59 protein-coding genes, 1 pseudogene and 1 riboswitch are annotated in these 57,671 nt (G+C 40.3%); of the genes and pseudogenes, 42 read left to right on the plus strand and 18 right to left on the minus strand.

Going from position 1 to position 57,671, the window contains the following annotated elements:
• Positions 1-32: 32 nt before the first annotated feature.
• Complete coding sequence (locus BW961_RS08735; RefSeq protein WP_068585878.1) at positions 33-461, minus strand: PH domain-containing protein; 429 nt, start codon at positions 459-461, stop codon at positions 33-35.
• A gap of 214 nt (positions 462-675) precedes the next feature.
• On the opposite strand from BW961_RS08735, the gene BW961_RS08740 reads away from it, so the two are divergent.
• From BW961_RS08740 to BW961_RS08750, 3 genes are all read left to right on the plus strand, one after another.
• A complete protein-coding gene (locus BW961_RS08740) occupies positions 676-1,413 on the plus strand; it encodes a metallophosphoesterase family protein (protein WP_248912503.1) in 738 nt (245 codons plus the stop codon).
• A 106-nt stretch (positions 1,414-1,519) separates the two neighbouring features.
• Complete coding sequence (locus tag BW961_RS08745; protein WP_068585871.1) at positions 1,520-2,029, plus strand: GNAT family N-acetyltransferase; 510 nt, start codon at positions 1,520-1,522, stop codon at positions 2,027-2,029.
• A gap of 101 nt (positions 2,030-2,130) precedes the next feature.
• Positions 2,131-2,595 carry a hypothetical protein gene (locus BW961_RS08750; RefSeq protein ID WP_068585867.1) on the plus strand — a complete coding sequence of 155 codons (465 nt, stop codon included), beginning with the start codon at positions 2,131-2,133 and terminating at the stop codon, positions 2,593-2,595.
• A gap of 145 nt (positions 2,596-2,740) precedes the next feature.
• Here BW961_RS08750 and BW961_RS08755 read toward each other — a convergent pair whose 3' ends face one another.
• Positions 2,741-3,214 carry a MarR family winged helix-turn-helix transcriptional regulator gene (locus BW961_RS08755; RefSeq protein ID WP_068585864.1) on the minus strand — a complete coding sequence of 158 codons (474 nt, stop codon included), beginning with the start codon at positions 3,212-3,214 and terminating at the stop codon, positions 2,741-2,743.
• A 142-nt stretch (positions 3,215-3,356) separates the two neighbouring features.
• On the opposite strand from BW961_RS08755, the pseudogene BW961_RS08760 reads away from it, so the two are divergent.
• The 4 genes and pseudogenes from BW961_RS08760 to BW961_RS08775 form a co-directional block, all read left to right on the plus strand.
• Positions 3,357-3,493 (plus strand): annotated as a pseudogene (locus tag BW961_RS08760) (DUF3238 domain-containing protein); the annotation flags it as partial.
• Between the two features lie 93 nt (positions 3,494-3,586).
• Positions 3,587-4,171 (plus strand): DUF3238 domain-containing protein, encoded by a 585-nt coding sequence (locus tag BW961_RS08765; RefSeq protein ID WP_068585861.1) that lies wholly within the window; start codon positions 3,587-3,589, stop codon positions 4,169-4,171.
• A gap of 34 nt (positions 4,172-4,205) precedes the next feature.
• Entirely contained in the window at positions 4,206-4,832 is a 627-nt protein-coding gene (locus BW961_RS08770) for an FMN-dependent NADH-azoreductase (protein WP_068585857.1), read from the plus strand.
• 129 nt (positions 4,833-4,961) lie between these two features.
• The gene (locus tag BW961_RS08775) at positions 4,962-6,092 is read left to right on the plus strand and encodes an MFS transporter (protein WP_068585854.1); all 1,131 of its coding nucleotides are present in this window, start codon (positions 4,962-4,964) and stop codon (positions 6,090-6,092) included.
• 182 nt (positions 6,093-6,274) lie between these two features.
• On the opposite strand, the gene BW961_RS08780 is transcribed toward BW961_RS08775, so the two are convergent.
• The 5 genes from BW961_RS08780 to BW961_RS08800 form a co-directional block, all read right to left on the minus strand.
• Positions 6,275-7,027: a YqcI/YcgG family protein gene (locus BW961_RS08780; RefSeq protein ID WP_068585850.1), complete on the minus strand. Its 753-nt coding sequence runs from the start codon at positions 7,025-7,027 to the stop codon at positions 6,275-6,277.
• A gap of 150 nt (positions 7,028-7,177) precedes the next feature.
• Entirely contained in the window at positions 7,178-7,804 is a 627-nt protein-coding gene (locus BW961_RS08785) for a LysE family transporter (RefSeq protein ID WP_068585846.1), read from the minus strand.
• Between the two features lie 75 nt (positions 7,805-7,879).
• The gene (locus BW961_RS08790) at positions 7,880-8,470 is read right to left on the minus strand and encodes a DUF1989 domain-containing protein (RefSeq protein ID WP_068585840.1); all 591 of its coding nucleotides are present in this window, start codon (positions 8,468-8,470) and stop codon (positions 7,880-7,882) included.
• Positions 8,471-8,657: 187 nt separating this feature from the next.
• Positions 8,658-10,451, minus strand: a complete 1,794-nt coding sequence (locus BW961_RS08795) for a helix-turn-helix transcriptional regulator (protein WP_170878551.1) — start codon at positions 10,449-10,451, stop codon at positions 8,658-8,660.
• Positions 10,452-10,575: 124 nt separating this feature from the next.
• Positions 10,576-11,160: a sensor domain-containing protein gene (locus BW961_RS08800; RefSeq protein ID WP_068585835.1), complete on the minus strand. Its 585-nt coding sequence runs from the start codon at positions 11,158-11,160 to the stop codon at positions 10,576-10,578.
• A gap of 225 nt (positions 11,161-11,385) precedes the next feature.
• Between BW961_RS08800 and BW961_RS08805 the strand changes: the two genes are divergently transcribed.
• The 6 genes from BW961_RS08805 to BW961_RS30400 all read left to right on the plus strand — a co-directional run bounded on the left by BW961_RS08805 (position 11,386) and on the right by BW961_RS30400 (position 16,782).
• Complete coding sequence (locus BW961_RS08805) at positions 11,386-13,392, plus strand: serine hydrolase domain-containing protein (protein ID WP_068585832.1); 2,007 nt, start codon at positions 11,386-11,388, stop codon at positions 13,390-13,392.
• A 134-nt stretch (positions 13,393-13,526) separates the two neighbouring features.
• Positions 13,527-14,663, plus strand: a complete 1,137-nt coding sequence (locus BW961_RS08810) for a 5-methyltetrahydropteroyltriglutamate--homocysteine S-methyltransferase (RefSeq protein ID WP_244555907.1) — start codon at positions 13,527-13,529, stop codon at positions 14,661-14,663.
• 139 nt (positions 14,664-14,802) lie between these two features.
• A riboswitch (guanidine-I (ykkC/yxkD leader) is annotated at positions 14,803-14,901 on the plus strand.
• A 67-nt stretch (positions 14,902-14,968) separates the two neighbouring features.
• The gene (locus BW961_RS08815) at positions 14,969-15,310 is read left to right on the plus strand and encodes a DMT family transporter (RefSeq protein WP_068585829.1); all 342 of its coding nucleotides are present in this window, start codon (positions 14,969-14,971) and stop codon (positions 15,308-15,310) included.
• Positions 15,310-15,624: a DMT family transporter gene (locus tag BW961_RS08820; protein ID WP_068585826.1), complete on the plus strand. Its 315-nt coding sequence runs from the start codon at positions 15,310-15,312 to the stop codon at positions 15,622-15,624. Before BW961_RS08815 ends, BW961_RS08820 begins: the two co-directional genes overlap by 1 nt.
• A 94-nt stretch (positions 15,625-15,718) precedes the next feature.
• Entirely contained in the window at positions 15,719-16,492 is a 774-nt protein-coding gene (locus BW961_RS08825) for a CPBP family intramembrane glutamic endopeptidase (protein ID WP_068585823.1), read from the plus strand.
• 113 nt (positions 16,493-16,605) lie between these two features.
• A complete protein-coding gene (locus BW961_RS30400) occupies positions 16,606-16,782 on the plus strand; it encodes a hypothetical protein (RefSeq protein WP_156510135.1) in 177 nt (58 codons plus the stop codon).
• Positions 16,783-17,263: 481 nt separating this feature from the next.
• On the opposite strand, the gene BW961_RS08830 is transcribed toward BW961_RS30400, so the two are convergent.
• Together BW961_RS08830 and BW961_RS08835 are read right to left on the minus strand one after the other, a co-directional pair.
• Complete coding sequence (locus BW961_RS08830; RefSeq protein ID WP_244555908.1) at positions 17,264-17,485, minus strand: hypothetical protein; 222 nt, start codon at positions 17,483-17,485, stop codon at positions 17,264-17,266.
• A 185-nt stretch (positions 17,486-17,670) separates the two neighbouring features.
• Positions 17,671-18,396, minus strand: a complete 726-nt coding sequence (locus BW961_RS08835) for a DUF6199 family natural product biosynthesis protein (protein ID WP_068585817.1) — start codon at positions 18,394-18,396, stop codon at positions 17,671-17,673.
• Between the two features lie 111 nt (positions 18,397-18,507).
• Here BW961_RS08835 and BW961_RS08840 point away from each other — a divergent pair, with 111 nt between their 5' ends.
• From BW961_RS08840 to BW961_RS08850, 3 genes are all read left to right on the plus strand, one after another.
• Positions 18,508-19,089, plus strand: coding sequence for a cupin domain-containing protein (locus tag BW961_RS08840; RefSeq protein WP_068585813.1), 582 nt, complete (start codon positions 18,508-18,510; stop codon positions 19,087-19,089).
• Positions 19,090-19,325: 236 nt separating this feature from the next.
• Positions 19,326-20,618, plus strand: a complete 1,293-nt coding sequence (gene hcp, locus BW961_RS08845) for a hydroxylamine reductase (RefSeq protein ID WP_068585810.1) — start codon at positions 19,326-19,328, stop codon at positions 20,616-20,618.
• Positions 20,619-21,021: 403 nt separating this feature from the next.
• Positions 21,022-21,936: an NAD(P)/FAD-dependent oxidoreductase gene (locus BW961_RS08850; RefSeq protein ID WP_068585807.1), complete on the plus strand. Its 915-nt coding sequence runs from the start codon at positions 21,022-21,024 to the stop codon at positions 21,934-21,936.
• Positions 21,937-22,137: 201 nt separating this feature from the next.
• Here the strand turns inward: BW961_RS08850 and BW961_RS08855 are convergent, their stop codons facing one another.
• On the minus strand, positions 22,138-22,449 hold the full coding sequence (locus BW961_RS08855; RefSeq protein WP_244555909.1) for an antibiotic biosynthesis monooxygenase family protein: 312 nt from the start codon (positions 22,447-22,449) through the stop codon (positions 22,138-22,140).
• Positions 22,450-22,584: 135 nt separating this feature from the next.
• On the opposite strand from BW961_RS08855, the gene BW961_RS08860 reads away from it, so the two are divergent.
• Together BW961_RS08860 and BW961_RS08865 are read left to right on the plus strand one after the other, a co-directional pair.
• The gene (locus tag BW961_RS08860) at positions 22,585-23,460 is read left to right on the plus strand and encodes a LysR family transcriptional regulator (RefSeq protein WP_068585801.1); all 876 of its coding nucleotides are present in this window, start codon (positions 22,585-22,587) and stop codon (positions 23,458-23,460) included.
• A gap of 83 nt (positions 23,461-23,543) precedes the next feature.
• Positions 23,544-24,218 (plus strand): hypothetical protein, encoded by a 675-nt coding sequence (locus BW961_RS08865; protein WP_068585798.1) that lies wholly within the window; start codon positions 23,544-23,546, stop codon positions 24,216-24,218.
• 130 nt (positions 24,219-24,348) lie between these two features.
• Here the strand turns inward: BW961_RS08865 and BW961_RS08870 are convergent, their stop codons facing one another.
• Positions 24,349-24,663 (minus strand): MazG nucleotide pyrophosphohydrolase domain-containing protein, encoded by a 315-nt coding sequence (locus BW961_RS08870; RefSeq protein ID WP_068585795.1) that lies wholly within the window; start codon positions 24,661-24,663, stop codon positions 24,349-24,351.
• An 87-nt stretch (positions 24,664-24,750) separates the two neighbouring features.
• Here BW961_RS08870 and BW961_RS08875 point away from each other — a divergent pair, with 87 nt between their 5' ends.
• On the plus strand, positions 24,751-25,326 hold the full coding sequence (locus tag BW961_RS08875; RefSeq protein WP_068585792.1) for an LOG family protein: 576 nt from the start codon (positions 24,751-24,753) through the stop codon (positions 25,324-25,326).
• Between the two features lie 31 nt (positions 25,327-25,357).
• On the opposite strand, the gene BW961_RS08880 is transcribed toward BW961_RS08875, so the two are convergent.
• Positions 25,358-25,972 carry a histidine phosphatase family protein gene (locus BW961_RS08880; RefSeq protein ID WP_068585787.1) on the minus strand — a complete coding sequence of 205 codons (615 nt, stop codon included), beginning with the start codon at positions 25,970-25,972 and terminating at the stop codon, positions 25,358-25,360.
• 108 nt (positions 25,973-26,080) lie between these two features.
• On the opposite strand from BW961_RS08880, the gene BW961_RS08885 reads away from it, so the two are divergent.
• On the plus strand, positions 26,081-26,986 hold the full coding sequence (locus tag BW961_RS08885) for a LysR family transcriptional regulator (protein ID WP_068585785.1): 906 nt from the start codon (positions 26,081-26,083) through the stop codon (positions 26,984-26,986).
• 105 nt (positions 26,987-27,091) lie between these two features.
• Here BW961_RS08885 and BW961_RS08890 read toward each other — a convergent pair whose 3' ends face one another.
• Entirely contained in the window at positions 27,092-28,549 is a 1,458-nt protein-coding gene (locus tag BW961_RS08890) for an ATP-binding protein (RefSeq protein ID WP_076576752.1), read from the minus strand.
• Positions 28,550-28,693: 144 nt separating this feature from the next.
• On the opposite strand from BW961_RS08890, the gene BW961_RS08895 reads away from it, so the two are divergent.
• Positions 28,694-29,173 carry a DinB family protein gene (locus BW961_RS08895; RefSeq protein WP_068585782.1) on the plus strand — a complete coding sequence of 160 codons (480 nt, stop codon included), beginning with the start codon at positions 28,694-28,696 and terminating at the stop codon, positions 29,171-29,173.
• A 67-nt stretch (positions 29,174-29,240) separates the two neighbouring features.
• On the opposite strand, the gene BW961_RS08900 is transcribed toward BW961_RS08895, so the two are convergent.
• The gene (locus BW961_RS08900) at positions 29,241-30,068 is read right to left on the minus strand and encodes a lipase family protein (RefSeq protein ID WP_068585779.1); all 828 of its coding nucleotides are present in this window, start codon (positions 30,066-30,068) and stop codon (positions 29,241-29,243) included.
• A 218-nt stretch (positions 30,069-30,286) separates the two neighbouring features.
• Here BW961_RS08900 and BW961_RS08905 point away from each other — a divergent pair, with 218 nt between their 5' ends.
• From BW961_RS08905 to BW961_RS08935, 7 genes are all read left to right on the plus strand, one after another.
• A complete protein-coding gene (locus tag BW961_RS08905) occupies positions 30,287-30,820 on the plus strand; it encodes an RNA polymerase sigma factor (RefSeq protein ID WP_068585776.1) in 534 nt (177 codons plus the stop codon).
• A complete protein-coding gene (locus tag BW961_RS08910) occupies positions 30,807-32,456 on the plus strand; it encodes a DUF4179 domain-containing protein (protein WP_068585773.1) in 1,650 nt (549 codons plus the stop codon). Before BW961_RS08905 ends, BW961_RS08910 begins: the two co-directional genes overlap by 14 nt.
• 171 nt (positions 32,457-32,627) lie before the next feature.
• The gene (locus BW961_RS08915; RefSeq protein ID WP_139331572.1) at positions 32,628-32,912 is read left to right on the plus strand and encodes a CgeB family protein; all 285 of its coding nucleotides are present in this window, start codon (positions 32,628-32,630) and stop codon (positions 32,910-32,912) included.
• Positions 32,913-32,929: 17 nt separating this feature from the next.
• Complete coding sequence (locus BW961_RS08920) at positions 32,930-33,085, plus strand: glycosyltransferase (RefSeq protein WP_082867483.1); 156 nt, start codon at positions 32,930-32,932, stop codon at positions 33,083-33,085.
• 147 nt (positions 33,086-33,232) lie between these two features.
• Positions 33,233-35,200 carry an ABC transporter ATP-binding protein/permease gene (locus BW961_RS08925; RefSeq protein WP_068585767.1) on the plus strand — a complete coding sequence of 656 codons (1,968 nt, stop codon included), beginning with the start codon at positions 33,233-33,235 and terminating at the stop codon, positions 35,198-35,200.
• Between the two features lie 15 nt (positions 35,201-35,215).
• The gene (locus tag BW961_RS08930; protein ID WP_068585764.1) at positions 35,216-35,884 is read left to right on the plus strand and encodes a response regulator transcription factor; all 669 of its coding nucleotides are present in this window, start codon (positions 35,216-35,218) and stop codon (positions 35,882-35,884) included.
• Between the two features lies 1 nt (position 35,885).
• A complete protein-coding gene (locus BW961_RS08935; RefSeq protein ID WP_068585761.1) occupies positions 35,886-37,214 on the plus strand; it encodes a HAMP domain-containing sensor histidine kinase in 1,329 nt (442 codons plus the stop codon).
• Positions 37,215-37,323: 109 nt separating this feature from the next.
• On the opposite strand, the gene BW961_RS08940 is transcribed toward BW961_RS08935, so the two are convergent.
• From BW961_RS08940 to BW961_RS08955, 4 genes are all read right to left on the minus strand, one after another.
• Positions 37,324-37,605, minus strand: a complete 282-nt coding sequence (locus BW961_RS08940; RefSeq protein ID WP_068585758.1) for a YxcD family protein — start codon at positions 37,603-37,605, stop codon at positions 37,324-37,326.
• Between the two features lie 5 nt (positions 37,606-37,610).
• Positions 37,611-38,042, minus strand: a complete 432-nt coding sequence (locus BW961_RS08945) for a hypothetical protein (protein ID WP_068585755.1) — start codon at positions 38,040-38,042, stop codon at positions 37,611-37,613.
• A gap of 93 nt (positions 38,043-38,135) precedes the next feature.
• Positions 38,136-38,684, minus strand: a complete 549-nt coding sequence (locus BW961_RS08950) for a PadR family transcriptional regulator (RefSeq protein ID WP_068585750.1) — start codon at positions 38,682-38,684, stop codon at positions 38,136-38,138.
• 144 nt (positions 38,685-38,828) lie between these two features.
• Entirely contained in the window at positions 38,829-39,398 is a 570-nt protein-coding gene (locus BW961_RS08955) for a beta-class carbonic anhydrase (RefSeq protein WP_068585747.1), read from the minus strand.
• 126 nt (positions 39,399-39,524) lie between these two features.
• Here BW961_RS08955 and BW961_RS08960 point away from each other — a divergent pair, with 126 nt between their 5' ends.
• From BW961_RS08960 to BW961_RS09025, 14 genes are all read left to right on the plus strand, one after another.
• Entirely contained in the window at positions 39,525-41,042 is a 1,518-nt protein-coding gene (locus tag BW961_RS08960; protein ID WP_068585743.1) for a carboxypeptidase M32, read from the plus strand.
• 187 nt (positions 41,043-41,229) lie between these two features.
• Complete coding sequence (locus tag BW961_RS08965; RefSeq protein WP_068585741.1) at positions 41,230-42,240, plus strand: ABC transporter substrate-binding protein; 1,011 nt, start codon at positions 41,230-41,232, stop codon at positions 42,238-42,240.
• A 32-nt stretch (positions 42,241-42,272) separates the two neighbouring features.
• Positions 42,273-43,049, plus strand: a complete 777-nt coding sequence (locus tag BW961_RS08970) for an ABC transporter ATP-binding protein (protein WP_068585736.1) — start codon at positions 42,273-42,275, stop codon at positions 43,047-43,049.
• 17 nt (positions 43,050-43,066) lie between these two features.
• On the plus strand, positions 43,067-43,909 hold the full coding sequence (locus BW961_RS08975; protein WP_082867482.1) for an ABC transporter permease: 843 nt from the start codon (positions 43,067-43,069) through the stop codon (positions 43,907-43,909).
• Positions 43,910-44,039: 130 nt separating this feature from the next.
• A complete protein-coding gene (locus BW961_RS08980) occupies positions 44,040-45,011 on the plus strand; it encodes an aromatic acid exporter family protein (protein WP_068585733.1) in 972 nt (323 codons plus the stop codon).
• Positions 45,012-45,093: 82 nt separating this feature from the next.
• Positions 45,094-45,600: a hypothetical protein gene (locus BW961_RS08985; protein WP_068585730.1), complete on the plus strand. Its 507-nt coding sequence runs from the start codon at positions 45,094-45,096 to the stop codon at positions 45,598-45,600.
• Between the two features lie 147 nt (positions 45,601-45,747).
• On the plus strand, positions 45,748-46,299 hold the full coding sequence (locus BW961_RS08990; protein WP_068585727.1) for an outer spore coat protein CotE: 552 nt from the start codon (positions 45,748-45,750) through the stop codon (positions 46,297-46,299).
• A 112-nt stretch (positions 46,300-46,411) separates the two neighbouring features.
• Entirely contained in the window at positions 46,412-47,665 is a 1,254-nt protein-coding gene (locus BW961_RS08995; protein WP_139331573.1) for a putative amidoligase domain-containing protein, read from the plus strand.
• Positions 47,666-47,731: 66 nt separating this feature from the next.
• Entirely contained in the window at positions 47,732-50,491 is a 2,760-nt protein-coding gene (mutS, locus tag BW961_RS09000) for a DNA mismatch repair protein MutS (protein WP_068585724.1), read from the plus strand.
• A 326-nt stretch (positions 50,492-50,817) separates the two neighbouring features.
• Entirely contained in the window at positions 50,818-52,770 is a 1,953-nt protein-coding gene (gene mutL, locus BW961_RS09005) for a DNA mismatch repair endonuclease MutL (RefSeq protein ID WP_068585723.1), read from the plus strand.
• A 48-nt stretch (positions 52,771-52,818) separates the two neighbouring features.
• Entirely contained in the window at positions 52,819-53,607 is a 789-nt protein-coding gene (locus BW961_RS09010) for a class I SAM-dependent methyltransferase (protein ID WP_068585720.1), read from the plus strand.
• The gene (miaA, locus tag BW961_RS09015) at positions 53,591-54,571 is read left to right on the plus strand and encodes a tRNA (adenosine(37)-N6)-dimethylallyltransferase MiaA (RefSeq protein WP_068585717.1); all 981 of its coding nucleotides are present in this window, start codon (positions 53,591-53,593) and stop codon (positions 54,569-54,571) included. Before BW961_RS09010 ends, miaA begins: the two co-directional genes overlap by 17 nt.
• Positions 54,572-54,590: 19 nt before the next feature.
• Positions 54,591-54,830 carry an RNA chaperone Hfq gene (gene hfq / locus BW961_RS09020; RefSeq protein ID WP_068585714.1) on the plus strand — a complete coding sequence of 80 codons (240 nt, stop codon included), beginning with the start codon at positions 54,591-54,593 and terminating at the stop codon, positions 54,828-54,830.
• Between the two features lie 121 nt (positions 54,831-54,951).
• Positions 54,952-57,543, plus strand: a complete 2,592-nt coding sequence (locus BW961_RS09025) for a transglycosylase domain-containing protein (protein WP_068585711.1) — start codon at positions 54,952-54,954, stop codon at positions 57,541-57,543.
• Positions 57,544-57,671 lie beyond the last annotated feature (128 nt).

Consider the following 57,671-nt stretch of genomic DNA (forward strand, 5'->3'; position numbering starts at 1 on the left):
GGGACATTCTTTTGATCGGAGTAGGTATTAAGTTAGGAATTCAAGCGATTGAAATTCTTAGAAGCAATGCTCAAAAATGTCGTATACAAAGGTTGTACATTGAATTTTTTTCCAAATTCGAACTTATAAAGAGAGGTCTGTAAATTATTGCTCTTGTGATAAGGGGAGGTTATATAGTGAAGGGTAACTTCACAATCATCGAAACCGGTGCCTCCCGTTTCCATAGTAACCTCATAAATTGAGTTTAGGTGTATCGATGCGACACGGGTCTTTTTACCAGTAACGCCTTGATGGTCAATGAGAATTAGTCTTTCATCAGTGATAATAAATGCGTCACGTACCAGTTTGAAGCCCATATGAATTTCTTCCTCGGGCATAAGATAAATCCCATATTGGCTCTTTAATTCGGGAATAGTTACCTCAGAATAATTTCCCATTAAACCACCAAACAAGTTAGCCATCGTAGTTCCCCCCCCTAATTATATTAACACTTTAAATTTTAATTTATTGTTGCCTTACTCATTGGATATTCTGTGTTACTAACGATTTTCCTGCTTTTTTGGCTTGAAGTCAATCGCCTGTAGCAAAAGATGTATACAGTAATCACACTAATAAGTATTATGTATTTAATGGTCTTGTATTAAAGTTTAAGGAGGAATTCGTATCAGAACGCTAGTGATTAGTGATATACATGGTTGTTATGATGAGTTCAATGAACTCTTGAACAAAATGGAATATAATCCTGAACAAGATCAACTTATTCTAGTAGGCGATTATGTGGATAGAGGATTAAAGAGTAAAGAGGTCGTTGAGCAAGTGAAATCATTGGTTGAAGAGTGGGGAGTCATCGCCCTTAAAGGAAATCATGATCAGATGATGGTAGACGCTATCGATAAGGAAGAAGATGTTGATGATAAGCGCTGGATTAGAAATGGGGCATTTCAAACACTTGAAAGTTATAGTGGCCTAGATTTCAGCAATGAAAGTTCTGAATGTGATACATATATAGAAGGTAAAGATTTTATCAAGCGTAATTATTCAAGTCATTTAGAATTTCTAAGATCCTTGCCACTGTATTATGAAACAGATAGTCACATTTTCGTACATGCAGGAATTAATCCGTCCCATGAGAATTGGAAAGAGAGTCAGCCTATCAATGATTTTTATTGGATTAGAGAGGTATTCTTTAATTATGCAACCAACTTAGAGAAGAAAGTTGTCTTCGGCCATACACCAGCAGTCAATCTGCATGGGTCTGAAGAGATATGGTTTAGCCCGATGGGTGATAAGATTGGTATCGACGGTGGATGCGTATTTGGCTTGAATTTAAACGGCTTAGAGATTAGCGAAGATGGAGAATATACAACACATTTCGTGAAGAAAGCTGCATTAGACAAACAGGATGATGTTTAAATTGATTATAGTAAATGTACGCGCATTTACATTCTGAACTCAATGGATAAGAGCAAGTAGAGGCATTTTTAAAAAAAGAAATAGTGCTTGCTATGGAGGGATTATTATGGCTAATCATGTTGAAATCAAATTACTACATAGCATTGATAATCATATGGATGAGCTATCGGAACTATTAATACAAGTCGTAGAAGATGGGGCATCGATAGGATTCATACCCCCTGTAAATCATGAAGAAGCTGAGCATTATTGGGGAAATGTATTAGAACCTGGAGTCATTCTGTTTGTTGCAACAATAAATGATGTCATTGTGGGCACTGTGCAACTACAGTTGTGTATGAAGCTTAATGGTAGTCATAGAGCTAAAGTTGCAAAATTAATGACTCATCCTAATTATCGACGTAATGGTATAGGTCGTGCACTCATGCAAACGGTTGATGAAAGAGCCAAGCAAGAGGGTAGGTCATTATTAGTTCTCGACACTAGAGAAGGCGATCCATCCGATCTCCTGTACACATCAGTAGGGTATATCCAGGCAGGACGAATTCCCAACTATGCGAAATCTGCAAGTGGTGAATTAGATGCTACGATTTATTATTATAAAAGTACGGAGTAGTAAAGGCTGAGTGAAATAGGAATATCGAATAAAGTTCGCTTAGGCTGGGGGTTCACGTTCCGGTCTTTTTCCTATCAGGTAGATGAGGAGTTGTAATGTAGATGGGAGTTCATATCGAAGGAATAATCGCAATTGTATTGATTTTACTACCCAATATCATTTTTACATTTCTTCCACCAACGGATGTTCCAACGAATTTACGAACCACACCCATAACCTTAACGGTTTTAGAACAGGCAGGGCGTATCGCATGCTTAACTCTTCCTATTATGTTTGGTATCAAAATTGCAGAACAGCATATGAACTTCATAGTTATTCTAATGGGTGTATGCATTGTACTTTACTATATCTGTTGGATTCACTTCTTTATAAATGGCAGAGTGTATGATCAATTATTTAAACCACTTGTATTTATCCCAGTTCCAATGGCGGTATTTCCTGCATTGTATTTCGTCTTGATGGGAGTGTGGCTTGAATCGCTGATATTCCTTATACCAGCGGTGTTGTTCTCGATTGGACACATTGTGGCAAGTTGGAGTCAATATAGACAAATGATTTCTAATTAGTTGGATATAAAATGCTAGCTTATTAACATAGCTATTGTTAATAGCTAGCATAGCAAATGGTCTGCAAGTATATTTGATCAGTTTAGCTGGTTGTGTATTTTTTATGTTGATGAATGTACAAATAATCCCTTTGATAAGCCTATGATTACCAGACAGGTCTTAATCTCGTTGGTAATCTATCTTCATTTCCTTCATAAACTAGTATTGTTAGATCTTCTTTGAGCATTTGCAGTCGTTGTGTACCTATCTTTTCAATCCAACGTTGCTCAATCTCAGTTAGTATCTTCTCTTTTGCTTTAACTACTAACCAACCTCGCTCTGTCAAAACAATGATTTTTCCTCTCTTGTCAGTGGGATGATCTTTGCGAATTACATAACCACATTTCTCAAGATAATCCACCATTTTACTTACAGCTTGCTTAGTAATTCCTAAATATTCGGCTAGTTCTACACCTGTTGATCCGTTTGGAGTAATACATTTAAACATAAAACCATGTACAGGCCTAATATCTCCAAATCCCAATTCACTCAATCTGTCGTGTAGTTCATTTATTGATGTACTAAAGGATAATGATAAAAGTGATGTAAGATCCAACTCACTAAGTACTTCCTGAGTCATACATAAAACCTCCTTAAACAAAGTCAACTTAGTTGACTTTGTTCGAAATACATTGTACTATACAAAAAAGTGGTCAATCAAGTTGACTATATTTTGGTTGTGAAATAAATAGTATTTATCGAAACAGAATTAATTACGGAGGTTCTCATGCTATGAATTTTTATGCAAACAGATTTTGGTCCATTTGAATTAATATATACACATGATTTCAGAAAAACTGATGACACCCCAACAGCACTAGCTGGAGATATGGAATACAGTTTTAAAGCGAAGACTTAGATATAAATATTAATGAATGAAATTGCAACCTATTTGCTCAATGGGTCGATATTATTACCCAAAATTAATTTAAGAACAATAGAGGTGTGTCTCATGACTAATATCGTTAAAGTTAGAGCTAGTGTATTTATTCCAATATCTTGGACAGATCCTAGGAAGGATATAGAGACAGGAAACGTAATCCAATTTGAAGGTGACTCACGTGAATTTACACCATATGCTGTCAACGCAATGCGCTCCAGAGTTGAACAAGAAGTAGTTGTAGATTTTTACAAAAAAGAAATTTTCACATATGCAAATACTGGAATAACAACAGAAAGAGTCACAACTCCAGATGGTTCTGTTAATAAAAAAACAGGCAAAGCTAGTATAGAAGGTATTTTGTGCACTGATATTGTATGGGATTCTAATGACGTTAAGTTTCAAATGAGTGCAAGTGCTAGCAATCCATTAAATATATATGCACCTCCTGTTGACTACCTATTAAAAGTACTTGTCAAAAAAGATGGTACTGTCAATATGGAAGGAGCACATGATGGATTTCCTTGTTTTGAATTTTATAAGCAAGTAAACTTTGGACCGTTTGAACAAATGTATACGCATGATTTCAGAGAAGCTGGAGATACTCCTGAAGCTATGGCTGGAGAAATGGAATATAGTTTCAAAAAAATATTATAAACAACATAAGAGTGAACATCAGGAGGAACCAACAATGACAACAGTTTTATTTGTAAAAGCAAACAATCGTCCAGCAGATCAGTCGGTTAGTGTTAAATTATATGAGGCTTTTTTAGCGAGCTATAAAGAATCACATCCAAATGATACAGTGCTAGAGCTGGATTTATACAATGAGGAATTGCCATACGTAGGAGTAGATATGATTAACGGTACATTTAAGTCTAGTAAAGGATTTGAATTAACAGAAGAAGAAGCAAAAGCAGTAGCTGTTGCTGATAAATATTTAGATCCATTCCTTGCAGCCGATAAAGTTGTATTTGGTTTCCCTTTATGGAATTTAACAATCCCAGCTGTACTACACACATATATAGATTACTTAAACCGCGCAGGCAAAACATTTAAATATACGCCAGAAGGTCCAGTAGGTCTTATAGGAAATAAAAAAATAGTATTATTAAACGCAAGTGGCGGTGTATATTCTGAGGGACCAAAAGCTGATGTAGAAATGGCTGTTAAATATGTAACAAGTATGATGGACTTCTTCGGTGTAAAAGATATGGAGACTATTGTGATTGAAGGACACAGCCAATTCCCTGATAAGGCAAAAGAGATTATTGCCGCAGGGCTTGAAAAGGCTATTAAAGTAGCAAGTACGTTCTAATTAACCAAGCGCTTGTCACACTATAGGGCAGTACCAACACTTTTTAAGCGGTGGTACTGCTTTTTTATTCGCCTATCTCACTATTTTTGGGCAGTATGTAAAGACGATAGAAAGAAGGATTACATTACAATGGAACGTTTATGGACAAAAAACTATATCATGCTGACTATTACAGCATTATTACTATTTAGTGGTTTTTATTTACTAATGCCAACACTACCTATGTTTATTCAACAATTAGGTGGAAGTGAGTCTCAAGTTGGATTTATCATTGGGGTATTTACAATATCGGCAGTAATTTTTCGTCCTATTGTTGGAGGACTAATGGATCGATATGGTCGACGAGCCTTTATAATAAGCGGACTACTATTTTTTGTAATTACAATGTATTTTTATGATTGGGTAACAGGAGTTGTATTTTTAATAGTACTACGTATCCTTCACGGAATCAGCTGGGCAATTGCTACAACCTCGATAGGAACGGCTGTGACTGATGTGATTCCACAATCTCGTCGTGGAGAAGGAATGGGATGGTATGGACTTGCAATGACTTTAGGCATGGCTTTAGGACCCATATTAGGTCTTTGGGTAGCAACATCATATTCATTTCATAATCTATTTCTCCTATGCACAGTATTAGCACTTATTGCATTCATACTTGCTTTTGCTATAAAAACCCCAGTGGTTCAGTTTACATCAAAAAAACCAATATCGTTTTTTGAAAAAACCGTGTTACCACTCGCGATTGTTACATTTTTCCTGTCCTTTACTTTTGGAGGCGTTACAACATTCTTACCATTGTTTGCAGCAAAGATTCAAGTTAATGCTGGTACATTTTTCTTAGTGTATGCTTGCACACTTATCGTAATTAGGCCGCTTACAGGGAAGTTATCTGATAAATATGGAGTAGGGCGTATTATTGTTCCTGCGCTTATTACCCTGATAGCCGCACTATTAGTCCTAACAATGACAAAAGGGCTTGTTGGACTACTTATTACAGCTATTTTGTACGGAATTGGATTTGGATCTGCACAACCTGCTCTTCAAGTAGCAATTTTACGATTAGCTCCACCAGAGAAAAGTGGCGTAGCGAACGCTACATTTTTTACTGCTTTTGATTTAGGGGTTGGGTTAGGAGCTATTCTTCTTGGATTTGTATCACAGCTCATGGGATATCAAATGTTGTTTATTGTTTGTGCTGCATCTGGGTTAATTAGTCTGTTATTTTTTATTTTGTTTGTAAAAAAGACACTAAAATAACAGATTCGAAGCCATAGAATTCTGTATAACTTTTCCACATAGAAAAGCGAGAGTGATTGTTGTTGCGTAAAAGCAAACGATTATGATCGAAGTAGCTTGGGAGCCGGAATTGTTTTGAAGAGGTTTTACTTGATTATAATCAAGAACATGGAGGGGGAGGTTTACGTATGAAACATGAGCCTCTATGACTTGGCTTTGTTCTTCATATGCGTATATGGGCATTTGGACAGTACACTCTCATCGTCGCGTAGAAAATATTGTCTCCACTCCAGATTGTCTTCTTGGCCATACCATTTCAAGGATGGATGTGCTGGGATATTATCGTATTCGACCAGCTTGTTGCGTATCAGCTTCTTCATATTACGACCCATTACTGTGGAATCGTTGATTTCTTCGAATACCCAGCGGGGCTGAAATGCGATGACAAAATAGGGCGTGTGACGGCTTCTCCGAAGCACATGTGCTGGAGTTGCGCAGAACGCAAAATAAGGATGCCCATCGAAACAAAATTCCCATGAATGGTGAGAGGGGTCAGTGGATATATGATCTGGCCATGGCGTCGTATCTGCTGCGTTTACTCGAGTTAAGACGGACCAGAATATTTGTTCATAATCTTCAATAGAGAAATTATTTGATAGGTCCTTTGGAGACTTGAAAAAAATAACAAGCGAAGCGTATTTACCTGTATCCCGTGAGCACTTTCCATATTCCTGAAGTAATTGGGCAACTTCCGTAATCGCTTGATCACTTCTCGGATCGGCTGCGAAACCAAATCGCAGATTATTAGATAGAAACCCCAGACGACCCGGAATACAAGGGTACGAACCCCCGGGGTCTGCAATCATAGTTGTGAATTGGCTAAATGCATCCTGCTGCCAATGGGGTAGCTCAACCATATGTTTATCTAGCCAGACTTTAGTGTTCAATTGGGCCATTTCAATCCAACCCTCCTCGTTAAGTACAAAACATACTATGCGAGGTGAAAAAGATGGGTGAATGCCCAGAACAGATGAAGGGTATTGATGTCGGATACGCGAAAGCCAATGTATCCTCGTACACGTGAAAGTCAGATGCTTAACGGCTTCTTATCCGAACAATTGCACATATGCTTGATAACCGAAATAAAGGCCAAAACCAAGTAAGGAAAGTCCAGAGACTGCCGAAATGACGCGTAGCGTGGAAGGGCCTGCGAAACGGTGAAAGGAGCTAGCCATCAATGCCATGACTACATCCCAGAGTAGGATGCCAGCAAAGATGCCCATGCTATGCCATAGCACAAGGGAGAGACCATGATTCTGCACACTATTGGCAAGGATTGAGCCATAAATGCCAAGCCAGAATAGAATGTTAAGTGGATTCATCAGTGCCATTAGAAAGCCGGAGCGAAATGAATTCATTCCCGATTGGGTACCACGTGCGGAAATTTCATGTGCGGTATTAATATTTTTGAGCGTTTCAATTCCAATATACAGAAGAACAAAGCTACCAAATGTCCATAGGAAAGTTTTCATAAATGGAGTATTTAGAAAGTGAGCCAGACCGAAGTAGATGAGTAACATATAGATGAAATCTGCGCACATAGCGCCAAGACCGAGGAGCCATGCATGAGTAAAGCCCATTCGCGCCCCTCGATCTAGTTGAGCTGCATTGATGGGACCAATGGGAGCTGATAACGAAACACCAAGTACCATATAGGTGAAGAAAGCATTCATTGTGGACAACGCTCCTTAACAATAGAAAATATTGTACAAGTCAATGTATTCAAGGAGTTTGTCTAATAGAAGAGGCTATATGATTCTCACAGCGATAGGTGTGCACTTGTCACCGTTGCAGACACTTTCGCAGCAAGGACAAGCGGATATGGCAATGATCAAATCCATTTCTGCACGTAGTTCGACATAATCACCGGCTTTGGAAAGTGGTCTTTCCACGCTAATATTTCCAGATGGGTCGATAACCGTGTTCATGAATAGGTTAAAGGGATAATGCTGGTCAGGTGCCACGATACCAAATTCCTCAAGCGCCTCATTCAGGTTGTTATAGCAACTTGCATGATCCTTTTTATTATATAGGAACTCATACATTTCAGGTCGGCAGGCCGAATTAATGAAATCATGCCGTCCTACAGTATCCGCAACAAGGGTAAGTAGCGGTCTATACTGGTTAGAATATAGAATATCTCCTGGCTTCACATTCATCTTATGCAAAGCGTCCATGGTTACGCTAGGATCGATCCGCTCATTCGGGTTACTTGCGCTATAAGCTGCGAAATCGGCTACCTGCTCACCTTCGACATCCGTTACGCGGACAATCTGTCCTTTGTCCAACTTGAAGCCAAGTCCCTGAGAAGCGGGAATGAGCCATTCACGTTTATTCATTAGTATCCTCCTGTGGGTGGTTTTAGCTTCACCGATACAGGTTAGTATGCCTCTTGGGAGATAAAGTCATGTGAAGTAGAATCACAACAATCGAATAATTTGATTTTGTCATGTAGAAGGGGTTAAATAGTATGAAAAAAGGATAGATAAGGCAGGTATATCTGCTTTATCTATCCTTTTTAATACCTTAAAGGAGTCCAATTTCCACTGCTTTTTGTACGGCTTCTTCTCGATTGCGCACGTCTAGTTTGAGATATACGGAAGAGGCATAATTTCTTACGGTTCCATCAGATAAATATAACTTTGAAGCGATCGTTTTATAACGTAACCCTTGGGCTACCATCTGTAAAATTTCTAGTTCTCGCGTAGTTAGTCCATAGTCATCAGACGTCTTAGTCTCCACGAACTGTGCTTCCGGTTTCTTCTGGAACTGTTCAAGGTCTTCAAACAATTTGATCGACATATCGTGTGCGATGATTGCGCCCCCACGATGAACGAGGCGAATGGTTTCTGCTAATTCACGCGGTTCCATTGACTTTAACAAATAGCCATCTGCTCCACTTTGTAGTACTTCGAGGGCTTTTTGTTTGTCTTGAAAAGTAGTCAGAATCAGTACGCGAATGTCAGGCCATCGTTGTTTAATCATTTGTGTTGCTGAAATACCATCCCTAACAGGCATGTCCAAATCCATAAGTACTACTTGTGGGTGAACCTGTTCACAGAGCTCAACCGCTTGTTGACCGTCTTCAGCGATTCCGACGACATGTAGATCTCCTTGTCTTTCTAAGAGGGTTTGGAGGCTTTCTCGTATAAACGGTTGGTCGTCAACAAGTAGCAAACGAATGACTTCCTCAGGCATCTCGACTTGCCTTGGCAAAGTACAAGTAACGATGGTTCCTTCTCCTAGAGCGGAGTAGACTGAGATTTGCCCTTGTAGATTATAAGCTCGTTCTTTCATCGCCTTTAGTCCGAAGCCCTCCTGCAAATGTTCAGCGCCACGACCGTTATCCTGTACTTCTAGTCGTGTTTGACGCAGTTCAAATTGCAGGGATACGCTAATTTCTGTAGCTTGACCATGACGCACCGCATTGGTTAATGATTCTTGCAAGCAGCGGTAGAAGGTCATTTCAGCTTGTCTTGGAAGGACAGACTCTTCCCCAAAGCTTCTAAATCGCACGTTGATGTTGGAATTCACCTGAAATTCTTCAATGAGTTGCTGTAAAGATTCAACCAACGGGAGTCTGTCTTGAGGTGACTCCATTTGATGTACATATCCTCGGATTTCGTCGATGCTTTTACGCGCCAATTGTAATAAAGAATCGAGCTTATCTTGACCTGCGGTTGTAGGTAATTCGAGTCGTAATGTTTCCAAACCCATAATGATCGACGTATTTGAATGTCCTATCGTATCATGAAGATCTTTCGAGAGGCGATTACGCTCTTCGAGGATCGTTACGCGCTCAATTTGGGATACATATTGCTCCAATACGGTATTCTGGTCACGGATAATTTCATTTTGCCGATGATTGACGACGAGTAGATGAAAGGCAAAACCTATAGCATAAGCCAATCCTGTATGAACTATCATTACCCAAAGCGTATTGTGACGAGAGACGATACTGATCATTATGGGTACCACAAGGATGGTCATAGGGGCCGACCAACGATAGGATTTGTGAGCACTATTCGCTGCGATCATGAATGCAGGCATCAACAATGTAAGATATGCATCAGGAAATAAATGGGTTAGATACACACTTATACCACCGGAAAGGATCATTTCCGTAACGAGATAGTATTTAAAGTTGAGTAACAAACAAAACCAAGGAACAGAAAAAGCGATGATTGCCCAAGAAATTGCCCCCCATAAAGGTAGCGTTAATTCCCCTTGCACATCTACCATCGTTAGAATGATAGAAGCGGAGATTAAAAGTCTTAAAAATAGCATAACCCAGTCATACCAGAACCAATGCTTGACCACATCAAACAAGTCAGTTACCTCCTTAGAAACTTCAACCCAATGAACCCTAACTATTATAGAACAAACTCTCCACACATGCACTTAACATTATTGTACCTAAGTATGGAGTGATTTAAGCAGGTTATCATTTAATTGCTTTGATCATATGACGTGTGTAACTTCCGGTTATCCTTACAACCCCATTTCCGAGCCAAGACCCAATGACTACAAGAATACCCCCAAAAACCACCATAAGTAAAGACTTCGGTAATGTATTTATTGGTATATTCATGAAGTGAACTCCTCCGAATGGTATCAGAAAAGGACTCAAGATGTATGTCAAAGGCACGATGTACAAGATCATTGCGCAGAAGAGACATACAATCCCAATAATCAGTTTCTGCATCAACCACTGAATGGCTCTCCAGTTACGATGATCAAGAAGTTCATCTTTAGCTTGCGTCCAAAGCGATCCCTCTATAGGAGGTTTCTCTTCATAGTCTGCTATTGAAATATCCGTATAAATCTTCGTTTGAATACGTTCATATCGTACAAATATTTGCGTAGAACGCATGACATAAGTAAGCAATGGAATTCCTATAACAGTAAAAGACAAGCTTACTCCTAACATCAGACTAATTAGATAAAAACAAAAATAAAACAATCCCGTGGTGAATGTGAGTAACAAGAAGATCAGGTTTTGCATGTTGCGTACGAGTCGGTTTTTCAAGTCTATTAACCTCCTAATATGTGTTGATGCCTTTAATCTCCGTAGTTTAGCCCGTAAGCCCTCATAATGGGTAGTGTCAAAATGTCATATGACACGTAAACAAGCTAATTTGGAGCCAGAAGATAAAGAAGTGACAGAAGGTAACTTGTGAGTATGACAAGGATTTTGTGATACTCGTAAAGTGTTATCCACTACACATACAACCATAAAAAGGGGAATGAAACTATGAAAAAAAGAACTCGCAACATCAGTATCGCCGCACTACTTATTTCTTCAATTATTATTACCAGTTCCACAGCGCTAATATATAATACCAAATCAAACAAGACCGTATCTCAGCCAACGACAAAGGTAAGCTCTAGTGGGGTTCTAGAGCCAAAAGAAATCGAGGCGTTCGCAGATCCTATTTTTGCAGAAAAAATGAAGAAGTACAATGTAAACGGGTCTAATTTTGTAGTCGTCAAAGACGGTAAGGTGCTTGTAAATAAAGGGTATGGCTATGCCGATAAGGAAAAGAAAACACTTGTAGATAAAGATACCGTCTTCCAAATTGCATCTGTATCAAAAACATTTACAGCTTTAGCCGCCTTACAACTTGTAGAGCAAGGGAAGATAGATCTCAATCACGATATCAATGAGTATCTTGGTGGCATGATCGTACCTAATAAAACGAATAAACCATTAACCATGTACGATATGCTGACCTACACAACAGGATTTGATTATCCGGATAAAGCACTTTATGTTGACCCTGAGTATGTGAATCAGGACATTCCAATGAAAGAGTTTATGACGGAGCATATGCCAACGGTCGTTCGAACGCCTGGAGAAGCTTATACCTATGATAATTTTGCTTTTCTACTTGCTGGTTTTGCCATACAGACCGTAAGCAGTATGCCGTTCCAGCAGTATATGGAAAAGAATGTGTTCAAGCCATTAGGGATGAACTCCACTAGTGTTCGTTTCACCCCAGAACTTCTATCGAGAATGGCCACGAACTATGATCCAGATGGCAAGCCTCATAAGGCATTCGGAAATGCGCCAACAGATGGGGGCCAGGGTAGTATCCTTTCAACAGGAGAAGACATGGCCAAGTACTTGATTATGTTTCAACAACAGGGGACAGTTGGAGGGAAGGAAATCATAAGCAAGAAAACAACAGAGCAGATGCAAACCTACTCGGTGTTCGCCGACAAATCGATTCCTATGACGACCGTTGGTGGGTTTGAAGGCTATCGTAATGATCTCATGAATGGCCATCATGTGGTCCTCAAGGGAGGGAACATGCCTGGTCATCAATCTTTGGTCGTTTTATTGCCTGAGCAAAACACCGCGTTTTACATGTCCTATAACAATGATAGTATGATGAGCTTAGAAGTGTATGGAGCCTTGATGGATCATTATTTCCCAGACGAGAGAACGCCAGAGAAAACCACTTATATCCCTTTAAGTGAGTCAGACTCGACTAAATACGTTGGATCTTACCAGAATACACGATTTTATTTCTTGAAATCCAACTTTACTTATGCAGAAGGCAACCTGCTTATGGAGACAGGAACTAGCGGCAAGCATACATTAAAAATGATAAATCCTCTATTGTTTGAAGATGAGTCTGGTAACAAGTTGGCTTTTAAGAAAGATCATAAAGATCAGATTGAATACTTCTATTACACGAACCCCAATTCCTTAGATTATGGTTCTGATGCCCGTAAGGTTCATCCCAAGCCAGCGTTCGCAGATGTACCTAATGACAGCGTCTATATAACCTATATCACCAATCTGCATTCTTTCAATGTAATAAGCGCTAAATCAGGCAACCTGTTCGAGCCACTTGACACAATGACCCAAGGTGAGTTTATGGATGTCGCCATTCTTGCCCATGGATGGGCTACATTTAATGATTATCTTGAGGATAACAAAGAAAAGATAGTGTCCGGCGTTCCTGGATTTGATCGTAATGCCCCAATTACAAGACAAATCGCAGCGGTTATGATTCAGAATCTAAAACAAGCCAAACCCGCAACGGATATCAAGCTGACGGGTGACACAGATTCTTGGGCGGTTAATTCGATCACGGCACTAGTCTCTCAAGGTATTGTAGATCCAGATACAAAAGTAAAAGTGGATGGTTCCGTCGATTTCCGCTCTAAACAACCTTTACTTCGTCAAGAAGCGAGTGCTTTACTTGATCTTGCCTTTGGATATTATACGTTACCTATCAAATCTAAGTAGGTATTATCTATCTGAGCTTAACAAGGATTCTTGTTAGTTCGATAGATTGGTGGTTAAATTAAATAGTCAAGTTAATGTCTCATTCATCTGAATACATAACAGTCTTTCATCAGGAACGAAAAAGGAGAGTACGTATGAATCAGTTAAATTCAAGCAAAATGAAAAGAAATGTAGCACCATTTCGGGCCGATCAAGTAGGTAGCTTCCTTCGTCCACAGATTCTGAAAGATGCAAAGGCACAGTATCAGCAAGGTCAAATCTCAAAAGCGGAATTACGTTTAATTGAGGATGTAGAAATTGCAAAACTTGTTGAGAAGCAAAAAGAGGTCGGTCTTACGGCTGTGACGGATGGCGAATTTAGACGAACGTGGTGGCATTTGGATTTTATTGAAGCCATTGAGGGTATCCGGGTTTTTGAACTAGAGGCATCAGGTCTATTCCATGGTGCAATGAATAAAGCCAAAGGATATACGGTTAATTCTAAATTGAATTTTCCTGCGGATCATCCATTCTTAGAAGATTTTAAATACCTAAATAGTATTGTTGGCGAACATGTAGCTAAATTTACGATTCCAGGGCCTAATATGATTTTTTATTCGGGTGTGGTTAATAGTCAAGCTTACTTGGACAATCCTTCATATGCTTCATTAGATGAAGTTGCCCAAGATATTGTTAAAGTATATAAGGATGCTATCCAAGCATTCTATGATGCTGGTTGTCGTTATTTACAACTCGATGATACGAGTTGGGGTGCTCTCTTCAGTGATGAATTCAGAGAGAAGATCACAGCAAAGGGATTTAATCCTGATGAGTTGATGAAAAAGTTCGCTAATATTACGATTGATGCGCTCGAGAATAAACCGGAGAATATGGTAATTACGATCCATATTTGCCGAGAGAACTTTAAATCTTCTTGGTTATATCAAGGTGGATATGAACCGATTGCAGAAGAACTGTTTTCCCGTGTTAATGTGGATGCATTCTTTCTGGAATTTGACAATGATCGTTCCGGAGATTTCAAGCCCCTTCGATTCATCAAAGATCAGCATGTGGTATTGGGGTTAATTACATCGAAGACTGGTGAATTGGAGGATAAAGCAGAGATTAAGCAACGTGTCGCAGACGCTACTCAATATGTGAACCTGAATCAGCTTTGTTTAAGCCCTCAATGTGGATTTTCTTCGACTGAAGAAGGGAACACCATCACAGACGAAGATCAATGGAATAAGATGAGACTTGTCGTTGAACTTGCTAACGAAATTTGGCAGTAGCCGTCAACGATTGAGATCGTATAAACCAAGAAATGCGGTGGCACTGTACTTCTTGGTTTTTTTGTGTCTGAATGTGTTAATCAGATTCAGGTCTTGAATATCTTTCAAATGTATGTATAATTAGATCCAATTGTATAAATCAAATGTTTTCTAGGGTTCCGCAACAATTTTGTTGGTCTGGTCCGAGAGAAAACTCACAGCGTCGGCTGTGTCACGGAAGGATAAAAGCCTGGGAGAAACTGTTTAACAGTTATCTTTCAGGCTTTTTTCTGTTGTTCGGTAAGAAAAAATAGGAGGTGTATTTAATGAATACCAATTGGATTAAAGTATTTGTGGCCGCTTTTTTTGAAGTTTTTTGGGTGATTGGTTTAAAACACGCAAGTGACATTTGGACGTGGACAGGGACAGTAATCTGCATCATTATCAGCTTCTATTTAATGATAATGGCTGGAAGGAAGCTTCCGGTGGGGACTGTATATGCAGTGTTTGTAGGAATGGGTACGGCAGGAACAGTCCTTTCCGAAATCATACTTTTCGGAGAATCATTCGTAGTTAGCAAAATGCTCTTGATCCTACTTCTATTAGTAGGTGTCATAGGTTTGAAATTAGTTACAAAAGACAAAGCTCAGGAAGGAGCTGACTCCTAATGGCATGGGTTTCATTAATCTTAGCTGGGATATTTGAAATGTTAGGTGTTGCTTTGATCAATAAATTTCATAAAGATCGGAATTGGCAATCGTTAGGGCTGTTAATTCTAGGATTTGGTGCAAGCTTTCTATTTCTGGCCTACGCAATGAAAACACTTCCTATGGGTACAACCTATGCAATTTGGACAGGAATCGGTGCGTCAGGTGGAGCAATATTAGGAATGGTGTTATATGGTGAATCAAGAGACTGGAAGAGATTGGTCTTTATAATAATGGTATTAGGTGCAGCGATAGGTTTGAAACTTGCCTCGTAAATAACTCCTAATTAAAAGGGTTGAGTAATTCCCATGATTTAGGTAAAATACCTTGAGAAAAGAAAATATGTTCTTTATTAGAGGAGAGGCATCGATGAAAGAAAATGTTACCAAAGGACGTCCGATTTTATTTTCAATTATGCTAGGGATATTGCTAACTTTATTGATTGCAGTAGCATCAACTGTCGCGTCGATAGCCAAATTTGATGACACAGGCGTCATGGTTGCCCAAGGTTGTGCATTTTTGGTAATGGCAGTGATTGTTACGTTGTACATGAGAAAAAGGGATCGATCGCTTGGAATATTTGGTTTTAACAAACTAGATATCCGCAAAGAAAAAGTAACACTCTATTATATTCCATTGCTAATTATAGTTCTTGTGCAGCCGATCATAGCTGGGTTCAATTTTGAACTTACGGTTGCTCAAATTATACTTGTTATTATTTTTTCCTTACTTGTCGGCTATACGGAGGAATCTATATTCAGAGGAATCATTAGAGAAAGACTACAGTCCAAAGGGCCCGTTTTTTACATCGTGTTTTCTTCTATTTTCTTCGGTATACTGCATATGGTAAATGCGCTAAGTGGAAAGGATTTGTTATCTACCTTACTGCAAGTTATTAATGCGCTTCTCATCGGTCTTATTCTTGCTTTGCTTATTGAAATAACAAGCAACATTATTCCTTTGATCGTATTTCATTTTATGTTCGATACGTTCGCTCAATTGACAAGTAGTGATATTCTTAATAAAGAATTACTGGCTGTTTCTATATTGAATATTATTTATTTGATATATGGATGTTATTTGGTTGTTGTGTTAATGCGTAAGAAAAAGATGAATATCGAGACCAACCAAGTAACTGTATAATCGAACTTAGTGTTTGAACAAAAAGCAGGCCGACCATGCAATGTCATTGGCGGTCTGTTTTATTGTGAAAAGGGATTTGCACATACTCGCAGTTGAAAGGAGAGGTGGATTCTTTGAAAATCAAACCCAAGATAATGACTAAAATGGTTGTAGGTATTTTATTTGTTGTCATTATTGTCAGCATGCTAATGGATAAATTTGAATCGAATTTAGGCTCATTTATGATTACTGAAGGAAAAGGCAACAACAACACTCACATTGGAGTACATGCCTGTAGCATCACCTTTTAGGGGATATAGTCGAACATCTGATGGTGTATATGAGTTTGAAATTTTCTATGATTTATTACCAAAACAGTTGGATTCACTAGAAATCGTCACCAAAGAGTTTGCGGGATATCAATTGTACAAGAACAAGTTAGCCTAATTCCCCTTACTAATGAGCCGTTAATACGTGAGGGTAAAAAAATACTGGTGAAGAATGTGTCAAAGACATCACAAGGCGTTGAAATAACGATCCATACAAGTGTTAATGTACAGCTTGAAGGTATCAAATGATAATTATGTAAAAGGAATGAAAGAACGCACTTATTTGTTTGATACCAACATTATGCCTGAATATCTTCTAATCGAAGGCATGCACTATATGAAAGCATACAATAACGTCATTGAGGTTCCCATTGATTAAGCTTAGTGAAATAAAAGATGCATAATAGAGAAAAACTTGAAGTGAAAATTGGATCGCTTATGCGATCCAATTTTCATTCCTATTTTATTGACAATGCCACCAAGACTCTACAATTTGATGAGCATGATGCGGATGATATCCTCTTCCTATGAGGTATGAAACTGCAGCAGCCTCTCTCAAAGCATGTTCCACAGATATGCACTGCGCTTCCCACAAACCATGTTTCACCCAAGGTTCAACTGTCATTAATGTTTCATGTTTCAAATTGTGCGGATGAGTCGGTTTCGGACAATTATTATATGCCAAAGACTTTTCCTCCCTTTTCATATCAAGAATACATTAGCATATGCCTATGCTGTTTTTTTGTGAGCCCATAAATCCTAACGATGTAATTGGGTTTAATGTCACATGAAATAGGGAGATTAGACATTAGTCTAACTCCCTAAAGTTATTGTGGCTTGCCATTAGTGTCATCTACTATAACCACAGTTTTAACTGAAGATATCAAGTTGTAGTGAATAGATAGCAAGGATAAAGGATCCGACCATCACGAGGACTCCGCCTACTTTGCAAGTGAAATAATAAAAATCGTTCGGTTCAGGATCCTGAGTCCAAATCCAGCGAAGTGAGATAAGAAAGAGGAGTCGTTGAAAGTTCTCATATCGGTAAGCACACCATCCATACATCATAAGGATGAATGACAAGCAAAATAAAAATAAACTACCTTGCTTGGAATGATACATGGGATAAGCAGCGATAACTAATGAGCTAGGATTATATAATTCTTCACCGTCTTGTAATATTCTTTGGCCACCTACGTATACAGATATAGGGCTTACAATATCACCGTTGTGATCATATACCATAAAAAATCCCGATTGATCTTCGACCTTATAATGATGCCCACTTGGGTAGTTCACGGCATATTGTATGCTATTAGCATTGTTATCTTTAGAAATAGAATATTCCTCATGGTCGATGATTACTTTTCTGTCCTGGTTCAAGATTTGCACTTCGACAGAGGGGGCTGAATAAGCATAGTAGGTCATAGTACTGCCTTGCTCATGATCTACACTATATTTTTTTGAATTGACATAAAATATAGACTCAGAGAAATAGGATTTAGCAAAAATAATGATGATACCTGCTAAACATAGTATACAAGCAATAGTGATTATGGTTGATATTTTGATTTTATTGGACACAATTAATCTCACAATATCACCCCTTTATTTTCCAGTATATTGTAAATAAGTAGACAGTACCACTTATCTCCTTCTGGGCATACATTATTGTAGACGTATACCCATGAAGGAGGACACACAATTATGACGGATGCAGTTCTGCAATCACCCAATTTGCGATTGGCGGCAGATTCCAATGAAGTACTTAATTATAGACGTGATCCACACAATTATATTACCCAGTTATTCGGGGAACAGCTTCCCGCGATCAAGACCGGTTTATTCAATGTCCACTTGACCAAAGGGATTATCGTCCAACCGCATTGGCATACCAATGTAAATGAGACGGTTTTTGTAATCAGTGGAGAAGTCATTACCTCAGTGTTTGACCCATTCACACAAAAGTTGATAACCTATTGTTTAAAACCGGGGCAAGTATCGCTGTTGCCTCTTGGCTGGTTCCACTGGATTATTGCGGAGTCTGAACACGCTCATATCTTGACGATCTTCGATCAACCTACCCCTGACATCGTGTATGGTTCGGATTTCTTACGGTGCACACCGAAAGAAGTAATGCAGCAGGCTTACTGTATTAACGAGCATGATTACGCCAAAGCGGTAGCACCAATCCGAGAATCCGTCATTTTGGGACCTCCCATTGGATGTTTCCAGAATAAGATGAGCGCACAATACCCGAATTACACAGGATACTTCCCCAAAAGATAAATAGCAGTAATAATTGAAGGGAATGCTACAGGTAGTGGAAGAGCTTAACAATCATCCGTATAGAACAATGGATTGTTTAGTTTTTTATTATGCCTGCTGCAGGTTTATAAGTTGCTTGCCTGATTAATGGACAAATATCGTTCTGAAGTTTTGTGTTTGTAATCACACTTGTAGGTTTGGGGCTCTGTTACGCTGTGGATAATGAATGATTATCTATTATAGGGAGGAAAACCAATATGTTTTGTTACCAGTGTGAACAGACACCGAATGGCGGATGTACTGTGGTTGGGGTATGCGGGAAGAATGAAACCATAGCTAGTCTACAAGACACGATGATTTTTGCGTTAAAAGGTATTGCGGCCTATGCGACACATGCTAGGCAACTAGGATATAGCGATCCCGAGGTGGATCGTATCACCCACGAAGCTTTATACATGACATTGACCAATTCCAATTTTAATGTGCAGGAGCATCTGGAGATGGCGATGAAGGTCGGTGATGCAGCTGTTCGGATCATGGATGTGCTGGATCGCGCGCATACGGATCGCTTTGGCATTCCACAGCCGATCACAGTCAGCCAGAATAAAATTGAAGGAAAGTGTATTGTGGTGACAGGCCATAATTTGTATGCGTTGGAGGAATTGCTGCGTCAGACGGAGGGAAAGGGCATCAACATCTATACCCACTCGGAAATGCTGCCAGCCCACGGTTATCCGGCGTTGAAGAAATACGGGCATCTGAAAGGCAACATCGGTAAAGCTTGGTACGATCAGCGTAGACTGTTCGAGAAGTTTCCTGGGGCGATTCTCGCGACCACGAATTGTGTAATGCCGATAAAAGGTACATATGCGGATCGCTTTTTCTCTTATGAAGTAGCGGGCCTAGAAGGTGTCGAGAAGATTACGGATGACGATTTCTCCAGACTGATTGAGCGTGCATTATCTCTACCTGCGGCAGATATAGAGTCAGAGCTAGTGCTCACGACCGGATACCACCATGAGACCGTGATCGGACTCGCACCAGAGATCATTCAGGCTGTCAAAGACGGGCATATACGCCGCTTTTTCGTTATTGCAGGCTGCGATGCGCCGGGCCCAGGCGGAAATTATTACCGTGAGTTGGCGACTTCCTTGCCGAATGATACTGTCATTTTAACCACTTCTTGCGGGAAATTCCGCTTTAATGACGTAGATTATGGCACTGTGGGAGACACCGGCATTCCGCGTTATATTGACCTTGGACAATGCAACAATTCCGGTTCTACTGTAAAAATTGCGATGGCCTTGGCAGATGCTTTTGACTGTACCGTGAACGAGCTTCCCGTCAGCATCGTGCTGTCTTGGTTTGAGCAAAAAGCGGTCGCCATCCTGCTGGGCTTGTTCAGCCTCGGTATTCAGGACATTCGTATCGGGCCGAAGCCACCTGAGTTCATCTCTTCTGGCGTACTGGATGTTCTCGTAGAGACTTTTGGATTGAAGTTGATTACCACTGCTGAGGAAGATATGCAGGCGATGTTGGCGATGTCGTAAGGATTCAGAAGTTGAACTTAATAAATGTAGTACAACTTTGAAGAAGGTAACATTCTACCTGAAATATACTCGTGGTTTATACCACTAAAGACACTAACCCCTCGTTAGTGTCTTTTTGCTTACTTCCAAATATCTGTAAGCTCAATAGTTAAGCAAAACCTTGAAATAATTATGAATAAATATGATTATAAATTTTTTATTGTGCAAGGATAAAGATTAGTGAGCATCCGGTAATGGGGTATGAACGGTACCGAACGGTAGTATGCAACAGTACTTACAGAAGCATTGAAGCATACGATCCAGTAGGAACTGGGCACAGTGTAATAGTAACGAGTCAGTAGACAGTAGTAATATCTACTAGTGATTTAATTATGGATAATGAAGGACCTGGAGGATGGTTATTATGGAGCAACATATCGATGTAGCGATTATTGGCGGCGGACCTGCGGGGTTGAACGCAGCGCTTGTGTTAGGCCGGGCAAGAAAAAGCGTAGTGGTTATTGATGAAAGGCTTCCGCGTAATCGGGTTACTCGTGAGTCTCATGGTTTTCTTTCCAGAGATGGTATCAGTCCAAGGGAATTACGGCGAATTGCGATGGAGCAGATTAAGTCATATCCCGCAGTTCAATTTGTTGAGGATACGGCTGTAACGATCACAGGAAGCGATGGTGACTTCCAAATTATGACCGCACAGGCAACGACCTATAGGAGTAAGAAATTGCTCTTTGCAGTAGGGATGAAGGACCTCCCCTTGAATATTGATGGGTTGACAGATGTATATGGTACTAGCGCATTTATCTGTCCTTATTGTGATGGTTGGGAATTAAGAGACCAGCCACTTGTCTTGATTGTTCATGGAGAGAAAGCAATACACTTAGCAAAAAGTCTAGCAGGGTGGACAGACCAATATACAATTTGCACCAATGGACCTGATGAATGGACGAATGAACAACGCGAAGAGATTAAGCAACATAACATTCCAGCATTTGACTCAGCAATTCAGCGAATCGAATCTAGCGAAGGCATGGCTCAGAGCGTAGTACTGGAGGACGGAACGGTCATTCCATGTACAGGGATTTTCTTTGCACCGAAGCTTATAACAGGATCAGACTTACCGCAAGCATTAGGGTGCCAGACCACAGAAGCAGGGCTTGTCATCGTCGATGAGTTTGGTAAAACGAACGTACCTGGTATTTATAGTGCCGGAGATGTTGCATCGGAAATGCATCTGGTGGTTACGGCCGCATCTTTGGGTGCACTGGCGGGTGTGAGCATAAATGGTGAACTGCAATCAGAAGTCTGGAATAACAAGAACTAGAACTTTGCAATCATATTCATGAGTAGATCTCCAAAAGCTGGCGCAGTACATGTATTTTGTTTTTTTGTCTATAGGTCTACATATCATTTGGGTATCCTCTATTTGGGAATGCTAATTATAAAAAAAACCGCCACATAGGGACGGTTATCTGAATTAATAAAGCTATAGTGAATAGATGGCGAGGATGACGAATCCAACAAGTTATGGATACGCTCTTTCAACTTTGCAGATCTTGACTTTATAATCTTGGTACCAGTCTTGCATACCCTTCTCCTGAGCGACTAAGTGAAATTTATTCTGCTTCCAGTTACTGATCGCTTCTAGGCTATCCCAATAGGAAATGGTAATACCAGCTCCTGAAGTATCCCGGACACTTTCCACGCTTAAGAAACCGGGTTGCTCTGCTGCAAGTTTCTCCATTGTCTCAGCCATAATACTATAGCCATTATCCCCAGCAGTTCGTTGACTTGAAAATATGACTGCATAATAAGATCCGTTTGTGTCATGAACCATTCCCATCAAGCTCCTTTAATCGTAATCGTAAAATATTAATGTATAAAATAGATTATACTATTATATATTAGATTAAAATAATGAATGTTATTAATATGATAGATGAATTTTGTTCATGAATAATAGGAGGCAAGTATGAATCTGATTAAATACCAGATTTTCTGTAAAGTAGTCGAAACGGGAAGTCTAACTAAAGCAGGAGAAATGATGAATCTTACACAATCAGCAATCAGTCATGCGATTACTAGCTTAGAAAATGAATTCGGACTGAGTCTTCTCATTAGGAATAGATCGGGTATCCGACTAACCAACAATGGGGAACGTTTAATACAGTATTTTAGAGAAATTCTACAACTGAATGAAAAAATTAATCAAGAGGTAGCTGCGATAAAGGGAGTTGAGATCGGAACAGTGAGGATAGGTACTTTTTCAAGCGTATCCATTCAATGGCTGCCACAGATTATGAAACAATTTCAGGAACTATTTCCTCATATTGAGATCAAACTACTCGATGGTAACTATAATGAAATTGAAGGCTGGATTACAAGTGGTATTGCTGATTTAGGATTTGTGAATCTACCTACGCTAGAAACATTTGATGTGGTGCCGCTTCATAAAGATCGAATGGTGTGTATTATGTGTTCGAATCACCCTCTTAGTAGTCAAGCGAGCATCCGTATAGAACAATTGATTGATGAGCCCTTTATCATGCCTGTAGCGGGTTGCGATACCGATGTGTTGCGGATTTTCACGCACAATAAACTCATACCGAAGGTCAAGTATGAATTAGAAGATGACCATGCTATCATCGCTATGGTGCAGAACGGGTTAGGACTGAGTATTCTTCCAGAAATGATATTGTCACAGCTCCCCGAGAACGTATGTTATCGCCCATTAAAAGGAGAGTATTATCGGTCAATCGGCATTGCCACTACATCAATAAAGAATACTTCACCAGCCGCAAGTAAACTGATTGAATTCATCACAAAATGGGTCGAAGAAACGAAATAAACTCGTAGTGGTAACTTATTCGGATAATGAGCGTTAGTAATACTATGAAACAATAAGATCATCTATATTTAGGAAGTGATGATATGAAATTAACAGCACGATTAAATTCGATTAGATTAATTCCAGAATCAACAATATCAATTGGACGAAAGTTGCTTTATATATTACTAGTATTTATTTTTGGTGTGAGTCTGGGATTTCTTGCAAAGTATGTTGAGGGTGCTCCGCATATTGGAGCCGTTGGTGATTTGTTGAATTTGATTGGAAATATTGGAACTGATCTAGGGATATGGGTCTTCATTGCTACGATTATCGCGGTATCGAGCAGATCTCCAAAAGCTGGTGCAGTACATGTATTTTGTTTCTTTGTTGGTATGTTAATAGCTTATTATGCCTATTCTACGTTTCTATTTGGCTTTTTTCCAAAACGCTATTTTTTAGCTTGGGGGACAATTGTTTTATTTTCACCGATAGGAGGATATATGGTTTGGTATGGACGTGGAAAAGGTTGGATTAGTGCATTTTGCGCTAGTTTACCGATTGGACTGCTGTTATCACTAGGGTACAGTTTGTATTATACCTTCATCAATATAGGTCAAGACTTAAACTGGACCCAAGGCTTAGACTTGATCATGGCAGTAATATTATTTATTTCGATATCAAAAACATGGATGCAGAGTTTGCGCATTCTACCGTTTGTGATTGCAGTATGTTGTATCATAAGACAATTTCATGTGTTAGCTTATATCTTTGGTTGATTATAAGCATTTGCAGTGCTTTGTGTCGGTCAGACGGAAAATCCCCCGTATGCGTACCATTGAAATAACGGATACGAAGGGGGAATTCCATTTCATAATTTGTTTTCACAATCGTGTATGTTCTGTAATATTACTTATAACGATTATGTAATTTCTCTTGATGTGATTTAAAAATATCTTCAAGGCTAACGTCGTACTTGTTGGCAATCACGATAACATTCCCTAGTACATCACCAAGTTCTTCGATTAGCTCCTGTTTATTTTCAGCGTATGTACTGACGGTTTCATCTGGACGATTCCGTCCAATTTCTAACGCTCGAATAGCACGTGCTACTTCCCCCGTTTCCTCCGCTAAAAAACCTATACGTATGAAGATATCGAGCTCTGACCAACCTCGTTCTTCATAATAATTCTTCACCCATTGTTGAAACGCATTGATGTCCATTTTCTGTGCCCCCTATGTTATTAAATCTGAAATTTCACTATAATCATAAAGTATAAATGAAAATTCGTTTGGAATGGGGTTAATTTTATGAAAAGAATTGCTGTTTTTTGTGGATCAAGTAATGGTGCTTCAGAAGCATACAAAGCAGGGGCTATTAAACTAGGTGAAGAATTAGCAAGACGTGGCATAACTTTAGTGTATGGTGGTGCCAGTGTTGGAATCATGGGAACGGTAGCGGATACTGTGCTACAATCGGGCGGACAAGTCATTGGTGTGATTCCAAAGCTACTTGAAGAACGGGAAATTTCACATAAAAACTTAACAGAATTAATCACAGTTCAGACAATGCACGAGAGAAAAAGCAAGATGATGGAGTTAGCAGATGGCTTTATTGCGCTTCCAGGTGGACCCGGTACATTAGAAGAATTTTTCGAAGTATTTACGTGGAGTCAAATCGGATTGCATCAAAAACCATGTGGTATTTTAAATGTTAACCATTACTATGATCTACTAATTTCATTCTTCGACCATATGAATGAACAACAGTTTTTGCAAGATCAGTATCATCAAATGCTTTTAGTAGATCAGGAGCCCACAGAATTATTGGAAAAATTTGCAACTTATGTCCCACCGACCGTAAAAACATATGCTAAGAATCGGTAAAAGTTGATTATGCCATCGATGCCACCGACTATTACCGGTAATGAGCGGTATCACCATATAAATCAACGTTCAGGACGTCATTATGAATAGTAACTTTGCACAGAGCAGTTGGATGAATGTCGGGCATGATCCCGATTTCATGCAGCTGTTTATTCATGAAATAGCTCATAATCGCTTTTAATGTGATACGGTGCGTTACAATAAGGACTTGATGGCCCTTATGTTTCGTCAAGATATCTTGAATTGCAGGAAGCACTCTTTCAATTAATTCGCTATAGCTCTCTCCCTGACCCGTGGGTTGGTATAAATGAGGTTCATTGAAGAATTGATCGAATGGAATAGGGAAGTCTTGTGTGATTTGTTCTATATGCTGGCCTTCCCATAGTCCCATGTTGATTTCTTTAAGTGAATCAAGCTTCACGATCTCAGTTGACCGATTACCAGATATCATACCTGCTGTCGTTATCGCTCTAGGACTAGAACTGCAGTATATAGCATCAAATGAAACACTAGACAATCGTTCTCCTAACCATTCGGCTTGTTGAACACCAGATTGTGTAAGACGGGAGTCCATATGCCCTTGCATTTTTTTCACCAAGTTCCATTCGGTTTGACCGTGACGTGTTAAATATAAAGTAGTGTCCATTCTGTATTCCTCCTAATCGTAATGTAAGTCTAGTATAATGTGAGGATATATAAATGAATAATATATAATATCTAACATACATAAACTAAATATATAGGTGGGATACAGATGAACCTTCATGTGCTTAGATTATTTTATTATGTTGCGGTAACGGGTAGTGTAACAAAAGCTTCAGAGAAACTACATATTAGCCAGCCGGCGATTTCGGCACAAATACATAAATTTGAAAAAGAGAACAATATTAAATTATTACAAATTCAGGGTAGAGGCCTGATTCTTACTCCTTTAGGGAATAAGTTGATTAAGCCGCTGGAGAAGTTATTTTCAATCGAAGAGCAGGTTCGGTATCTAATTTCCGACCATCATAACTTTCCTGAAGGGAAATTACGGATTGCCGGAAACTATCTTGCCACGAGTGTACTCATTCCTAAGTGGGCTTCGTTATTCAAGCAAAATTTCGGTGCAGTTGAAGTACATATTTCAACAGCCAACTCTCACAATGCGATTGAAAAATTAATTAATTTTGAGGCAGACGTAGCGATATATAGCGACATTGGGGTGTCCTTTGCTGATTCAGATCTATTTGAATGTAGAGAGCTATACAAGGACGAGTATTTGTTCGTAGTGGCACCAGGTCATAAGTATTCATTGCAAGAGGTTACACTTAAAGAAATTACATCTGAACAGTTTATTATGAGAGAAGAGGGAAGTGCGGCGAGAGAAAGGTTATTTCAACTATGCCGGGAGCAACAGATCACTAATCCCACAATTGAATTACAATTTAATGGTCTGAATGAGACGATTCAGGCTGTAATGGCTGGTTATGGCGTAAGCTTTGTTTCCTCCCTTGTAGCGGAACCTTTATTTAAGCAGGGTGTCCTCGCCAGAGTAGATGTGCCGGGGATTTCTTCAGCGAACACTATATTACTGGGCATGAAAAGACGGGAGCATCAGGAGACGTTTGTTAATGAATTTGTTTCTTTAGTTATCAACAACTTGGACACTAATCTATAAAGTACTATTGATCAGACCATATAATATGGTGGAGTACATCCTACTGGCTGGTTATGTCAATCGAGGGGAGTCAGCGAAGGTACAGAGGAAGCCATAGGCTAGATGTCATTCCTCTGTAGCTATAATTGGAAATGTCACGGTGAAGGTTGTGCCTTGCTGAGGTGTGCTCTCTATGGTAATCGATCCGCCATGATTATGTACAATATTATGCATGATCATAAAACCAAGTCCTGTTCCTGTTTCTTTGGTTGTATAAAAGGGTTTGCCAAGTGCGTTGATCTGCTCTTGCGTCATGCCACAGCCTTCATCTTGTACGCTGATGCGTACCTCATTGTCAAATGGACGGGCATGAATACGAATGACACCGCTGCTGTTCATTGCTTCGATCGCATTTTTAAGTAAATTAATAAACACCTGCTTCATCTGATTTGCCTCTCCATGGATCCAAATGGATTGTTCTAAATAGGGTGGGAGGATTTCAATATTCTTCAGAGCAGCTTCACCATTCATGAATGTGATGACTTGTTCCAGTAAAGGTAGAAGATCTATAGGTTTACTGGTATGAGACCCTTGTGGCTTGGATAAGACAAGCAGTTCGTTAACGATGAATTCGATACGTTTCAATTCTGACTCAATAATGGAGAAATAGTTATCATTTTTACGCTCGGAAGTGCGAAGTAACTTAATAAAGCCATTAATAGCCGTCAAGGGATTTCGGATTTCATGAGCGATACCAGCGGCTAATTGGCCTGCGGTGGATAATTTTTCGGATTGCATCAGCCGTTCTTCTTTCAGCATTTGTTCAGATATATCTTTAAATATCCCAACGATTGCGCTTTCACCTTTATAGGTAATAGGTAATGAAAATCCATCGACATATTTCTGCTGACCATTTAAGCACTGTATCTGGTAGCAGACAGAGCCTATCGCTGCACTACTATAATAATTCTTTCTTCGTTCTGTGAGGATTTCGTAATTGGAAGTATCAACAATAGTATTAGTAGATAGCCCCAGTACTTCATCCAGGCTCTCCGCTTGGATCAATTGTAAGCCCGCAGGATTAATATACTGAATAATTCCATGTTTCGTAATAAGTAGAGATAGAGGCAGTCCCTCCAGTAGTTGTTGAAAAGAGTCGTCTTTCTCAATTAGATAGGATTCGGAATACTGCAGTTTGCTTTCCATGAGTCTCATCGTGGTATTATTCTCGAATTGAGTAAAATAATAAAGGGGTGCATCCTTGCCATCCCGGATGACAGAAATGCTGATATCCAGATATAGCCGTTGTCCCGATGGATGGTAGTAATAGTGTTCGAATTGATGCTTATCGATGTCCATGGATTGCATCCACTTTCCAAGTTGTACAATTTCTAGGATTTGGATCTGTTTCAGAATGGTACGAGATGGTTGAGAAGTTGAATTTAACTCGTTCTGATCATACCCCAAGAGATTACACAATGCTGAATTCAATTGTAGAAGGGTTCCATCGAACGAAATAAGAGCCATACCAATCTTAGCTTGTGTAAAGGCAAAGTCATAACTTTGGACTTCATTTGGATACACAGGAAGTCTCCTCTCTTATTCATTTCAAAATAGGATTCATTCATATTATAATCGTTAAAAAGAAATCATCAAAGCTTGATTTGATTCATTTCATAAACAAAGGTACAATAAATTATTATTATACAATTGAAGGAGCTGTTCACCATGTCTCAAATGATTATTAATACATCAATATTAGTTCGTCAAATGGTTATTAGACAAGTAGAGGCAATACCAGAAGACTTATTTGATATTCAGCCAGAAGCATTCAACAATACGATCCGTTGGAACATTGGACATATCGTTAGTGCACTCAACGGGTTGCTTTCTCGTGGTGGAGTTTCATTAGATATCCATCTTCCAGAGAGTTATAACGTTTTGTTCCTCACTGGAAGTAAGCCTTCTGAATGGACTATCACTCCACCCTCCAAGGAAGAGCTTTTACAATATCTGAAAGAACAACTTCAAGCTTTATCTGAGATTTCTCCAACTATTTTAGATAATATAATGGAACCTCCAGTACAACTTGGTCCTATGAAGTTTGAAAAGTTCGGTGAATTATTTAGCTTTACAACGATTCATGAAACCATGCATACAAATACGATTTCCTGCTTATTGAAAGTAATAAAACATAAGCAAGGTTAAATGTAATGAGCCCTAGAAATAGGGCTTTTTTTGCGTTCAATTTCCATACTTATTTACAACGGTTTATTTAGTGAATCTCTTGCGTTATTAGTTTCTCTGGTGATTTCGTTGTATTGACTGGACAGAGTCCAGGGTTCGTTATACATAACTGTTCGGTAAATTGCGGTTGGAGCTTGGAGAGTTCTGTGAAATAGCTTCCGATCATGTGATTGTCAGCAAAGGAACCATTCTGGAAAGACAATGATGAATGGGTTTGGACATGAGTGTAATAGTATTTTTTTTCACGTTTAGGCAACTTGTAGATGAAGGGTGGAGCATGTGTAACGACATCAAAAGGATTGGCAACACGGTAACTGTTCTGAACATATTGTGTGAAAGCTCTCATGAAGTCCGGATCACCTACACGTGGAGACGCATATGTAAACAGGTTGGGTGAGTTGTAAGGGGTATTGGCTGCAATATCAATAGCGCATAGTGTCGCGAGTGCTGCACCTAGGCTGTGACCGGTAATGTATAATGTCTTGTCGGGAGACAATTTAGAGAGAGCGGAGATAATTTCCAGGCGAGTTGAAGAATAGATGTCTGTGAAGCCACGATGTGTAAGACAGTCTTCCTTAATATATTTGAATTTCCTTTGAGAGGCTATGATGTTAGATATCCAATTGGTCGTCGACATGGTGCCCCGAAAGGCAATAATAATATCTTTCGAAGATTCCAGGATGAACCCGAATCGTTCCCATACATTGCTAAAGGATTTCGCTTGAATCGTCTGGTTGAGCGTATAATTTAATGGAACGACGAACGAACCATCCGTATTTGTAAATTGTGCATAGGTCTGTCCGCAGATTGCAGCTAGAAAGATAGCCCATTGCTCTTGTTCCTTAATGTTACCCACGTGTCTCACACCCTTCTATACTTAACTATATTAGTGGGATGAAGAAGAGGTTCCAATATGAATTAGCTTTAGCATTAATTTCCATAAGCACTTAGATAAATTAAAGTCAGTAACAAACGAATACATAACGAGAAATATTTATTCAATGATAGAAAAAATGAACCAATTCTGAGCGTCAGTTGTTAATAATACATCAAATCAAGAAAGGAGTGCCGAGAATGTCTGAACGTGAATTGTTCGATATTTACAATAAGGATGTGTACCGCACTTGTTATCACATGCTTCAGAATGCACAAGATGCGGAAGATGTGTGTCACGATGTATTCATTACTGTGTTCCGCCAAGATTGGAGAAGTGTGGAGCATATACGGGCTTGGATACTTCGTATCGCGATGAATCATAGTCTGAATATATTAAGGAAGAATCGGACGAAACGAGAAAAGCAGGAGCAGATTCAAATACAACATGATCAAGCCACGATGGTGATAAAGTCTGTGAACACGATTGTCATGGAGAAAGCTTCAGCAGACGAATTACAGGAACAACTAAGCCTGCTTCCAGACAAGCTATTGGCTGTAGTTACACTTCGTTATGTTGGCGATCTGTCAATGGCAGAGATCGCAGAAACGTTGAATATTCCAACAGGAACGGTTAAATCAAGGCTTCACAAAGCATTGAAGGTCATGCGAAAAAACATGGAACGTAATGAATTATATTTGGTGAAGGGAGAGAAGAGATTTGGAATCAATTGAGAAGAAATTGAAAGAGCATATGGATGATTCGGGAAAGACATCGTATCCTGATTTTGATAGATTATGGGACAGCATTCAGCAAGGGGAGATGAGGTCAATGGGGAACGATTCGAGACGTGTCAGACCTATGAGAGGTAGAAAAGCGGCGGTAATTGTAGGGTTATCCGTTGCCCTACTTGCCACACCTGTCTATGCAGCGATCGCATACGATTGGACGGGTATCCTCTCAAATAAGACAGGAGTTCAATCTGCCATGGATAAAGGGCTTGGACAAACTATAGAACAATCCGTTACGAGAAACGGAGTAACACTAACCTTACATACTGCCTTTACCGATGAGAACAGGACGCTTCTTCTATACAGTCTTGACCCTGGGCAGTCGCGAGAAGGAAAGTCTATAAGTTATAAGAGTATCGGTCTAAGAGACAGTGAAGGAAAGACGATTGAGGGACATTACACGCAACAATGGAATCCTGACCTAGGTGTATTTCAAGGGTACTTCGAAAGTGATTGGGTTGTAACCGGAAGCACAGCGGACGTTGAATTTATGATTGAAGATATTAGATATATCGACGACGGAGTGCAACAGATCGCATTCGATCCTAACAATCCGAAAACACAGGAATTCCCTATTCAGAAAGATGGAATTGGATCTGTGACTGTGCAGTCTTTCGATCAGTCGGAGGGCAAGGTGCTTCTGAAATCGTCCATTACGTTCACAGATCATGAGCTACAAAAGTGGAGTTGGATTCGAATTCAAGCGTTGAACGGGAACAATGAGATAATTAAAGAAGTGAAATCTCCTGTATTCGGAACGCCAGGAGAAACTGGAGAGTATAACAGTCAGCAAATATACGAATTAATTCAGTTGAATGGTGAAGGCAACCACTATGTGCTTGCCTATGATCGAGAAGTAGCACATGTTAATGGGAAATGGGGTATTAATGTTACCTTGTCTAAGAAACAATTGGAGAGTGGTACGTTCAAAGAGAATCTGAATATTCCTCTGAAGCAGCTACCAGGTGGAACAGAGATTAGTGAAATGATCGTCACCCCAACCCAAATTCGCTTAATATTGACACATCAAGAAAAATTCACTCGTGTTCCGTATCAGAATTATCAACTTGATGTGGATGGTACATTGCTAGATGGAGGCGAATGGTACGTAGAAGGCAACACCAACAAGACAGAATTGCGATTTGAGATGGGTATGCTTGATGTGAACTCGATTGCAAATAAACCAATTGACTTGATCGCTAAGCACCGAGTCGATGAGAACTTGGGCAATAAAATTCCGATCCGGTTAATGAATATTTCTAATGATCGCCAGTCGATGACTACGGACTATGAAGGGTATCCGGTGACATGGACATACTATAAAAAAGACAATAACTTATACGTTGAATCAGTAAGTTCTGAATCTGAGTTTGGTGGGGTCAATCAAACCTACTATCTTGATGGTACAAAGAGAAATTTTGGGACACCGGCCATAGTCGCCTTTCACGGGGATGGGAATAATAAGCGCATGGACTTATTTAAGGATTTTGACAGGGATGAACTTGAGATTTACGTATGGATGTATTCGACCGAGAAGCCTGAAGATGAGCTGCGCGTTGAGCTAACCAAGGGGAAATAATAAGTTTAGTCTAGAGGATGTCCCAAAGCTGTTAAGGCTAAGGGATATCCTCTACATATAATAGGTACCGACTATGATTACGGTACCTATTTGTGTTGATCAGCGAATTCGGCTATCCCTATGATTGGAGAAATGCGTCTTGTCCGGTAGCTTCCGCATGCCCATGCTAAGATGGAACGACTCAAGAAGCATTGTCTCGTTGTGGGCATGACACTCAGTGACCCTGATGTATTTCCAACGGTTATGAAATATGCGGGGGACTTTGATTACCATACGACCAATTCCTTACTTGCACTACAGAAGTATGAAGAGAAGGGGATTCACAATACACTGTTTATGCCATTTGGCGCTGATTTACAGTATTTTGAACCCAAAGAACCCCATCCCAAGTTTGTTTGTGATGTTGCTGTCATTGGTCATATGCATCCTGATCGATTGTCTTTACTAATAAGCTGATCTCAGAGTGTGATGTTATGCTGCACGCAGCCACGGGGCGGTTGTTATTCACGGGATATTTCGATGAAATGAAGCGTTACTTTGAATATGATCGAGAGATTATTGGTTATGTAGATGAAGATGATTTAATAATTAAATTACGATATTACTTGAGTCATCCAGAAGAAGAGTAAAGCAGGTTAAGGATGATTCCCTAGACCTGCTTTTTTTCATGCTTCAGTTTCATTTTCTGAAAAACGCATTCAGTTCATTTTCAGTTCACATTGAGAAGATACTATTTAGTTATCACAGCAGATTAAATAGGAGTTGGGGGAATAGAGATGACATTATTAGAGATCAAGCATCTGAATAAATCATATATGCTAGCTGGAAAAGAAAAGGTGCCTGTTCTAAGAGATGTAAATGTGACATTTGAAAGTGGCGAATTTGTATCTATTCTTGGGGAATCAGGTTCGGGGAAATCGACCTTGATGAATATCATCGGTGGTATGGACTCTGATTACGAGGGAGACGTCATGATTCAAGGGAAGACCTTGAGAGAAATGAAAGAAATAGAGATTGATGCATATAGAAAAGATAAAATAGGATTCATCTTTCAGAGTTTCAACCTAATTCCTCATTTGTCGGTACTTGAGAATGTGATGATTGCGATGCAGATGACAGATCATAGTGAGAAAGAACGAACCCAACGTGCGAAGGAAATTTTGACGGAAATCGGTTTGAAAGATCATATGCATAAACGGCCAAATCAGCTATCTGGTGGTCAGAAACAGCGTGTGGCCATTGCGAGAGCTTTATCTAATGACCCTGAGATTATACTTGCAGACGAACCTACAGGTTCACTGGATCAAGAAACAAGTGAACAAATCCTTGAACTACTAGATTCCATTGCAAAAAAGGGCGTACTTATTATTACCGTGACACATTCTCAAAGGGTAGCAGACTTCGGTAGCCGAATTGTATCGGTGGAAGATGGTTGTATTAAAGAAGATCTATTTCTAAAAGAACGCTACACATCAGCAAAAGAAACAACACAGAAAAATGGGAAAAATTTAAGTTTTGCAGCTTCTTTCAAACTGGCAATAAATAATATGACCTTAAATACGAAGCGAAATATGCTGGTTGCAACGGGTGGGGCCATCGGGATTCTAAGTGTAATCTTGATGCTTTCATTAGGTAGCGGTGTGACGAGCTATATCAATGATCAAATAAATTCGAGTATGAATCCACTACTAGTCGATGTAGTTAAGACATCAGATAAAGGGGAAATGAAACATCAAGAAGGACCCCCTATGGACGAATTTGCGAATGAACCTTTTACAGAACAAGATATCAACACCATCAGTAACATTGCAAATGTGGATTCAATCGAAAAGGTCACAACGATCTCTGGGAAAAGTAATGTTGTGTTTAATGGTAAGAACAAAGAACTCTCAGATCTTGAAACGCTAACAGATTCCATAACAGCAGATCAGATTGAAGCGGGAACATTACCAAATGAGAATCAAGTGATGCTCACGGCATCTTTTGCCAAAAGTTTGAGTGGTGATGAAACGTATAAGTCGCTTGTAGGTAAACCCGTCAACTTGTATATTAATGAGATGGATGGACAGAATCAGCCAGTCACTGTTGAAACGCAGTGGGTTGTATCCGGTATATATGATCAAGAAGATAAGGGACCGATAAGAGGAGCGGGTGCCTACGTTTCATATTCGACGCTTGAGAATGCCTATAGTAAACTAAACTTAGTCGTACACCCTAAACAGATTAATGCATATGCGGAGAATCAAGATGATGTCGTGAGCATTAAAGAAGCGGTGGCAAAAGCGGGATTCCAAAGTTCGCCTATAGCAAGTATTATGGAACGAATTACGACGTATGTGAAGATGGCATCATGGGTGTTATCGGGTATAGCGGGTATTTCACTACTTGTATCGGGCATTATGATTTTAGTGGTACTTAATATTAGCGTTGTGGAACGGACAAGAGAAATTGGTATTTTACGAGCGATTGGTGCGAGAAAAAAAGATATCCGTCGTATTTTCTTCTCGGAGTCTGCATTGTTGGGCTTGTTGAGTGGTGTTATTGCAGTTGCAGTGGCTTGGGTAATAAGCTTGGTGCTGAACAACATTCTATCCAATACCTTTGGGGTTGAGCTTATTCAGCTGACGCCTGTATACATGTTATTTGGCATTGTTGTTAGTACATTGATCAGTGTGGTTGCAGGCGTGTTACCATCATCCAAAGCAGCCAAACTCGACCCAATGGAATCTCTTCGTTACGAATAATGATGAGGTGATAGGATGAATACGATTTTAGTCGTGGATGATGATCCACATATCCGTAAACTAATCAAGGTGTATCTTGAGAATAGTCAATTCACGGTTGTGGAGGCAGAGGATGCACAGAAAGCGCTCGATTATATGGAGCATTCCAAAGTGGATTTATTGATTGTTGATGTGATGATGCCGCGAATGAGCGGTATTGAATTAACAGAAGATATTCGGGGGTATCTGGATATCCCCATTCTAATCGTGAGTGCCAAAGGAGAGTCCATCGATAAAGTAAAGGGATTTCAAGCGGGAACCGATGATTATTTGGTAAAACCCTTTGATCCAGTGGAGCTTGTCCTACGCGTGAAAGCCCTTTTAAAGCGATATAATGTTTCGTTAACTCAGGTGATTCAATTGGGGAACGTCACCATTGATCTTGCTACATTTATGGTTTCTTCACTTGAAGAAAACGTAGAATTGAAAAAGAAAGAATGTGAGTTGTTGTTTATGCTTGCCAATTCACCTGGTCGTATATTTACCCGCACACAGTTGATTGAAAGTTTATGGGGAATGGACTATGAAGGTGATGAGAGGACGGTAGATGTTCATATTAAACGTCTACGTCAGCGAATTGAATCTTTCCATACATTAACCATTACAACGATCCGTGGTCTTGGCTATCGGTTGGAGGAACAATAAGATGTTCAAGAAAAGCTTGCGAATGCAAATTGTCGTTTCATTTATTGTAATTGTACTAATCAGTCTCATAATCTCTTTTGGAATTGGACGTTTGTTCTCTGAAAAGAAGGTAAGCATAGAAGAGAAATTCTTGAGTGTAACGAGTGATGTGGCTACAATTCTGAGGTTAATAGAACCCGGTACACGAGATACGGTATTGGATATACTCACTAACTATAATGTTCAGGGAGAGGTTATCCAAGAAGGTAGTCCATTACCTTTTTCATTAACTGATGATGAGGTTGCACCTTTATTGCGAACCAAAGCAACAAAGCCTATGTTTATAGATAATTCTGAAGGTCCTAATCCCGTTCGTCTGATCGGCGTACCTAATATCGATCATAGTGGAAGTTCGTTGATTCTGAAGATGGATTTCACTGTTCTTTTGGAAATCATACAACACACTTTGATCATAGGCCTGTTGACAGTACTTTTTGTTGGAAGTTTGCTTATTTTGCTAGCATCACACTACATTGTTGTTCCTGTAAAAAAACTGACAAAAGCAGCGAAGCAAATGGCAACAGGAAATTTAGCTATTCGACTTCAACATAACAAGAAGGATGAATTCGGGGAATTGATGGACAGCTTTAATCATATGGCAAGTGAACTTCAGAAAATAGATAAAATGCGAGATGATTTTGTTAGTAACGTTTCTCATGAAATTCAGAGTCCAATAACCTCGATTCGAGGCTTTACGCTGGCCATTAAAGATGGGATTATCCCTCCCGAACGTCACAATGAGCATCTCGAAATCATTTATCAAGAAACGTTAAGACTTTCAAAGCTCAGCGAACATTTGCTACGACTTGCATCCCTTGATTCAGAGCATCATCCGTATCATCCGGTAAAGTATAGGTTAGATGAACAGTTACGCAGAGTGATCCTTGTGGCCGAACCTTTGTGGACGAAGAAGAATCTACATGTTGAACTTGTTCTGATAGCTTGTTCTATTAAGGCAGATCATGATTTATTTGAACATGTATGGCAAAATTTAATTCATAATGCTATCAAATACTCACATGAAGATAATGTGATCGAAGTGATCATGGAAGTCAACGATTTAGCTGTTCATGTTCACATAACCAATACGGGGAAGGAGATTCCAGAAGGAGACCTTCCTTATATTTTTGATCGATTTTACATGGTGGACAAAGCGAGAAGTCAATCAGACGGAGGGAATGGGCTGGGGTTGTCCATTGTGAAGAAGATCGTTGAACTTCATTGCTGTACAATAGACGTGAAGAGTAGTGAAGGGGAAGGGACCTGTTTTACGATTTCCATCCCTCTATGATAGAAGAAGCGAAAAATCTCTGTTGATATTATCTACATTGCGTCTACAAAAAAAAAGAGGTTGTCCAAAGCCATAAATGGCTTGTGGGACAACCTCTTCATCTTAATTCTTAGTCTATTATTACATTCGCTGTAATCTCTTCATCGACATCTAGTGTTATCTGTTCACGATAAGCACGAATGTCATATTCGCTTTGTAAATAGCGAAGGATTGCTTCAATCATGTTCGATTCAACCAAGAACTGGCTGCGACCTTGCACCCATACTTCAGCCGAATAACCATCTTCTTCATCCCAACTGAGTTCAACCTGAACATCCGTTGGGCGTACAGCTTTGCGTTCTGCCATATGCAGGCAAATCGCATTTATAATTTCGTCCATTGTAAGTACCATATCAATTAGTACCTTCCGTCACGTGGATCAGGTTTACGACGGTTTTTGTAAGCTCTGTATCCTGCCATAACAAGAGAGATTAGAACGACAACAGCTAACGCGTTAATCATTAATCCCAAGATATTACCCAACATGCCCATTCCGCCGAACATGCCTCCGAATAACATACCTGCCAATCCACCGATCATAAGACCTTTCATCAAGCCGCCACCGCTGAAGAATCCACGTTTTGCCGGAGTTCCAGCAGCATTCGATTTGTTAGACGTATTTGATGATTTCGAAACATTATTATTCGTTGTAGATTTTTTAGGTGTGTTTGTGAAAGATTTCGTACCGGATTTAAATCCGCCACCACGTCTTGCATCAACACTAGTTGCCGGTGCAACTGTAGCGAATATTAGAGTAAACATCATAACAACCATGAGCCATTTTTTCATCTGAAGAAAATCCCCCTGAGTAATAGTTTATTTTTTTCTATTCTACTAGTTTACGTAGTGAAAAATTAAAAGTTTCAAAATTAATCAAAATAATTATTTTAAGTTTTGCTTTGTTCGTTGATCTTTTAGTGTATCCAACATCATATTGGTCCATTCAAGCCCTGAAGTAACATTGTAGATTGCCTTTTGGAATAACATATAATCAAAGAATTCAGGTGTGCCGAACTCAAGATCCTCACGTACTTTATCACCGATCTTAAGGTGGAGGTGCTCTAGCTTCTTGACTAAATGTACTTTACGGCTTTCTATGATATCTATGGCATTATCTAAATCGGTTAACCACATACAAAATGTTTTCATAGATAACTCATCACGTGTGATCGGATCAGCCAAAGGTACATACAACCATTCTTTTAGCTTTCGTATTCCTTTCTCGGTGATGGAGTAGAGTTTTTTGTCTGGTTTCTCACATTGGACAATCCAGCATGCAGTTAACAATTCTTCGGATTCCATCTGAGAGAGTAATGGATAAATTTGACTATGCTTTGCAGGCCAAAAAGGTTGGAGTCTGAGCATCAGATTATATCCTGAAGACTCTTCTCTTGCTAGAAAGGCAAGGAGTGCATAGGAAAGTGTATTCATATGTGGACATCTCCTAATCATGAATTTTACAATGAGAAAAGTGTACACTTAAACTGTATGGTTTGGCAACCAAACAGTCATTGTAAACAAAAAAAGACACGGATGATAAACATCCGCACTTTATTAATAGCAAATCGTGTTTAATTATTCCGTTCCATTATACCCATCAGCAATAAGCTCTAATGCACCATTATCAGGATCGATAATCATGCCGTGTACAGGTATATTTGGAGGAAGTAAGGGGTGTTTCTTGATGACATCGACAGTGTGGATCACGCCATCATGGACATTATCAAAACCTCGCAACCATTTCGTTAATTTAATACCTGAATTCTCTAAGGTACTTAATACAACATCTGAGACGCCGCGTTCCTTAATTAAACCAATCATATGATCTGCGTTCAGTGCGGCCATACCACAATCCAAGTGACCTACTACGAACACTTCGTCTGCTTTAAGTTCATAAATAGCTACCAATACGCTTCGCATAACACTACCGAAAGGTTGGGAAATAATGGCTCCGGCATTCTTGATGAGTTTGACGTCCCCATTTTTGAAATTCATTGCTTTTGGAAGTAATTCTGTGAGGCGAGTATCCATACAAGAGATTACTACGATTCTTTTCTCAGGAAATTTACTGGTACGAAATGCTTCGTACTCTTTGTTCTCAACAAATTGACGGTTATGTTCTAACACTTCAGTAATATGATTCATGGGGGGACCTCTTCCTCCTTAAATTAATTAATTAGATTATTTCTGTTCTTAGAAGTTGATTATACTTTTTACAAAAAGTATCATCAAGAGGAAACCATAAATATTTTATGTGAGGTGAGTCTTTAAATGGAAGATCAAGTAAAAATCAAACTAGGACAATTTCGGGAATTGGTTCGCAAAATAAGAGGTTATTATGAGGTTGTAGGTTTAATGCATTGGGATCTGCGTACCGGTGCTCCCCGCAAAGGTGCTGAATATCGGTCGGAGACCATTGGCATATTAAGTACAGAAGGATTCAAATTAATCATCTCGGATGAGATGGGAGATTACTTAGAATATTTTACAAGCTCAGATATCGTAGAACAGTTGGACGATCTGGATCTACAAATCGTGAAGGAATGCAAAAAGGAATATGACCAGAACAAGCTAATTCCTGCGGATAAGTTCCAAGAATATTCTGTCCTAACGGCACATGCTCAAACCTTATGGGAAGATGCGAAGGAGACGAGTGATTTTGCTGGATTCGAGCCTTATTTGAGTAAAATTGTTGCGATGAAGCATGAATTTATCCATTTTTGGGGAGTCAAAGGAACAAAATACGATACGTTAATTGACATGTATGAACCGGATATGACAGTAGAGAAACTGGATGAAATATTCAGTAAACTGCGCAGTCGGTTAGTACCACTCGTAGAAACAATTCGAGCATCTGCGAATCAACCAGCGAATGATTTCCTTAAGCAGATATTTGAGATTGATCAACAAGAGAAATTTGGCCTCTTCATTCTTGAACAAATGGGCTATGACTTTGAGGCTGGACGTCAAGATGAGAGTGTGCACCCATTTGCTACGGGGCTTAACATTGGGGATGTACGAATTACAACTCATTATTTACAAGATGATGTCACCAGTGCTGTATTCAGCTCTATGCATGAAGGGGGTCATGCCCTGTATGAGCAAAATATTGATGCAAGCCTCGTAGGAACACCTTTAGCTGAAGGAACTTCTATGGGAATCCACGAGTCACAGTCGCGCTTATGGGAGAATATGATTGGACGTAGTCGCCCATTCTGGGAAAGATATTATGGTGATTTACAACAGCATTTCGCATCCCAACTTAAGGATGTGTCAGTAGAAGATTTCTACCGGGCTATCAACCGTGTGGAGAATTCGCTCATCCGAATTGAAGCTGATGAATTGACGTATAACCTTCATATTATTATTCGATACGAGATTGAGAAGATGTTGTTTAATGAAGGGTTGTCTGTGAAAGATCTACCAGAGGTATGGAATGCGAAATATAACGAATATCTTGGCATTACCCCTCCAAATGACGGACTCGGTGTTCTTCAGGATGTGCATTGGTCTGGTGGAGATTTCGGTTACTTTGCATCCTATTCACTAGGAAATATGTATGCAGCACAATTCTTGCATACCATTCGTAAAGAGCTACCTCAATATGATGAATGGATTGCTGCAGGGAACTTACGTCCGATTAAGGAATGGCTCTCTGACAAAATCTATAAGTATGGTAAGCGTCTTACTCCTTCTGAAATCATCGTTAACGTGACAGGTGAAGAACTGAATCCAGATTACTTGTCAGATTATTTGGAAGAGAAATATAAAGAGATTTACAAGTTATAGTTCAAGGAAATGGTTCTCTATGAATCTTCTGTAGTTATGAATAAGGTCGTGATTTATCTACGTTTTGTAGAGAATCACGGCTTTTTTTATATGCATGAACCGAAATGTGGAGAGAATGAATAACCTTTTCTAGGCGAATGCATATGATGCAATATGATTTATTCGAAAATATTGGAGGGATACCCATATGTGGAAAGGGACAACAAAGTTGACTGCAGTAGCAGGTATTCTTCTTCTCTGTTCTTCGGTTCTAGCCGGGTGTGGAGGAAAAGATGCTCCGACGAAAGTGAAGATTGGGGAAGTAACTCGTTCCGTATTTTACGCACCAGAATATGTCGCCATTGAAAAAGGATTCTTCAAGGATGAAGGACTGGATATTGAACTGATGACAACCCCTGGTGGAGACAAGACGATGACTGCATTATTATCTAATGCGATAGATGTGGCATTAGTTGGATCGGAAACGTCCATTTACGTTGCTCAACAAGGTTCTGAAGATCCAGTGATCAATTTCGCCCAGTTAACTCAGACGGATGGAACATTTCTAGTGGCAAGAGACAATAACGGCACATTTAGTTGGGACCAGTTGAAGGGGACAACATTCCTAGGTCAACGTAAAGGCGGAATGCCACAAATGGCCGGAGAGTTCACGCTTAAGAAGCAAGGTATTGATCCACACGCAGATTTGGAATTGATCCAGAATATTGATTTCGCGAATATTACAGCAGCTTTTGCCTCGGGCACGGGACAATATGTTCAGTTATTCGAACCACAAGCGTCCATTTTTGAAAAAGAAGGCAGAGGTCATGTTGTCGCTTCATTTGGTGTAGAAAGTGGACACCTTCCATATACCGTGTTCATGAGTAAACAAAGCTATATTAAGAAGAATGCAGATACCGTTCAGAAGTTCACGAATGCCGTACAGAAAGCTCAATCGTGGGTAGCAACTCATACCCCTGAAGAGATCGCGGATACGATACTCCCTTATTTTAAAGATGCAGATCGTGGCATTATTGTATCTAGTGTGAAACGTTATCAAGAACAAGGCACCTATGCAACGGATCCTATATTAGATGATACAGAATGGAATAATCTTCTAGACGTGATGGACAGTGCAGGTGAATTGAAAGAACGTGTGGCACATGATGCGATTGTAGATAATACATTTGCTGAGAAGGCGAAGTCTACTGTGAAGTAAAGAACTTATATCCTGCCAAAAGGAGAGTGCACATGGTACCTGTTGTTGAATTAAACGATGTCGCACATGTCTATATCACCGATCGCGAAGCCTCTCTGGCTGTGGATCATCTTCAATTGACAGTATCCGCTGGGGAATTCGTAAGTCTTGTAGGTCCGAGTGGATGTGGCAAGACAACCATATTATCGATCATCGCAGGTCTTCTTACACCCAGTCATGGTGAGGTTCTAGTCAATGGTCACAAGCTTTCAGGACCAACACCTGAGGTAGGATACATGTTGCAGCAGGATTATTTGTTTCCTTGGCGGACGATTCTGAATAATGCACTCTTAGGCTTGGAACTGACGGGAAGAATCACGCCTGAGAGTATAGCAATCACCTCAGGGCTCCTTGAAGAGATGGGTCTACAGGGTAAAGAGAATATATACCCTCAACAGCTTTCAGGTGGGATGCGCCAACGGGTTGCACTCGTGCGAACGTTGGCTACAGATCCTAGTCTTCTGTTGTTGGATGAACCTTTCTCTGCACTCGATTATCAGACAAAGTTGCAATTGGAGGATCTAATATCTCGAACCTTGCGTGAACGTAACAAGACAGCAGTCTTAGTTACCCATGATCTATCTGAAGCGATAGCAATGAGTGACCGGATCATATTGCTCGGTAGCAATCCAGGGAGAATCCGTCGAACGTTCGATGTACCGCGTAATATCCGTGAGGTGTTGCCTTTTCATGCTCGGGATCAGGAGGGCTTTCAAGATCTCTTTCACGAGATTTGGAGTGCTATGGAATTACGCAGTGATCAGGAGTGAGGAGGTGAGGCAACAGCATGATGACGCGAAATATAGCTAGAAATGAGTCTTCTGATTCGAGACAAAGTGAGCTGACTGAACTATATCAAGATCACCTAGCGCACAAAAGAAAACAATCGAGGCATGTATTATCTGTTCAGCTGGGATTACTCCTCTTCTTGTTAACCTTTTGGGAGCTGGCTGGAAGACTGAAATGGATTGATGTCCTATTGTTTAGCTATCCTAGTAAGATATTTAATCATATTGTACAAGAAATTATTAGTGGCGAATTATGGGGTCACTTGGGTGTAACGGTTGGTGAGACTGTCGTAGGGTTTCTACTCGGAACGTTGCTTGGAACGGGGCTTGCCATCTTGATCTGGTGGTCACCTTTCTTATCGAAGGTATTAGATCCATACATGGTCGTATTTAATAGCATGCCAAAGGTGGCGCTAGGTCCTTTATTTATCGTTGTCTTTGGAGCGGGGTTTACGGCTATTGTGGTCACAACATTATCTGTTATCGTCATTATTACCACACTCGTGGTTTACAATAGCTTCTCTGAAGTGGATTCGAATCTAGTCAAAGTTGTGCGAACATTTGGCGGATCACGATCACAAATTTTCCGTAAAGTGATCTTTCCTGCAACGTTTCCTGCGATTATTTCAACATTGAAAGTCAATGTTGGTCTAGCTTGGGTGGGTGTTATTGTTGGAGAGTTTCTCGTGGCACAAATGGGTCTAGGTTATTTAATTATTTATGGTTTTCAAGTATTTAATTTTACGCTCGTGATGTCCAGTTTGTTTATTATTGCGGTGGTAGCAACGGTTATGTATCAACTCGTATTGTATATGGAACGTAAGTTGTTATCTCATAAGTAATACAAGGTAACATTCCTATCTACAATGGATCGCGTGAATATGAATGTGCAGTAAATGTCGTATTGTGTAGAGTTGTGAAATAAAGTACCATGAGATTAGAATGATACTGATAGAAAAGAGAGGCGTTCTCATGGGGTTTCGAGTTGTAAAAACAGCGATTGCTACACTCATTTCCATTCAGATTGCTTATATAGTAGGACTACCCAGTCCTCAGTCTGCGGGTCTATTGGCTATTCTTGGCGTGGAAGTAACACGTAAAAGGAGTCTTAGAACGATCTCAGCGCGCTTCTTTGCCTCCATTGTGGGGCTTCTTTTTGCATGTGGATTATTCGCCTTATTTGGCTTTCATTACTGGGTACTGGCCGTATTCGTCCTATTCGGGTTCCCTTTAATCGTTAAGTCAAGCTTCAAGGAGGGGATTGTCACCAGTTCAGTTGTTGTATTCCGTGTTTTTGGAGAAGGGGCTCTATCCGTACATACGATATTATCTCAAGTTGAATTGCTTGTTATTGGGCTAGGATCAGCGATGGTGGTCAATATGATCTATATGCCTAAAGGTGGAGAACAGATGATTGAGATTCGTCACAACGTGGACGGGCTATTCGCTGTAATATTTCATCGCGTTGCTCTGACGCTTCGAGATCCAACTTATGTATGGGACGGAAGTGAAATCATTGAAGCTGGTAAAGCGATTAAAGAAGGGTCCCTTGCGGCAAATCGAGCGATGGAGAACCAAATGGTTCATCCGGATCAGGCTTGGAATATTTATTTCTATATGCGTAAGGAACAGTTGGATTTAATTCTAGTCATGATGCAGCGGATTGCTGATGTATATCAGAAGCTTCCCCAAGCTGACTTAGTAGCGGAGCTATTCGAACAACTTAGCCATGATGTAACAGAAGAAATGTACACAGGTCGTACCGAAGTACTACTGGAAGAATTGGAACAAGATTTCAAAGAAATGGATCTTCCAACGACAAGAGAGGAATTTGAGATAAGGTCTTCTATACTACAGCTATGCCGTGAATTATCTTTATATTTGAAAATAGCAAAGAAGAACAAAGCACCGGTCCCGGATAAAGTGCGGGTTGAAAGTGGATGAGTACATTACATATTACTTAATAAATAGGGTGAAAGATCGTGAGAGTATTCCATCATAAGTATAGAGAGGTAGTCGAGCAACCATGAGAAGTGAATCGGCGCTTGTGAACTATTGGACAACTGACGTAATGACGGGGGTTATTACGGATGTAACGGTAATAGAAGAGATGCATGAATTTAAGATCAAGGTCCAAACTGAGGTAGAAAGAATGCTTGAGGAACTTAGGAAGGTTGAGAATAACTTAATACTTGAAAATAAAAAATTAGATTATTGGATTAATAAATATAATGAATTTAATTCCAAATGTTTGGATCTGGAAATGGCTGACATGAGAAAACGCATGAAAATTGCTGAGTCAGAAGCGAACCATTGGCGTTTAGCAGCTGAAAATATGTTTAACAGGACGGAGTTAAGCGGCACAAGATATGATTCTTTAAAGGATCATGCCAATGAAATTCAAGAAATGAAGGGAAGGGAACGCAAGTTGAAAGTAGCCATAAGTGAAGCGATGGATGCTACATTGGATGAGGTGGAGCTTGCTTTTCAGAAAATTATTAATGAACGGTATGCACAATATAGCGTTAGATGAATCTTCGAATAGCTCAATCTGTGTTACTAATAATAGCAATTGAATGATTCTCTTATAAAAAGATAATTATTTGTACTGGGCTAATCAACTTTTGCCTACCTCCTGCATACACTTAGTAGTGAATGATTGTATGGAGGAGGTTCAAAGATGTCATTAAGTCGTAAACATCAAAGTAGAGAGATCATAACGAAAGCGATCTGCGGCAAAGGTCGTAAGTTCTCTACCGTAACACATACCGTAACTCCGCCACATAATCCAACCAGTATTTTAGGTGCATGGATTATAAACCATCAATACGAAGCGGTAGCGGCCGGAGACGGAATTGAAGTTATTGGTACTTACGATATCAACATTTGGTATTCCTATGACAAAAACTCTCAGACCGACGTAGCCAAAGAGACAGTACCTTATGTAGAATTTGTCTCACTGTCGTACCTAGACCCCAGACACCGTGCTTCAACAGTGGAAGTATCTGCGGAGGCAACGCAGGAACCAAGTTGTGTCGAAGCAAGTGTGTCATCGGGAGGGGGAAGTGTCATCATCCGTGTCGAGCGGGAATTCACTGTGGAACTCATTGCTGAGACCAAAGTGTTCGTACTGATCGGCCACGAAGATTATGAAGATAAGGAATTTGAATTCAGCGAGGACACAGGTGATTATGAGGACCTGGACCCTGATCTTCTGGATGATGACCTTTAACAACGAGGGTTGAATTGAAAGGTATAACGTAGTATATGATTCGAGGGCGTCTGTGTAGAGGGCGGATGCCCTCCTTTTTTGTTTTTATTTTACGAAAGGGGGAGTCACGTAAGTGGATCGAGAAGGGTCTCTTTATGAATCAATGTCACTTTCTATCGCTCAAGCTCGTCTTATCCGTTCGGGTGTGTCTGCTCAATTCACTGAAGGTGGTGCGGGAAGTGAACAAAACCCATCAACTTACCGCAGTAGATACGCTGTGCAAGTAAGTAATCTACGTGGCTTTGACGTTTGTAAATTAGGCGGTGGTGATAAAGAAATAGGACTCAGGACTGGAATAGCCATGAGATCTAACTTGGAACTGGAACAGAACCCTCTGATGAAAAGATTAACGAAAATGGCTGTTCGCAGTTTATATACATTGGGCCTAGCGTCAGGCGAAGCCATACTTTCAACATACGGGGAACGGCAATATGTCGTGGAGCGGGTTACACCATTTTCGAAATTACGTGAGCCTACTCTGTTGAAATTATATAAGCAACAGTATGCAAATTTACATAACATTCTGGAGCAGGAGGAGAAGAAAGGCATTCAACTCATGATGGGTATGGATCCTGAATTTCTACTTGTAGATGCTTCTTCGATGGAAGTGGTTCCAGCTTCTCAATTTCTTGAACGAATCGGAGAAGTAGGATGTGATGCGGTTCATATGGATGGGATTACGAGCTTCCCAGTAGCAGAGCTACGTCCAGAACCCAGTTTACAACCACGAGGGTTACTTGTAGAGCTTATGCATGCACTGGGGTCCGCTAAGCAATTGATTCGAGATCGATCTCTAATCTGGATGGCTGGAGGGATGCCTGTCCCCGGTTTGCCCTTGGGAGGACATTTACATTTCAGTGGTATCGTGCTCACGTATTCTCTTGTGCAAGCCTTGGATAATTATCTAGCTCTCCCTGTCATGTTACTTGAGGATCATACAAGTCTGAATAGACGACCACGTTATGGGTATCTCGGAGATTTCAGAAGGCAACCTCATGGTGGATTTGAATACCGAACGCTTCCTAGCTTCTTGGTATCACCACTTGTTGCCAAGGGCGTCGTATTTCTCGCGTATCTGATTGTTCGTCATTATAAGGAACTCGTTCTACGACCTTTGAATCAAGAGATTATTCATAGAGCCTATTATGAGGGAAATAGAAATGTGATTCGAGGTTGTATAGAGCCTTTATTCAGAGATGTGATGTCTCTTCGTGGTTATTCGGAGTATGCAAAGTATATTGATCCATTACTGGATCATATTTCTAGCGGTACGATCTGGGATGAATCACGGGATATCCGTCCGTTATGGAATATTCCTGTGTTATAATATATCGAAGTACGTGTTTTGAAAAAATGACTTTCTGAAGTAAAAGAAGATGTATGGAGGTAACTCATGGCCCAATATACGCCAATGATTGAACAATATTTGCAAGTGAAGCAGCAAGCCCAGGACGCTTTTTTGTTTTTCCGTCTGGGTGATTTCTATGAATTGTTTTTTGAAGATGCAATTGCGGCATCACGTGAACTTGAAATAACGCTGACAGGTCGCGGAGGCGGCGGGGATGAACGCATACCCATGTGTGGTGTGCCTTACCATGCTGCTGAGGGATATATTCAGCGTCTAATAGAAAAAGGTTACAAGGTTGCTATCTGTGAGCAACTTGAGGATGCAGCAACGACCAAAGGTATGGTGCGTCGTGATATTGTACGAGTTGTAACACCGGGAACCATAATGGATGGGAAGAATATTGCGGATAAATCAAATAATTACTTAGTCTGTGTTACAACATCAGGCGGGATGATGAGTTTATCTGCTTGTGATCTATCAACAGGTGAATTGTATATCACATCCGTCCCATCCTCTCTGGAATGGCTTCGTGATGAGATTAATATATATGAACCTTCCGAGATTATCGGAGATGTGGGAATGCTCGACAGCATACGGGCATTACAGCTGCAGGGGAATCGACCTGTTGTATATACGCCTTGGGACAAGAAAGAAGAAGGAATGGTACGAAGTCAATTCGGAGAAGCGGCTTGGGCTCGCTTAGATCCAGAGAGAGCGTTATGTATCTCTGTGTTGATCTCCTATCTTAGTGAGACTCAGAGAAGGTCGTTAGGCCAGTTAACACAAATTTCTCCTTATGAACCAGGTCACTTTATGATATTGGATCCTTTTACACGTCGTAATCTTGAACTGGTAGAGACGGTTAGAGAACGATCTAAGAAAGGCTCCTTGTTGTGGCTCCTAGATAAAACAGAGACGTCGATGGGTGCACGATTACTTCGACGTAGAATCGATAAACCGCTGTTACATCGGAGTCGGATCGAAGAACGGCTTGAAGCTGTTGAACTATTGTACAATCAGCTTATATTGCGTGAAGATTTACGACTGTCCCTTCGAGAGATTTACGATCTAGAGCGACTTGTGGGGAGAATAGCCTTCGGTAATGCGAATGGACGTGATCTTACAGCATTGAAGTTGTCATTAGGGCAAATACCATCGCTTAAAGCGTTGTGTGCAGCTACACCATCCTTAACACTTGGCAAAATTGCAAGAGAGTTGGATGCGTGTGAAGATCTGCATGATGAAATTAATCAAGCAATTATAGACGAAGCTCCGATATCTGTCCGTGACGGTGGCTTAATCAAGCCGGGGTATCATGAACATCTGGACGAGCTAAGAGAAGCAAGTATCAATGGGAAAAGATGGATTGCAGAGCTTGAAGCTAGAGAGCGTGTGGCAACAGGCATTAAGTCACTGAAGATTGGTTTCAACAAAGTGTTCGGATATTATATCGAAATAACCAAATCTCATATTGCATCTGTACCCGAAGGTAGGTATGAACGGAAGCAGACGCTTGCAAATGCAGAGCGATACGTAACACCTGAACTGAAAGAGAAAGAGGGACTCATTCTCGAAGCACAGGAGAAGATGGTTGATCTGGAATATGCACTCTTTACAGAGTTGAGAGAGAAATTAAGCAAGCAAATACCACGTCTACAGTCCCTCGCAGAGAAAGTTGCAGAACTAGATGTGTATCAATCGCTAGCGGCAACGAGCGCAGAACATGGCTTCGTGAAGCCGGTACTGACAGAAGACTATGACCTTATCATTGAAGGTGGTAGACATCCTGTGGTTGAGGCTGTGATGAAGGATTCCGCATTCATATCGAATGCGACGAATTTGTCTAAAGAATCAGCAAATATCTTGCTGATCACAGGTCCTAACATGGCAGGTAAGAGTACGTACATGCGTCAAGTTGCATTAATCTCCATCATGGCTCAGATAGGTTGTTTCGTGCCAGCAAATAAGGCTGAGATTCCAATGGTTGACCGTATATTCACAAGAATTGGCGCAGCGGACGATTTAATTGGTGGTCAAAGTACCTTCATGGTAGAAATGGCAGACATTCAAGTAATGACAGAGAAGGCAACCCCACGAAGTCTTATTATTATCGACGAACTTGGACGTGGAACCTCTACCAGTGAAGGTATGGCTATCGCTCAGGCTGTGATCGAATATGTACATGATGAGATTGGTTGTAAAGCATTAGTATCGACACATTTTCATGAATTGTCTCATATCGAAGGTAGCCTGAAGGGATTACGTAATTACTCCATGGCCGTACAAGAAAGTGGCGATAAAGTTCACTTCTTGCGCAAATTAATTCCGGGTGCAGCGGGTAGTAGTTATGGCGTATATTGCGCTCGACTAGCAGGATTACCCAACTCCATTATTGACCGAGCGAATACCCTACTCGAAAGCTTGGATCACACGACAGTGACCTCTGAAGTGGCCGCAGTGAGAGAAGTTGCGGTGGCATCGGATAGAGCCTTGGCAACTGAATCAGCACCAGACACAGTGGCACCAGATGTAGCTGCTGCTGTGTCATATAACGAGCCCACAGCGGATAAACATAGCAGTTCTTATCTCGAAGACGAGATAAGAGAAGTCAGCGACGTTGTACAGCTATCTATTTTTGGCGAAGAGGAAGTAAAACCTTCCAAGAAAGAATCAACAATAGCGCCAATGAACCGCAACGTTACACAAATTATCGACTCCGTGAAGAATCTCGATCTGATGAACATGACACCCTTACAAGCAATGCAATTACTTCATGAGCTTAGTGTAAAAGCGAAAGGGATCTAAAATAAACTACAACGAACGAAAAAAGGGTCTGTACTATACTCATTTATTTTATTTGGAAAAAGTAGTGGATAAAATGTGCAAACGTAGCGAAGGTAACGGAATTGTTCTGAAGAAGCGATAGCGCTCGCCTACAAGTTTTCCGTAGGAGAACTACTTCGAAAGCATATGCTTTGACTTTGGATTTCTACCGCTATAAGCGGTATATAATCAAGAAATCCAAAGTCAACAGCGATCAGAAGAACAATCCGTTACCGTAGCGGACATTTTACATGAACTTTTTTCAAAAAAAATATGGTGTTGAGACCGAAAAGAGAGAGGGATAATCCATGGCCAAAATCCACATATTGGACGAGCACATAGCCAACCAGATTGCCGCAGGTGAGGTTGTGGAGCGTCCTGCCTCCGTAGTGAAAGAACTCGTGGAAAATGCAATCGATGCAGGGAGCACGAAGATTGAAGTGACAATTGAAGAAGGCGGACTCCAAAGTATCCGGGTAACCGATAATGGATCAGGGATCGAGCCGGAAGATTGTGAATCGGCTTTTTATCGACATGCCACCAGTAAAATAACAAATGGGCGCGATCTTTTTCATATTACAAGTCTAGGATTCCGTGGGGAAGCATTACCAAGTATTGCATCCGTATCAAAGATTGCACTTACCACATCTAGTCAAGAAGATGGACTCGGGCGAAAACTTACCATTGAAGGTGGTAATCTACTTTCAAATGATGATTCAGCTGCACCTCGTGGGACTGATTTTGTGGTGAAAGAATTATTCTACAATACGCCGGCAAGGCTGAAATATATGAAAACAATTCAGACCGAACTTGGTCATATTTCAGACTATATGTACCGGATTGCCTTATCTCATCCAGGTATCGCGATTACATTGAGACATAATGATAATACACTCTTACAGACCGTCGGAAATGGTGATCTTCTCCAGGTGATAGCTGCCATTTATGGAACGCAGGCTGCAAAGGCAATGCTTCCCATTCAAGCGGAAGATATGGATTATAGCTTGCAAGGATATGTAAGTATCCCTGAATGGACGCGCTCGAATCGTAACGCCATATCAACTTTTGTGAATGGTCGTTATATCCGTAATAACGGTCTGAATCATGCGATACTGAGAGCCTATCATACGTTATTGCCTATTAATCGTTATCCACTTGCCATCCTTTCTTTAACGATGCATCCTTCGATCGTGGATGTGAACGTCCATCCCGCAAAGCTGGAAGTACGCTTTAGTAAAGAGAATGAATTATATCCGTTTGTAGAACAAGCAATACATGCAGTCCTACGACAACAGGTACTTATTCCTCAGCCAGTGAAACATCCCATTGGTAACCCTGGAAGTACCTCTTTCATTCAGGAGCAGTTTAGATTCAATAAGGATCAGCAAACGGCGAATTTGGCTACAGCTGAATCTAGAAATCAAAGCGAAAAGTCATTATCAGATTCGTCTATATTCGTTCAATCTGATATGATGGAGAACGCATCAAGTCGACCTATGATTCCACCAAATTATGTTATGAATGATGATCGTTCAGTTGTGAATTCTCCTGTGAGAGAACGCAGTGATCAGAATTATAGAATTAATGGGGCTATGGGAAATCGTCCTGAACAAGGAAAGAATGTTCCTTTTAATCCAGAAGTATATGCTACTCCAAGAAATGGGTCCCCTGAGATCCCACCATTTCCAGAATTGACACTAATCGGGCAACATCATGGGACATATTTAATTGCTCAGAATGAAGAGGGGCTTTATTTAATTGATCAACATGCCGCGCACGAACGGATCAATTATGAATTTTATTATGAACAATTTGGACGTCCCGGTGATGCTTCACAAGAACTTTTATTACCGATTACCTTAGAATTTACGCCTTCGGAGACGGAACAGTTGAAACAAAAGATCAATTGGTTCGAACAAGTTGGCGTCTATTTAGAACATTTCGGTGGACAAACCTTCCGTGTTCGAGCGCATCCTTATTGGTTCCCCAAGGGAGACGAACAAGCGTTGATTGAAGAAATGGCAGAATGGGTATTAAGTGAACGTATGATTGATCTAGCCAAATTAAGAGAGAAATCATCCATTCTATGTTCATGCAAGGCTTCCATCAAAGCGAATCAGAAGCTGACGAACCTAGAATCAGATACACTTTTAGAACGTCTCGCTGCTTGTAAACAGCCATATACATGTCCTCATGGACGTCCAATTGTGATTTCATTCTCTTCTTATGATCTAGAGAAACTATTTAAACGTGTGATGTAGTTTAACTTACGTAATTAAACTTCTAATCGCATATGACAGGAGAAAACAATGATTATTACGACCGGAAGATGTGAAGATCCAGAAAAGTTGGTCAAGCGAGCCAAAGCCTTGGCTTTGGATTTAGGATATAACTATGTTCCTCGGCAGAGGACATCTATAACGAAATTAGTTCAGGCTTCGAAAGATTCAGTAGCCCTTGTGGTGCTAGAGAATGGTGCTAGATTAGTCAGACCTGGGCATCCGCCTATTGATTATCATCCAAGTATGGGTTACGTGAGAGTGAAACGCGTGATAAAGGGCGATAATGATCCTATGTTAGATGCCGCTGGGATGCAAGCAGGGTATTCCGTATTAGACTGTACTGCTGGATTAGGAAGTGATTCACTTGTATTTGCTGTGAAAGCTGGGCCTGAGGGTAAAGTTATTTCATTGGAAAGTTCGAGTGATTTGGCTGCGTTATTGAAAGAAGGTATGAGCCATTATGTCACAGATCTAGAGGAAGTTAATCAGGCGATGCGTCGAATCGAAGTAAGGCATGGTGATCATCTGGATATTTTAAGAGAAATGCCGGATGATAGTGTGGATATTGTGTATTTCGATCCGATGTTTCGTCAGCCTTTAATGGCATCTTCGGCGATAAATCCGTTAAGACAATTTGCGAATAGTGATGCACTTAGCTTAGAGAGTATACAACAAGCGGAACGTGTAGCTAGAAAGTCAGTCATACTTAAAGAAAAATGGGGTAGCCCTGAATTTGCACGACTTGGTTTCCAAATGTTGGAACGTTCCAATTCAAATATCACGTATGGAGTGAAATTCCTTGACAATAGAGAATAAACCTACTTTGCTTGTCTTGTTAGGTCCTACGGCAGTAGGTAAGACGAAGATGAGTATCGAAATTGCAAAGCACTATGGCTGTGAGATTATTTCGGGTGATTCCATGCAAGTATATCGACAGATGGATATTGGAACAGCCAAAATTTCTAGAGAAGAAATGGAAGGAATTCCACACCATTTGATCGATATTCATGATCCAGATGATCCTTATTCAGTCGCTGAATTTCAAGAGCAGTGTCGTCGATTAATTGCTGAAATTCATGATAGAGGGAACATGCCTTTTATTGTTGGAGGAACAGGGCTATATATTGAGTCTGTCTGTTATGGATTTGAATTTACCAACGTTGGGGCAGATGAGGAATTTCGAAATGAACAATTCGCCTTTGCGCAGAGTCATGGTGCGGAAGCCTTGCATGATCGCTTAAAGCTTGTAGACCCTATCAGCGCTGAGAGATTACATGCAAATGATCAACGGAGAATCGTCCGTGCACTTGAAATTTTTCATCTTACAAATACGACTCTTTCAGCTCAAATGGCCGCTCAAACGAAAGTATCTCCATATGATTTATGTATCGTAGGTTTGACTATGGATAGACAAATGCTATATAAACGTATTGAAGCCCGTATTGATGAGATGATTGAACAAGGTCTTCTAGAAGAAGTGAAATCATTGATTCAAAAGGGGTACGGACCGGGTCTAATCTCAATGCAAGGTTTAGGCTACAAAGAGATCATATCGTACCTACAAGATGAGTTAACATGGGATGATACGATTACGTTATTGAAGCGGGATACACGTAGATTTGCCAAACGTCAGTTGTCTTGGTTTCGCCATATGAAGGACATTTCATGGGTGGATGTAACGACTGCAGATAATTTCTCTGAGAATTTCGCTTCGATACGTGATATAATAGCAGGAAAGTTTCTCTCAGATATTGAATATATATCTAAACAATCTAATTGAACCATTGGGGGTACGGCTAATGAACAAATCCATTAATATTCAAGATACTTTTTTGAACCAACTACGTAAAGAAAACATCTCAGTTACCATCTTTTTGGTTAACGGTTTTCAAATCAGAGGAACGATCAAAGCATTCGATAACTTTACGGTTGTTGTGGATAGTGAAGGCCGCCAACAAATGTTATTTAAACATGCGATTTCAACTATCACTCCACAACGTAACGTTTCACTAATGCAGGAACCTTCAACAGAGGCTTAATACTTTATGAAACCTTTTCAGGAGTTATTTCGTTTAAAAGAATAGGAAATCGACTATGAGCAACCTTATGGGTTGTTCTTTTCATTCCGATACTAGAATTAGGAGTTAGGGAGGCAACCACATGGCTAGCAAACGACCTACAAGGGCGAATACAAATACAGAACCGCCTAAGAAGAAGAAAAAGAAGAGAAAGTTATCTAAAAAACGTTTGTTTTGGACGCTGTTTTTTACAGCAGCCTTTGCAATTTTCTGTGCATTAGCCGGATACTTGTTCATTACAGTGAATGGCGAAAGACTTTACAATGAGAATAAAGATAAGATGATTGTTGCTGAGAATTCTAAAGTGTATGATCGAAACGGGAAATTGATGGGTCAATTATCCATTCAAAAGAGCGAACCTGTGGATGATGATCAAATTCCTAAATTGCTAAAGGAAGCATTTATTGCAACTGAAGATAAACGGTTCATGGAGCATGGCGGTGTGGATATTTGGTCCATCGGTCGTGCCGCTGTTAAAGATATTATAGCTAGAGCTAAAGTAGAGGGCGGTAGCACCATTACACAACAGCTTGCTAAGAATATCTTCTTGTCCCGTGAGAAAACATTCTTCCGGAAAGCGACAGAAGTATCTATTGCCATGGCATTAGAGAACAACAACACAAAAGACCAGATTATATCGATGTATCTTAATCGTATTAACTTCGGTGGTCAAATCTATGGTATCAAGGCTGCATCTCAATATTATTTTGGGCAAAGTGATCTTAGCCAATTAGAGGTTTGGCAGATGGCGACATTAGCTGCCATGCCAAAAGGACCAACTAAATACAACCCTCTTCGGAATCCTGAGAATTCAAAGGAGCGTCGTGCTATCGTGCTGCAATTGATGCAGGAGCAGGGGTACATCACGGCTGAAGAAAGAGAGACAGCTAAGAATGTGGTGTATGACTATACACCGCCTGCTAAGAAGCAACAGTATCTAGCGTTTATGGATTATGTCATGAGTGAAGCCGAGGAAGTTACGGGGTTGTCACAAGATGATCTGAATGTCGGCGGATATAAGATCTATACAACGATGGATGCTAATGCACAACAGGTTATTGAAAAAGAGTTCGCCGATGATAGTAATTTCGAGAAGAGTGCGGATGATGTTCAGGTACAAGCTTCTATGGTGATCATGAATAATGACACAGGAGCTATTGTAGCCTTGATGGGCGGTAGAGACTATGAGCGCAAGGGATATAGTCGTGTTACAAGTAGTCGGAGACAGCCTGGATCGGCATTGAAACCGATTGTGTCCTATGCTCCAGCGTTGGAATCGGGTCAATATACGAAAGACTCCCCTCTAAGTAACAAGAAGCAGTGTTTCTCAAATTACTGTCCGGGTAATTTACATGGCTATTCAGATACGATAAGTATGCCAGATGCGATTCAGAAATCCGAGAATATTCCTGCTGTATGGTTATTGAATGAAATTGGTGTGAATACCGGATTTAAGTTTGCACAGAAGCTGGGTATTACACTGGACAAAGAAGATAAGAACCTTTCACTAGCATTGGGTGGTACGAGTAAGGGGACGAATACACTTGAGATGTCTCAGGCCTTTAGTGCATTCGCCAATGGTGGTACGTTTAATGAAGCTTATTCCATCAAACAGATTAAAGATAGTGATGATAAAGTTAAATATGAGCGTAAGAAAGATGGCGTAGAAGTGATGAGTAAGGACACTTCTTATCAGATGACGGAAATGATGAAGAATGTTGTTGAGAGTGGGACAGGGAAAAAAGCTGCCATTAGTAGACCGGTTGCTGGGAAAACAGGTACGACTCAGAGTGGTATTAAAGGTAACAAATCTAACCGTGATGTATGGTTTGTAGGGTATACTCCTGAATTAACAGCCGCGGTATGGATGGGTTACGACAACCCTGATAAAACACACTTACTTCATAAGAGTAGTTCTCTAGCTGCGACGTTCTGGGGGAAAGTTATGGAGCAGGCAGTACAAGGTTTTGAAGCGAAGAGTTTCCCTAAACCAGAGACGGTGAAACCGCCAGTAGAAGTACCTGTAGTACCGGATATTGTATCTGTTGTAACTGGGTTAAGTGGTTCTTATGATCCGAGTACTCAGATTGTATCCTTGAATTGGAATGGTGTTGAAGGAAATAACGTGCAATATCATGTATACCGTAAAGAATCTTCAGAGAGTGATTTTAGATTAATTAAGGATGCTGCGATTGCAAGTAATATTGAAGATTTCGACATTGTAGAAGGGTACACTTACGAATATTACGTAACAGCATTCTTCGCAGATACGAACACGGAATCAGAAAAGTCTAATATCGTTCAGGTGTTTACAGAGCCGTTGGTACCTGATATTGAGCCTGAACCGGATACCGAACAACCAGATATTAATAACGGTAATGGTAATAATGGGTCAGGTAATGGGAATAACGGTAGTGGTAATAATGGAACGGGTAATGGAAATACCGGAAACGGAAATAATGGAAATACAGGTGGAGGCACGATACCGGGAGTTCCAGAGACTAACCCAGGAACAGGTGGGGAGACTATACCGCCGGATGGAACAACGGTTCCCCCTGAACAAACAGTTCCTCCTGTTGGTGGGGATTCGGGTGTGACTAACCCTGTAGATCCAGGATCGGTCAACACAGGCACAACGGAGAACGGTGCATCACAAGGGACTACAACGCCATAAAGTCATTAAGAAAGAAGCCTCCGATTTATCGGAGGCTTTTTTTGAAATATAAGAAAGTATAAGTTTCACTTCATACACTATGCCTTATATTTCCGCTGAATGAGGACAGCATAGCCGTTTCTACTTGA

Origin of the sequence: Paenibacillus macquariensis, from assembly GCF_900156375.1 — a bacterium.
Lineage (GTDB): Bacteria > Bacillota > Bacilli > Paenibacillales > Paenibacillaceae > Paenibacillus_AQ > Paenibacillus_AQ macquariensis.

What these genes read in the sequence shown, in the direction of transcription:
- BW961_RS08780 (WP_068585850.1), bottom strand. Translation starts at nt 7,027, where the DNA reads ATGGCCCAATTGAACACTAAAGTCTGGCTAGATAAACATATGGTTGAG.
- hfq (WP_068585714.1), top strand. Translation starts at nt 54,591, where the DNA reads ATGAACAAATCCATTAATATTCAAGATACTTTTTTGAACCAACTACGT.
- BW961_RS08840 (WP_068585813.1), top strand. Translation starts at nt 18,508, where the DNA reads ATGACGGATGCAGTTCTGCAATCACCCAATTTGCGATTGGCGGCAGAT.
- BW961_RS08855 (WP_244555909.1), bottom strand. Translation starts at nt 22,449, where the DNA reads ATGGTTCATGACACAAACGGATCTTATTATGCAGTCATATTTTCAAGT.
- BW961_RS08905 (WP_068585776.1), top strand. Translation starts at nt 30,287, where the DNA reads ATGTCTGAACGTGAATTGTTCGATATTTACAATAAGGATGTGTACCGC.
- BW961_RS08750 (WP_068585867.1), top strand. Translation starts at nt 2,131, where the DNA reads ATGGGAGTTCATATCGAAGGAATAATCGCAATTGTATTGATTTTACTA.
- BW961_RS08980 (WP_068585733.1), top strand. Translation starts at nt 44,040, where the DNA reads ATGGGGTTTCGAGTTGTAAAAACAGCGATTGCTACACTCATTTCCATT.
- BW961_RS08930 (WP_068585764.1), top strand. Translation starts at nt 35,216, where the DNA reads ATGAATACGATTTTAGTCGTGGATGATGATCCACATATCCGTAAACTA.
- BW961_RS08820 (WP_068585826.1), top strand. Translation starts at nt 15,310, where the DNA reads ATGGCATGGGTTTCATTAATCTTAGCTGGGATATTTGAAATGTTAGGT.
- BW961_RS09025 (WP_068585711.1), top strand. Translation starts at nt 54,952, where the DNA reads ATGGCTAGCAAACGACCTACAAGGGCGAATACAAATACAGAACCGCCT.
- BW961_RS08950 (WP_068585750.1), bottom strand. Translation starts at nt 38,684, where the DNA reads ATGAATACACTTTCCTATGCACTCCTTGCCTTTCTAGCAAGAGAAGAG.
- BW961_RS08860 (WP_068585801.1), top strand. Translation starts at nt 22,585, where the DNA reads ATGAATCTGATTAAATACCAGATTTTCTGTAAAGTAGTCGAAACGGGA.
- BW961_RS08765 (WP_068585861.1), top strand. Translation starts at nt 3,587, where the DNA reads ATGACTAATATCGTTAAAGTTAGAGCTAGTGTATTTATTCCAATATCT.
- BW961_RS08895 (WP_068585782.1), top strand. Translation starts at nt 28,694, where the DNA reads ATGTCTCAAATGATTATTAATACATCAATATTAGTTCGTCAAATGGTT.
- mutS (WP_068585724.1), top strand. Translation starts at nt 47,732, where the DNA reads ATGGCCCAATATACGCCAATGATTGAACAATATTTGCAAGTGAAGCAG.
- BW961_RS08815 (WP_068585829.1), top strand. Translation starts at nt 14,969, where the DNA reads ATGAATACCAATTGGATTAAAGTATTTGTGGCCGCTTTTTTTGAAGTT.
- BW961_RS08915 (WP_139331572.1), top strand. Translation starts at nt 32,628, where the DNA reads ATGGAACGACTCAAGAAGCATTGTCTCGTTGTGGGCATGACACTCAGT.
- BW961_RS08935 (WP_068585761.1), top strand. Translation starts at nt 35,886, where the DNA reads ATGTTCAAGAAAAGCTTGCGAATGCAAATTGTCGTTTCATTTATTGTA.
- BW961_RS08985 (WP_068585730.1), top strand. Translation starts at nt 45,094, where the DNA reads ATGAGAAGTGAATCGGCGCTTGTGAACTATTGGACAACTGACGTAATG.
- BW961_RS08990 (WP_068585727.1), top strand. Translation starts at nt 45,748, where the DNA reads ATGTCATTAAGTCGTAAACATCAAAGTAGAGAGATCATAACGAAAGCG.
- BW961_RS08790 (WP_068585840.1), bottom strand. Translation starts at nt 8,470, where the DNA reads ATGAATAAACGTGAATGGCTCATTCCCGCTTCTCAGGGACTTGGCTTC.
- BW961_RS08775 (WP_068585854.1), top strand. Translation starts at nt 4,962, where the DNA reads ATGGAACGTTTATGGACAAAAAACTATATCATGCTGACTATTACAGCA.
- BW961_RS08970 (WP_068585736.1), top strand. Translation starts at nt 42,273, where the DNA reads ATGGTACCTGTTGTTGAATTAAACGATGTCGCACATGTCTATATCACC.
- BW961_RS08885 (WP_068585785.1), top strand. Translation starts at nt 26,081, where the DNA reads ATGAACCTTCATGTGCTTAGATTATTTTATTATGTTGCGGTAACGGGT.
- hcp (WP_068585810.1), top strand. Translation starts at nt 19,326, where the DNA reads ATGTTTTGTTACCAGTGTGAACAGACACCGAATGGCGGATGTACTGTG.
- BW961_RS08770 (WP_068585857.1), top strand. Translation starts at nt 4,206, where the DNA reads ATGACAACAGTTTTATTTGTAAAAGCAAACAATCGTCCAGCAGATCAG.
- BW961_RS08805 (WP_068585832.1), top strand. Translation starts at nt 11,386, where the DNA reads ATGAAAAAAAGAACTCGCAACATCAGTATCGCCGCACTACTTATTTCT.
- BW961_RS08975 (WP_082867482.1), top strand. Translation starts at nt 43,067, where the DNA reads ATGATGACGCGAAATATAGCTAGAAATGAGTCTTCTGATTCGAGACAA.
- BW961_RS08850 (WP_068585807.1), top strand. Translation starts at nt 21,022, where the DNA reads ATGGAGCAACATATCGATGTAGCGATTATTGGCGGCGGACCTGCGGGG.
- BW961_RS08785 (WP_068585846.1), bottom strand. Translation starts at nt 7,804, where the DNA reads ATGAATGCTTTCTTCACCTATATGGTACTTGGTGTTTCGTTATCAGCT.
- BW961_RS08955 (WP_068585747.1), bottom strand. Translation starts at nt 39,398, where the DNA reads ATGAATCATATTACTGAAGTGTTAGAACATAACCGTCAATTTGTTGAG.
- BW961_RS08880 (WP_068585787.1), bottom strand. Translation starts at nt 25,972, where the DNA reads ATGGACACTACTTTATATTTAACACGTCACGGTCAAACCGAATGGAAC.
- BW961_RS08810 (WP_244555907.1), top strand. Translation starts at nt 13,527, where the DNA reads ATGAATCAGTTAAATTCAAGCAAAATGAAAAGAAATGTAGCACCATTT.
- BW961_RS08875 (WP_068585792.1), top strand. Translation starts at nt 24,751, where the DNA reads ATGAAAAGAATTGCTGTTTTTTGTGGATCAAGTAATGGTGCTTCAGAA.
- BW961_RS08865 (WP_068585798.1), top strand. Translation starts at nt 23,544, where the DNA reads ATGAAATTAACAGCACGATTAAATTCGATTAGATTAATTCCAGAATCA.
- BW961_RS08755 (WP_068585864.1), bottom strand. Translation starts at nt 3,214, where the DNA reads ATGACTCAGGAAGTACTTAGTGAGTTGGATCTTACATCACTTTTATCA.
- BW961_RS08940 (WP_068585758.1), bottom strand. Translation starts at nt 37,605, where the DNA reads ATGGTACTTACAATGGACGAAATTATAAATGCGATTTGCCTGCATATG.
- BW961_RS08965 (WP_068585741.1), top strand. Translation starts at nt 41,230, where the DNA reads ATGTGGAAAGGGACAACAAAGTTGACTGCAGTAGCAGGTATTCTTCTT.
- mutL (WP_068585723.1), top strand. Translation starts at nt 50,818, where the DNA reads ATGGCCAAAATCCACATATTGGACGAGCACATAGCCAACCAGATTGCC.
- BW961_RS08925 (WP_068585767.1), top strand. Translation starts at nt 33,233, where the DNA reads ATGACATTATTAGAGATCAAGCATCTGAATAAATCATATATGCTAGCT.
- BW961_RS08920 (WP_082867483.1), top strand. Translation starts at nt 32,930, where the DNA reads ATGCTGCACGCAGCCACGGGGCGGTTGTTATTCACGGGATATTTCGAT.
- BW961_RS08745 (WP_068585871.1), top strand. Translation starts at nt 1,520, where the DNA reads ATGGCTAATCATGTTGAAATCAAATTACTACATAGCATTGATAATCAT.
- BW961_RS08735 (WP_068585878.1), bottom strand. Translation starts at nt 461, where the DNA reads ATGGCTAACTTGTTTGGTGGTTTAATGGGAAATTATTCTGAGGTAACT.
- BW961_RS08870 (WP_068585795.1), bottom strand. Translation starts at nt 24,663, where the DNA reads ATGGACATCAATGCGTTTCAACAATGGGTGAAGAATTATTATGAAGAA.
- BW961_RS09010 (WP_068585720.1), top strand. Translation starts at nt 52,819, where the DNA reads ATGATTATTACGACCGGAAGATGTGAAGATCCAGAAAAGTTGGTCAAG.
- BW961_RS08960 (WP_068585743.1), top strand. Translation starts at nt 39,525, where the DNA reads ATGGAAGATCAAGTAAAAATCAAACTAGGACAATTTCGGGAATTGGTT.
- BW961_RS08945 (WP_068585755.1), bottom strand. Translation starts at nt 38,042, where the DNA reads ATGAAAAAATGGCTCATGGTTGTTATGATGTTTACTCTAATATTCGCT.
- BW961_RS08825 (WP_068585823.1), top strand. Translation starts at nt 15,719, where the DNA reads ATGAAAGAAAATGTTACCAAAGGACGTCCGATTTTATTTTCAATTATG.